This window comes from Micromonospora sp. DH13, from assembly GCF_020873825.1.
GTDB classification, from domain to species: Bacteria; Actinomycetota; Actinomycetes; order Mycobacteriales; family Micromonosporaceae; genus Micromonospora; species Micromonospora haikouensis.
Window position 1 is genome coordinate 1 of record NZ_JAHWGR010000028.1, and the last position, 57,671, is coordinate 57,671.

The 57,671-nt window shown below is 75.5% G+C and carries 46 protein-coding genes, 2 pseudogenes and 1 riboswitch (1 of these 49 running past the window's edge); of the genes and pseudogenes, 13 read left to right on the forward strand and 35 right to left on the reverse strand.

What is annotated here, in order from left to right:
• From LPA42_RS23750 to LPA42_RS23760, 3 genes are all read right to left on the reverse strand, one after another.
• Positions 1-498 (reverse strand): cellulose binding domain-containing protein (locus LPA42_RS23750; protein ID WP_228986869.1); only part of this gene is annotated, 498 nt, incomplete at its 3' end.
• A 148-nt stretch (positions 499-646) separates the two neighbouring features.
• Positions 647-1,708: a hypothetical protein gene (locus LPA42_RS23755; protein WP_077937826.1), complete on the reverse strand. Its 1,062-nt coding sequence runs from the start codon at positions 1,706-1,708 to the stop codon at positions 647-649.
• Positions 1,672-2,817, reverse strand: coding sequence for a transporter substrate-binding domain-containing protein (locus tag LPA42_RS23760; protein WP_077937825.1), 1,146 nt, complete (start codon positions 2,815-2,817; stop codon positions 1,672-1,674). The genes LPA42_RS23755 and LPA42_RS23760 overlap by 37 nt, the downstream gene beginning before the upstream one ends.
• Before the next feature lie 231 nt (positions 2,818-3,048).
• Between LPA42_RS23760 and LPA42_RS23765 the strand changes: the two genes are divergently transcribed.
• Positions 3,049-4,689 (forward strand): hypothetical protein, encoded by a 1,641-nt coding sequence (locus LPA42_RS23765; protein WP_228986870.1) that lies wholly within the window; start codon positions 3,049-3,051, stop codon positions 4,687-4,689.
• Here LPA42_RS23765 and LPA42_RS23770 read toward each other — a convergent pair.
• Positions 4,682-5,167 (reverse strand): hypothetical protein, encoded by a 486-nt coding sequence (locus LPA42_RS23770; protein WP_077937824.1) that lies wholly within the window; start codon positions 5,165-5,167, stop codon positions 4,682-4,684. The genes LPA42_RS23765 and LPA42_RS23770 overlap by 8 nt on opposite strands.
• Before the next feature lie 358 nt (positions 5,168-5,525).
• On the opposite strand from LPA42_RS23770, the gene LPA42_RS23775 reads away from it, so the two are divergent.
• The 3 genes from LPA42_RS23775 to sthA all read left to right on the forward strand — a co-directional run bounded on the left by LPA42_RS23775 (position 5,526) and on the right by sthA (position 9,962).
• Positions 5,526-5,915, forward strand: coding sequence for a DUF1304 domain-containing protein (locus tag LPA42_RS23775; protein ID WP_077937823.1), 390 nt, complete (start codon positions 5,526-5,528; stop codon positions 5,913-5,915).
• Between the two features lie 596 nt (positions 5,916-6,511).
• Complete coding sequence (locus LPA42_RS23780; RefSeq protein ID WP_228986884.1) at positions 6,512-8,422, forward strand: family 43 glycosylhydrolase; 1,911 nt, start codon at positions 6,512-6,514, stop codon at positions 8,420-8,422.
• A 136-nt stretch (positions 8,423-8,558) separates the two neighbouring features.
• Entirely contained in the window at positions 8,559-9,962 is a 1,404-nt protein-coding gene (sthA, locus tag LPA42_RS23785; protein WP_077937816.1) for a Si-specific NAD(P)(+) transhydrogenase, read from the forward strand.
• 60 nt (positions 9,963-10,022) lie between these two features.
• Here the strand turns inward: sthA and LPA42_RS34225 are convergent, their stop codons facing one another.
• On the reverse strand, positions 10,023-11,906 hold the full coding sequence (locus LPA42_RS34225; protein WP_077937815.1) for a copper resistance CopC family protein: 1,884 nt from the start codon (positions 11,904-11,906) through the stop codon (positions 10,023-10,025).
• A 218-nt stretch (positions 11,907-12,124) separates the two neighbouring features.
• On the opposite strand from LPA42_RS34225, the gene LPA42_RS23800 reads away from it, so the two are divergent.
• The 4 genes from LPA42_RS23800 (at position 12,125) to LPA42_RS23815 (ending at position 16,254) form a co-directional block, all read left to right on the forward strand.
• Positions 12,125-12,736 carry a copper chaperone PCu(A)C gene (locus LPA42_RS23800; RefSeq protein WP_077937821.1) on the forward strand — a complete coding sequence of 204 codons (612 nt, stop codon included), beginning with the start codon at positions 12,125-12,127 and terminating at the stop codon, positions 12,734-12,736.
• Positions 12,733-13,959, forward strand: coding sequence for a Dyp-type peroxidase (locus LPA42_RS23805; protein ID WP_077937814.1), 1,227 nt, complete (start codon positions 12,733-12,735; stop codon positions 13,957-13,959). Before LPA42_RS23800 ends, LPA42_RS23805 begins: the two co-directional genes overlap by 4 nt.
• A gap of 99 nt (positions 13,960-14,058) precedes the next feature.
• Complete coding sequence (locus LPA42_RS23810; RefSeq protein ID WP_077937813.1) at positions 14,059-14,637, forward strand: copper resistance CopC family protein; 579 nt, start codon at positions 14,059-14,061, stop codon at positions 14,635-14,637.
• 156 nt (positions 14,638-14,793) lie between these two features.
• Positions 14,794-16,254, forward strand: a complete 1,461-nt coding sequence (locus LPA42_RS23815; RefSeq protein ID WP_077937812.1) for a PepSY domain-containing protein — start codon at positions 14,794-14,796, stop codon at positions 16,252-16,254.
• Positions 16,255-16,305: 51 nt separating this feature from the next.
• Here LPA42_RS23815 and LPA42_RS23820 read toward each other — a convergent pair whose 3' ends face one another.
• The 3 genes from LPA42_RS23820 to LPA42_RS34230 all read right to left on the reverse strand — a co-directional run bounded on the left by LPA42_RS23820 (position 16,306) and on the right by LPA42_RS34230 (position 21,296).
• On the reverse strand, positions 16,306-17,868 hold the full coding sequence (locus LPA42_RS23820; RefSeq protein ID WP_077937820.1) for an aminotransferase class I/II-fold pyridoxal phosphate-dependent enzyme: 1,563 nt from the start codon (positions 17,866-17,868) through the stop codon (positions 16,306-16,308).
• A gap of 23 nt (positions 17,869-17,891) precedes the next feature.
• Positions 17,892-19,214, reverse strand: coding sequence for an NAD(P)/FAD-dependent oxidoreductase (locus LPA42_RS23825; protein WP_077937811.1), 1,323 nt, complete (start codon positions 19,212-19,214; stop codon positions 17,892-17,894).
• Between the two features lie 321 nt (positions 19,215-19,535).
• Positions 19,536-21,296 (reverse strand): tetratricopeptide repeat protein, encoded by a 1,761-nt coding sequence (locus tag LPA42_RS34230; protein WP_304442028.1) that lies wholly within the window; start codon positions 21,294-21,296, stop codon positions 19,536-19,538.
• 281 nt (positions 21,297-21,577) lie between these two features.
• On the opposite strand from LPA42_RS34230, the gene LPA42_RS23835 reads away from it, so the two are divergent.
• Positions 21,578-22,165, forward strand: coding sequence for a DUF4334 domain-containing protein (locus tag LPA42_RS23835; RefSeq protein ID WP_228986871.1), 588 nt, complete (start codon positions 21,578-21,580; stop codon positions 22,163-22,165).
• Positions 22,166-22,219: 54 nt separating this feature from the next.
• Here LPA42_RS23835 and LPA42_RS23840 read toward each other — a convergent pair.
• The 13 genes and pseudogenes from LPA42_RS23840 to cobN form a co-directional block, all read right to left on the reverse strand.
• Positions 22,220-23,134 (reverse strand): annotated as a pseudogene (locus LPA42_RS23840) (sirohydrochlorin chelatase); the annotation flags it as partial.
• The gene (locus LPA42_RS23845; protein ID WP_077937809.1) at positions 23,131-23,724 is read right to left on the reverse strand and encodes a precorrin-8X methylmutase; all 594 of its coding nucleotides are present in this window, start codon (positions 23,722-23,724) and stop codon (positions 23,131-23,133) included. The gene LPA42_RS23845 and the pseudogene LPA42_RS23840, both read right to left, overlap by 4 nt.
• On the reverse strand, positions 23,721-24,884 hold the full coding sequence (locus LPA42_RS23850; RefSeq protein WP_228986872.1) for a HoxN/HupN/NixA family nickel/cobalt transporter: 1,164 nt from the start codon (positions 24,882-24,884) through the stop codon (positions 23,721-23,723). The genes LPA42_RS23845 and LPA42_RS23850 overlap by 4 nt, the downstream gene beginning before the upstream one ends.
• Positions 24,881-25,081 (reverse strand): 4Fe-4S binding protein, encoded by a 201-nt coding sequence (locus LPA42_RS23855; protein WP_363632416.1) that lies wholly within the window; start codon positions 25,079-25,081, stop codon positions 24,881-24,883. Before LPA42_RS23855 ends, LPA42_RS23850 begins: the two co-directional genes overlap by 4 nt.
• The gene (gene cobJ / locus LPA42_RS23860; RefSeq protein WP_077937807.1) at positions 25,078-26,778 is read right to left on the reverse strand and encodes a precorrin-3B C(17)-methyltransferase; all 1,701 of its coding nucleotides are present in this window, start codon (positions 26,776-26,778) and stop codon (positions 25,078-25,080) included. Before cobJ ends, LPA42_RS23855 begins: the two co-directional genes overlap by 4 nt.
• A complete protein-coding gene (gene cbiE / locus LPA42_RS23865) occupies positions 26,775-28,142 on the reverse strand; it encodes a precorrin-6y C5,15-methyltransferase (decarboxylating) subunit CbiE (RefSeq protein ID WP_077937806.1) in 1,368 nt (455 codons plus the stop codon). The genes cobJ and cbiE overlap by 4 nt, the downstream gene beginning before the upstream one ends.
• A gap of 16 nt (positions 28,143-28,158) precedes the next feature.
• Positions 28,159-29,310 carry a cobalt-precorrin-5B (C(1))-methyltransferase gene (locus tag LPA42_RS23870; protein ID WP_043963419.1) on the reverse strand — a complete coding sequence of 384 codons (1,152 nt, stop codon included), beginning with the start codon at positions 29,308-29,310 and terminating at the stop codon, positions 28,159-28,161.
• A complete protein-coding gene (gene cobM, locus LPA42_RS23875; protein ID WP_077937805.1) occupies positions 29,307-30,191 on the reverse strand; it encodes a precorrin-4 C(11)-methyltransferase in 885 nt (294 codons plus the stop codon). The genes LPA42_RS23870 and cobM overlap by 4 nt, the downstream gene beginning before the upstream one ends.
• Positions 30,188-30,988 carry a precorrin-2 C(20)-methyltransferase gene (locus LPA42_RS23880; protein ID WP_077937817.1) on the reverse strand — a complete coding sequence of 267 codons (801 nt, stop codon included), beginning with the start codon at positions 30,986-30,988 and terminating at the stop codon, positions 30,188-30,190. The genes cobM and LPA42_RS23880 overlap by 4 nt, the downstream gene beginning before the upstream one ends.
• A 29-nt stretch (positions 30,989-31,017) precedes the next feature.
• Complete coding sequence (locus LPA42_RS23885) at positions 31,018-32,427, reverse strand: cobyrinate a,c-diamide synthase (protein WP_077937804.1); 1,410 nt, start codon at positions 32,425-32,427, stop codon at positions 31,018-31,020.
• Positions 32,421-33,032 (reverse strand): cob(I)yrinic acid a,c-diamide adenosyltransferase, encoded by a 612-nt coding sequence (gene cobO, locus LPA42_RS23890; RefSeq protein WP_077937803.1) that lies wholly within the window; start codon positions 33,030-33,032, stop codon positions 32,421-32,423. The genes LPA42_RS23885 and cobO overlap by 7 nt, the downstream gene beginning before the upstream one ends.
• A complete protein-coding gene (locus tag LPA42_RS23895; protein WP_228986873.1) occupies positions 33,032-35,347 on the reverse strand; it encodes a VWA domain-containing protein in 2,316 nt (771 codons plus the stop codon). Before LPA42_RS23895 ends, cobO begins: the two co-directional genes overlap by 1 nt.
• Positions 35,344-39,081 (reverse strand): cobaltochelatase subunit CobN, encoded by a 3,738-nt coding sequence (gene cobN, locus LPA42_RS23900; protein WP_077937802.1) that lies wholly within the window; start codon positions 39,079-39,081, stop codon positions 35,344-35,346. Before cobN ends, LPA42_RS23895 begins: the two co-directional genes overlap by 4 nt.
• A gap of 288 nt (positions 39,082-39,369) precedes the next feature.
• A riboswitch (cobalamin riboswitch) is annotated at positions 39,370-39,499 on the reverse strand.
• A gap of 129 nt (positions 39,500-39,628) precedes the next feature.
• Between cobN and LPA42_RS23905 the strand changes: the two are divergent.
• Positions 39,629-40,132, forward strand: a pseudogene (locus LPA42_RS23905) (hypothetical protein); the annotation flags it as partial.
• Positions 40,133-40,181: 49 nt separating this feature from the next.
• Here LPA42_RS23905 and LPA42_RS23910 read toward each other — a convergent pair.
• Positions 40,182-40,517 carry a hypothetical protein gene (locus LPA42_RS23910; protein WP_043963412.1) on the reverse strand — a complete coding sequence of 112 codons (336 nt, stop codon included), beginning with the start codon at positions 40,515-40,517 and terminating at the stop codon, positions 40,182-40,184.
• A 113-nt stretch (positions 40,518-40,630) separates the two neighbouring features.
• On the opposite strand from LPA42_RS23910, the gene LPA42_RS23915 reads away from it, so the two are divergent.
• Positions 40,631-41,431: a hypothetical protein gene (locus tag LPA42_RS23915; RefSeq protein ID WP_228986874.1), complete on the forward strand. Its 801-nt coding sequence runs from the start codon at positions 40,631-40,633 to the stop codon at positions 41,429-41,431.
• A 411-nt stretch (positions 41,432-41,842) separates the two neighbouring features.
• Here the strand turns inward: LPA42_RS23915 and LPA42_RS23920 are convergent, their stop codons facing one another.
• The 5 genes from LPA42_RS23920 to LPA42_RS23940 all read right to left on the reverse strand — a co-directional run bounded on the left by LPA42_RS23920 (position 41,843) and on the right by LPA42_RS23940 (position 47,653).
• Positions 41,843-43,096 carry an MFS transporter gene (locus LPA42_RS23920; protein ID WP_077937798.1) on the reverse strand — a complete coding sequence of 418 codons (1,254 nt, stop codon included), beginning with the start codon at positions 43,094-43,096 and terminating at the stop codon, positions 41,843-41,845.
• Positions 43,097-43,226: 130 nt separating this feature from the next.
• Positions 43,227-44,375: an aromatic acid exporter family protein gene (locus tag LPA42_RS23925; protein WP_228986875.1), complete on the reverse strand. Its 1,149-nt coding sequence runs from the start codon at positions 44,373-44,375 to the stop codon at positions 43,227-43,229.
• 67 nt (positions 44,376-44,442) lie between these two features.
• Positions 44,443-45,240 (reverse strand): sugar phosphate isomerase/epimerase, encoded by a 798-nt coding sequence (locus LPA42_RS23930; RefSeq protein WP_077937801.1) that lies wholly within the window; start codon positions 45,238-45,240, stop codon positions 44,443-44,445.
• 113 nt (positions 45,241-45,353) lie between these two features.
• The gene (locus LPA42_RS23935; RefSeq protein ID WP_077937796.1) at positions 45,354-46,505 is read right to left on the reverse strand and encodes a dihydrodipicolinate synthase family protein; all 1,152 of its coding nucleotides are present in this window, start codon (positions 46,503-46,505) and stop codon (positions 45,354-45,356) included.
• Positions 46,502-47,653 carry a Gfo/Idh/MocA family protein gene (locus tag LPA42_RS23940; RefSeq protein WP_077937795.1) on the reverse strand — a complete coding sequence of 384 codons (1,152 nt, stop codon included), beginning with the start codon at positions 47,651-47,653 and terminating at the stop codon, positions 46,502-46,504. Before LPA42_RS23940 ends, LPA42_RS23935 begins: the two co-directional genes overlap by 4 nt.
• A 192-nt stretch (positions 47,654-47,845) precedes the next feature.
• Here LPA42_RS23940 and LPA42_RS23945 point away from each other — a divergent pair, with 192 nt between their 5' ends.
• Positions 47,846-48,862 carry a LacI family DNA-binding transcriptional regulator gene (locus tag LPA42_RS23945; RefSeq protein WP_077937794.1) on the forward strand — a complete coding sequence of 339 codons (1,017 nt, stop codon included), beginning with the start codon at positions 47,846-47,848 and terminating at the stop codon, positions 48,860-48,862.
• Positions 48,863-49,138: 276 nt separating this feature from the next.
• Here the strand turns inward: LPA42_RS23945 and LPA42_RS23950 are convergent, their stop codons facing one another.
• The 8 genes from LPA42_RS23950 to LPA42_RS23985 all read right to left on the reverse strand — a co-directional run bounded on the left by LPA42_RS23950 (position 49,139) and on the right by LPA42_RS23985 (position 56,816).
• A complete protein-coding gene (locus LPA42_RS23950; protein WP_176734152.1) occupies positions 49,139-49,753 on the reverse strand; it encodes a bifunctional 4-hydroxy-2-oxoglutarate aldolase/2-dehydro-3-deoxy-phosphogluconate aldolase in 615 nt (204 codons plus the stop codon).
• Positions 49,750-50,919: a sugar kinase gene (locus LPA42_RS23955; protein WP_228986876.1), complete on the reverse strand. Its 1,170-nt coding sequence runs from the start codon at positions 50,917-50,919 to the stop codon at positions 49,750-49,752. Before LPA42_RS23955 ends, LPA42_RS23950 begins: the two co-directional genes overlap by 4 nt.
• Complete coding sequence (locus LPA42_RS23960; protein WP_228986877.1) at positions 50,916-51,824, reverse strand: PmoA family protein; 909 nt, start codon at positions 51,822-51,824, stop codon at positions 50,916-50,918. Before LPA42_RS23960 ends, LPA42_RS23955 begins: the two co-directional genes overlap by 4 nt.
• Positions 51,821-52,438, reverse strand: coding sequence for a hypothetical protein (locus tag LPA42_RS23965; protein ID WP_077937790.1), 618 nt, complete (start codon positions 52,436-52,438; stop codon positions 51,821-51,823). Before LPA42_RS23965 ends, LPA42_RS23960 begins: the two co-directional genes overlap by 4 nt.
• Positions 52,435-53,196 (reverse strand): carbohydrate ABC transporter permease, encoded by a 762-nt coding sequence (locus LPA42_RS23970; RefSeq protein WP_228986886.1) that lies wholly within the window; start codon positions 53,194-53,196, stop codon positions 52,435-52,437. The genes LPA42_RS23965 and LPA42_RS23970 overlap by 4 nt, the downstream gene beginning before the upstream one ends.
• A gap of 122 nt (positions 53,197-53,318) precedes the next feature.
• Positions 53,319-54,302 (reverse strand): carbohydrate ABC transporter permease, encoded by a 984-nt coding sequence (locus LPA42_RS23975; RefSeq protein ID WP_043963403.1) that lies wholly within the window; start codon positions 54,300-54,302, stop codon positions 53,319-53,321.
• Positions 54,303-54,334: 32 nt separating this feature from the next.
• Positions 54,335-55,672, reverse strand: coding sequence for an ABC transporter substrate-binding protein (locus LPA42_RS23980; RefSeq protein WP_077937789.1), 1,338 nt, complete (start codon positions 55,670-55,672; stop codon positions 54,335-54,337).
• A 19-nt stretch (positions 55,673-55,691) separates the two neighbouring features.
• Entirely contained in the window at positions 55,692-56,816 is a 1,125-nt protein-coding gene (locus LPA42_RS23985; protein WP_077937788.1) for a LacI family DNA-binding transcriptional regulator, read from the reverse strand.
• 237 nt (positions 56,817-57,053) lie between these two features.
• Here LPA42_RS23985 and LPA42_RS23990 point away from each other — a divergent pair, with 237 nt between their 5' ends.
• A protein-coding gene (locus LPA42_RS23990; protein WP_077937787.1) for a Gfo/Idh/MocA family protein crosses the window boundary here: on the forward strand, positions 57,054-57,671 show its start. The gene runs 711 nt beyond the window's last position; 618 of the gene's 1,329 nt are visible here — the first part of the coding sequence; it begins with the start codon at positions 57,054-57,056; its stop codon lies off the right edge, out of view.

Below are 57,671 nucleotides of genomic sequence, written 5' to 3' on the forward strand. Positions count from 1 at the left end.
GGTCGGGGGCGGGGTGGTGGGCGGCGGGGTCGTCGGCGGGGCGGTGGTGGCCGGCGGCGTGGTCGGGGTGACGCCGCCGGTGCAGGTCACGCCGTTGACCGCGAAGCTCGTCGGCACGGGGTTGCTGCTGTCGTTCCAGGTGCCGTTGAACCCGAACGACGTGGTGGCGTTGGTCGCCAGGTTGCCGTTGTAGCTCACGTTCGACGCCTGCACGGTGCTGCCGCTCTGGCTGAAGTTGGCGCTCCAGCCCTGGGTGACGGTCTGCCCGGCGGCGAACGACCAGGTGACCGTCCAGGAGGTCAGCGGGTCGCCGGCGTTGGTCAGGTTGACGTTCGCGCTGAAGCCGCCGCCCCACTGCGAGGCGACCGAGTACGCGACCCGGCAGCCGACCGCGGCCTGGGCCGTTCCGGCGGTGACCACGACGCCGGCGGTGGCGGTGAGCGTCGCCGCCGCGACCGTGGCGACCCACAGCGCCCTGCGGCGCTCTCTGCTGTACATGGTGGTGCTCCTTCACTGGTGTGCAGGACCCCGCGCACGGGGATGCCGCCACCGGTGCCCGGCCGGTGTGCAGGCGGGACGCGTCACAGGAAAGCGCTTGCCCAGGCTAGTGACGCCCGCCTGTCCCGTCAATCGGTCGAGCCGGCAGTCACCGCGCGGCGGGGAGCCGGCCGTCGCAGCGGACGTCCGGGTCGGCGACGGGCCGCCGGGGCATCATCCAGTCCAGGACCGTCTCCTCCACCGGCCAGCCGTGCACCGTCACCACGCTGTACGGCACCCGCGCCGCCTCCGGGCACAGCACCTGCGACCGGACCCGGCCGTTCGGCAGGAACCGCACCCCCTCGGCCCGGTCCAGCACGATCGTCGACGTGTCGGTGACCGTGATGAGCGCGCCGAGCACCACCTCCGACCCCGCCCGGTCGGCCGGCGCCGGATCCCCGCCCGGGTCCGTGCCCGGGTCGGTGTCCGCGCCGGCGGCGCCCGCCCCCGGCGGGGCCAGCTCGACCGCGGCGGTCGGCAGCACCGGGACCCGGAGGAAGACCGCCCCCATCACCAGCGGGAGCACGGCGGCGACCGCGTACGCCAGGCCGTGCGTCAGCACCGGGGCGCTCCAGCCGGGGATCGGGCCGGTGAGCAGCACCGCGGCGGCGGGCGGCACCGCCAGCAGCGCGGCCGTGGCCAGTTCGTCCTGCCGCAGGGCCGCCCAGATCGCCGGGCCCAACGCGGTGTACGCCAGCACGGCCGCCGCCAGCGGCAGCGCCACGCTCACCAGCAGGATCCGGGTCGGCTGGTCCGGGTGCAGGTAGCGGGTGCGCAGCGCGAGCAGCCAGAGCCCCAGCATCAACAGCGTCGGCAGGAAGCGCAGCTGCCACGTCAGCGCCCCCAGCGCGACGGCGCCGGTGAGCACCCAGCCCGGCGTGCGCGCCGTCCCGGAGGCCAACAGCGACCGTTCCGGGTCGAAGCGGTCAGGGGCGCTGAGCCGCAGCAACCGACCGAGCACGCCGAACGTCAGCACGACCAGGGGGAACGCCCAGACCAACGCGATCAGCAGCGCGCTGAGCAGGCCGAGCGGGCTGACGTACTGCACCAGCAGCAGCATGGTCGACATGTCCTGCCGGCTGAGCTGCCACAGCCGCAGCACCAGCAGCAGGACGGGGAACGCCGGCAGGAGCGTCAGCAGCCACTGCTGCGCCTGCCGCGCCCCCGCCATGCGGCGCGGTCGGCCCGTCTTGCCGGGGCCGGCGGCGATCCGGGGTGCGCCGGGGCCGGTAGCGCGATCCTCTCCCACGGCCACTGCCGTACCTCCACCTTCCTCGGCTCCGGCTGCCGCTGTTCCGCGACGGACTGCGGGAGGTTGTACCGCTGCTGCCAGCGCAGGTTCGCGTCGTACGCGTGCTCCCAGGTCGAGTTCTCCTCGTCCTCGGCCGAGGCGTAGAGGGCGAGGTCGACCACGTCCCGCAACGCCCCGTTGGAGCCGGTGTTGACGCCCCACCTCTCCTGCGCCGAGGAGCCGATGTCCCAGTGCCGCAGCGGCTTGACGCCCCGCAGCTCGACCGGGAAGCGCTGACCGTCGTCGTCGGGCCGGTCGCCGGTGACGAAGCCGGCGAGGATCGCGGCGTCGGTGGTGACCGCGTACACCTTGCCGTCGTAGAGCATCTGGACGCAGTCGCTGATCCGGTTGCGGCCGATCGGCTTGGCGCCGGCCTCCCGCAGGCGCTGGGCGGAGGTCGAGGTGGTCAGCGTGCAGACCGTCCTCCCACTCAGGTCCTCCAGGCTGCTCACCTGCTCCGCCTCGCCGACGCTGTCCAGCGTGATCACCGACTGCTCGGTGTAGAGGTAGGGGGCGGAGAAGACCGCGCCCTCCTCCTCCCGTTGCTTGGTGATGCTGTAGGAGGCGATCACCAGGTCGACGGTGACGAACCCGTCCCCGTCGCGGGCCTGGCGGCGGGCCCGGTCCTCGCTCTCGATCGGCAGGAACCGCACCTGGGACCGGTCGAACCCCAGATAGCCGGCGATCATGTAGGCGATGTCGACGTCGAAGCCCTTCCAGACGTTGTTCGGAAACCGCTGGGAGATGCCGGGCTGGTCGTCCTTCACCCCGATCAGGAGCTGCTGCCTGCCCTTCAGCCCGGCCTGCTCCAGCAGCTCGTCGCGGGTCGGCGGGCCGAACGCGAGCACGATCGGGATCAGGGCCGCCGCGAGGACGGCCAGCGTGACCGTCAGCCCCACCAGCCGGACCTGCCGGGCCCGCGTGACGCGCGGCGGTGTGGTCTCCGCCGTGGCCGGCCGGGCCGGGCTCGGCTCGCTTGCCTGAGTCAACTGCATCCTCCCCCGCCGCACGGCCACGTGACCGGCCCTCCATTGTGAGCCACCGCCGGCAGGCACGGCGAGCCGCCATCCGCCCGCCGGTCGGCCGGATACCGGACACCGCGACCGCCGTCCGACCGACCGGTCCCGATTCGGCGGTATCGCCCCGGGGCGGCGTCGCTCGCGAGAGAGTCGATGCCGAGACAGTCGGCGCCGACCCCACCCGGTGAAGGAGCAGGACCCGTGCCACGATCCCGTCGTCTGCCGGCGCTGCTCGCCGTCGCCGGGGGCGTCCCGCTGGTCGAGGCCACGATCCTGACGCGAATCGGCTTCGTCTCGCCGCAGGCGCTCGCGCCGCAGGTCACCGCGGTCTGGCCGTACGACACCTACCACGACCTGCGGTGGCTCTTCGTCTACCACAACTCCTGGCTGACCTTCGCCCTGGGTCTGATCGCGGCGGTCGCGCTCCGGGGTGCCCTGTCCGCGCTGCTGGTCCTGCTCTCCTGGCCGGCGCGGGCGCCCCGGCCGGCCACGGGCGTGCTGGTGCGGCGCAACCTGGGGGTGGCCGCGCTCACCGCCGTCATCGTCACGCCCTTCGCCGCGCTGTCGGTCGCCGCGTCGGCGGTGGCCCTGTCCTGGTACCTGTTCGTCTCGCTCGGTCCGATGATCCTGCTCGCCCCCTTCCTGCAACGGATGGCCGTCGTCCCCCGCGGGTGGCGGGGGCTGCCGTCGGCGGAGCTGTTCGGCTGGTCGCTGCTGGACCTGGTGGTGCTCTCGGTGGCCGGGGGGCTGGTGTGGAGCGCCGCCCCGGCGTGGACGCCGCTGGTCGCGCTGGCGGCGGGGTTGTGCAACGGGCTGCTGTGGCACCAGACGGTGCGCGCGGCGCTGCGGCCCGCCCACGTGCGGCTGCCAAGGGTGCCGGTGGCGCCGGTGGTGGTGGCCCTGGCGCTGGCCGTGCCCCTGGTCATCCAGATCCTCGCGGTGCCGCGCAGCGGCATGCGGGACACGTTCGGCCCGCCCGTCTTCTCGCAACCCCTGGCGGCGTCCGTCCCGTACGCGGTGCTCCTGCTCGCCGGGCACGACAGCACCTATGACGGCCGGCCGGCCGCGGACCCCCGGGTGCGGCGCTACTCCTACGCCGGGGTGGACGCGGGTGGCCGGCCGCTGCCCTACCAGGCGTTGGACACCCACCAGTCGCTGGCGACCAGTGCGGAGCGCCTGGCCGCACAGGTCGACGCGCTGCACCGGCTCACCGGGCGGCCAATCGCGCTGCTCGGGGAGAGCGAGGGGGCCATGGTGGCGCGGACCTACCTGCGCGACCGGCCGGGCTCACCGGTGCGCGCGCTGCTGATGTTCAGCCCGCTGGTCCGCTCCGGGCGGGCCTACTATCCGCCGGCGGAGGCCAGCAGCGGGTGGGGGATCGGCGCGGGATGGGTGCTGCGCGCCATGTTCGGGTTCGCCAACCGCCTCGGCAACGGCACCAGCAATCCCGACGAGCCGTTCGTCCGCTCCCTCATCGACAACGCGCCCTTCTACCGCTACCAGACGATGTGCCCGGTCCCCGGGGTGCGGATGATCGCCTTCCTGCCCACCGTCAGCTCCGTGGAGGCACCGCCGGGACCGTTCACCAGGATCCCGGTCGTCGAGGTCCCCGCCCTCCACGCGGGGTTCCTCGGCCGCCGGATGATCGCCGACGAGATGATCGGCTTCCTCTCGGGCCAGAACCTCGACAAGCCGCGCACCGAGTACGGCGTGCTCCAGCGCCTCGGGGCGGCCTGGCAGGCACCGCCCCTGACGGTCACGCTCAACCCGGCGTGGCGGGGCCAGGTCCCGCCGGGCACGAAGCCGTTCCTGCAGTCGCAGCTCTGCGCGCCGGTCAGCTGACCTCCCGCCCGGCCGGCGGGCCGGGCCGCCGGCGGGGCGTCGCCCGCAGGTGCCCGGCGAGCAGCCAGACCGCCACGGCGGCCAGCAGCCCCGACATCACCCGCTCCACCGGCTGGTACGCGAACAGGGCCACGGTGAGCAGGACGCCGAACGCGCCGGCACCGATCGCCGCGCAGACGGTGGCCCGCCGGTCGACGGTCAACGCCAGCGCCGCCGCGATCACCGCCAGCCCCGTCGCCAGTTGGAGCCACGCCCATCCCGTGACGTCGAGACGCCGGAACCCCTCGTCGATCACCACGTACGGGTCCACCCGGACGGCGCCCGCGCCGACCGACACGTCGATGGCGCCGGCCGCGCCGAGAAGCAGCCCGGCGACGAGCCGGCGGCTACGCCGGGCGTCGTCCGACCCGGCCCCGCCGACCGGGGGACCGACCCGGCGCGGAGCGGGTCCGTTCGGATTCGACTGCTGCCCTCGCATGCTGCCCCACCGTGGTGCGTCCCGGGCGCGCCCGGTGGCGCGGCCGTGGCGGGTCCCCGTCGCCCTGCCGGCGGCAGGGCGGGCCGCCCCGTTGCCGAGGATGCCAGGTGCGCAGTCCGAGGCGGGCGGAAAGGCCCTATTTGGCGGGGCGCTGGCGGGCGCATCGTCGTCGGGTGGCACCACGGAGCGTCAGCCGCGCGCGGCTGGGGCTCCGTGGTGGCCGGAATCAGCGTGATCGCCTCGGTCGTCCTGACCCCTCGGCCGGTGGGGCCGGGCCCGTGCCGCCGAAGGACGGGGGGAGAATGGTCCCACCGGTGGCCCACCCGGCCGGCGGGGCGCGATCGGAGGAAGCGGCATCATGATCATCGCCGGACTCGTGCTGGCCGGCCTCGCCGGCCTCGTCCACGTCTACATCTTCTACCTGGAGTCGATCGCCTGGACGGGCGCCCGGGCGCGCGCCATCTTCGGCATCGCCAGCAGGGCGGACGCGGAGACGACGAAGGCACTCGCCTTCAACCAGGGGTTCTACAACCTGTTCCTGGCGATCGCCGTCGCGCTCGGCATCGTCCTCTTCGCGTCCGGCTCGCGGACCGTCGGGGCGACGCTGGTCTTCGTCGGCGCCGGATGCATGGTCGCCGCCGGTGTGGTCCTGCTGGTCTCGGCCCCGTCGAAGGCCGGCGCGGCCCTCAAGCAGCTCGTGCCGCCGCTGCTCGGCATCGCCGCCCTGGCGATCGGCCTCGCTTTCTGAGTTCCCACGCCGCACCCGACCCGGGGCGCCGACGAGCCCGGTCCCGCCGACGGCGAGATCCCCGAACATCGCTTCAGGTCGATGACTTGCCGATGTGAACGGTAACACGCTAGTGTCCGCTGCAGGAGCGAAGGGCGCGCTCCGACCGGCAGTACGGCCTCCGATCCGGGACCGGAGCCGCAAGCACGAGCGGCACCGACGACAGCTGTCCGGGGCCGTCCGCCGAGCGCTGCACCATGCCAGGTGCCGGTCGGGGACGGGAGCCTCTGTCGGCCGGGCCTCGGGCTGATGTCGACAGACCCGTGACGTTCCGCAGCCACGATCGTCCAGTCTCACCAGCCGCGACCGTGCCGGGCTGCCATCCGACCGAAACTCCGTCCGCCGGCGCGTGCCGGCGGGTGCGGCGCCGCGGCGGTCGGGGTTCTCCGCCTCCCCGGCGTCGCGCCCCGCACGCCAGGCCGGCGCACCCCGCCCGACGTGCCACGACCAGCAGATCCAGGATCGCACAGAGGAGAGGAAAGGCAGTGAAACGCTCGCGTCTTCGGCTCTGGCTCGCCGCGACGACGGCCATCGCCGTCAGCGCCGCCGGGGCCACCATGGCCGTCTCCGCCCAGGCCGCCGCCGGCTGCAAGGTCACCTACGCGGTGTCCAGCCAGTGGCAGGGCGGCTTCGGCGCCAACGTCACGGTGGACAACCTCGGCGACCCGGTCAACGGCTGGCGCCTGACCTGGTCCTTCGCCGCGGGGCAGACGATCAGCCAGCTGTGGAACGGCACGGTCAGCCAGTCGGGTGCCCAGGTCACGGTGACCAACGCCTCGTTCAACGGCTCCATCCCCACCGGGGGCAACGTCAGCTTCGGCTTCAACGGCACCTGGACGTCGAGCAACCCGGCGCCGACCAGTTTCGCCCTCAACGGCGTCACCTGCACCGGCTCGGCCCCCACGGGCAACCCGACCACGCCACCGCCGACGACCACGCCCCCGCCCACCACGCCGCCGCCGACCACGCCGCCGCCATCGGGGTCGTTCACGAACCCGGTGTTGTGGCAGGACTTCGCCGACATCGACATCTTCCGCGTCGGTGACGCCTACTACTACTCCGCCTCCACCATGCACTACTCCCCCGGCGCGCCGATCCTGCGCTCGTACGACCTCGTCAACTGGGAGTTCGCCGGCCACTCGGTGCCCCGCCTCGACTTCGGCACCAAGTACGACCTCAACGGGTCGAACGCCTACGTCGACGGCATCTGGGCCTCGGCCATGAACTACCGCAAGAGCAACAACACGTTCTACTGGCTCGGCTGCGTCGACTTCTCCAAGACGCACGTCTACAGCTCCACGAGCGTCGAGAGCGGCTGGAATCGCATCTCCACCATCAACAACTGCTACTACGACGCCGGCCTGCTCGTCGACGACAACGACACCATGTACGTCGCGTACGGCAACAGCCAGATCAGCGTCGCCCAGCTCTCCGCCGACGGGAAGACCCAGGTCCGCTCGCAGCAGGTCTTCTCCACGCCGTCCAGCGTCGGCACCCTCGAGGGCGCCCGCTTCTACAAGCGCAACGGCAGCTACTACATCTGGCTGACCCGCCCCGCCAACGGCCAGTACGTGCTCAAGTCCAGCTCCCCGTTCGGCCCGTACGAGATGCGCCAGGTCCTGCTCAACATGCCCGGCCCGATCTCCGGCGGCGGCGTCCCCCACCAGGGTGGGCTCGTGCAGACCCAGAACGGCCAGTGGTACTACATGAGCTTCATCGACGCGTACCCCGGCGGCCGGGTGCCCGCCCTCGCCCCGATCAACTGGACCTCCGACGGCTGGCCCCAGATCCAGACCGTCAACGGCGCCTGGGGCGCCTCCTACCCCAACCCCCTGCCCACCCGCCCGGTCAAGCCCATGATCGGCAACGACACGTTCCCCGGCACCACGCTCGGCCCGCAGTACGAGTGGAACCACAACCCCGACGACACCAAGTGGTCGGTCAACAACGGGCTGCGGCTGCAGACCGCCACGGTCACCACCGACCTCTACAAGGCCCGCAACACCCTGACCCACCGCATCCAGGGGCCGACCAGCACCGCCACCATCGAGCTCGACTACTCCACGATGCGTGACGGTGACCGCAGCGGCCTGTCCATGCTGCGCAACTCGTCCGCCTGGATCGGCGTCAAACGCGACAACGGGGCCAACCGGGTGGTCATGACCAACAACATCACCATGGACAGCAACTGGAACACCACCAACACCGGCACCGAGATTGCCGGCGCGGCGATCAGCGGCGGACGCATCTGGTTGCGCGTCAACGCCGACATCAGACCCGGCGCGGGTCGGCAGGCCCGCTTCTCCTACAGCACCGACGGCACCAACTTCGTCTCCCTCGGCAACGCGCTCACCCTCGACAACAACTGGCCGTTCTTCATGGGCTACCGGTTCGGCGTCTTCAACTACGCCACCCAGGCCCTCGGCGGCAGCGCCACCGTCAGGAGCTTCAACATCACCACCCCCTGACCCGGCTCGCACCCGCGCCCCGGCACGTCGGCCCACCGGTCGGCGTGCCGGGGCGTCCGCCTGTCGGCGCCGACGGGCCGGGGCCGCCGCCGAACGTGCGGTGGCGCGGGTTGCGGGATCTTGCGAGGCTTACGGCGTGTATGACTACGACCTGTTGGTGCTGGGCTCCGGGCCCAGCGGTCAGAAGGCCGCGATCGCCGCCGCCAAGCTCGGTAGGCGGGTCGGCGTCGTCGACCGCCGCGACATGATCGGTGGGGTGTGCATCAACACCGGCACCGTCCCTTCCAAGACGTTACGCGAGGCCGTGCTCTATCTCAGCGGCATGAGCCAGCGGGACCTGTACGGCAGCAGCTACCGGCTCAAGGAGGAGATCACGGTCGGCGACCTGGCCGCCCGTACCCAGCACGTGATCAGTCGGCAGACCGACGTCATCCGCAACCAGCTGGCCCGCAACCGGGTCGCGCTGATCACCGGCACCGGGCGGTTTGCCGACCCGCACACGATCTGGGTCGACGGCGAGTCCGGGCAGGAGTCGCGGGTCACCTTCGACAAGGCCATCATCGCCGCCGGCACCCGGCCGGCGCGCCCGGACAGCGTCGAGTTCGACGAGCGGACGATCGTGGACTCCGACGGGGTCATCAACCTGGAAGCCATCCCCCGCAGCATGGTGGTGGTCGGCGCGGGCGTGATCGGCATGGAGTACGCCTCGATGTTCGCCGCGCTCGGCACCAAGGTGACCGTGGTGGAGCGCCGCGACCGGATGCTCGACTTCTGCGACGAGGAGGTCGTCGAGTCGCTCAAGTACCACCTGCGCGACCTGTCGGTCACGTTCCGCTTCGGCGAGGAGGTGGCGGCGGTCGAGAAGCACGAGAGCGCCGCCCTGTGCGTCCTGAAGAGCGGGAAGAAGATCGTCGCGGACACCGTCATGTACTCGGCCGGCCGCCAGGGCCAGACCGACAAGCTGGCGCTGGAGGCGGCCGGGTTGCAGGCCGACCGGCGCGGCCGGATCACGGTCGACGCGAACTACCGCACGGCGGTGGAGAACATCTACGCCGTCGGCGACGTGATCGGGTTCCCGGCGCTGGCGTCCACCTCGATGGAGCAGGGCCGCATCGCGGCGCAGCACGCCTGCGGGGAACCGGTCCGCGCGCTCAACGAGCTGCAGCCGATCGGCATCTACACCATTCCGGAGATCAGCTTCGTCGGGAAGACCGAGGAGCAGCTGACGGAGAGCTCCACGCCGTTCGAGGTCGGCATCGCCCGCTACCGGGAGCTGGCCCGCGGCCAGATCGTCGGCGACTCGTACGGCATGCTGAAGCTGCTGGTGTCACCGGCCGACGGCCGGCTGCTCGGCGTGCACGTGTTCGGCACCGGCGCCACCGAGATCGTGCACATCGGGCAGACCGTCATGGGTTGCGGCGGCACCGTCGACTACCTCATCGACGCGGTGTTCAACTACCCGACCCTCGCCGAGGCGTACAAGGTGGCGGCGCTGGACGCGTCCAACAAGATCCGCAACATCGTCCGGATCGAGGGCTAGCGCGGCCCGGCTCGTCGGGGGCGGCCCGCATCGGCAGCGGTGCGGGCCGGCCCCCGGGTCTCACCCCAGGTCGAGGGTGAACTCGGCGGTCTGGACCTTCCCGTCGACCTGGAAGTCGAAGTACGCCCGGTAGCGGCTCGGGCCCGGCGCGGTCAGCCAGAACCTGGGCGCCCCGTCGACCAGTTCCTGATCCGGGTGGACGTGCACGTAGCCCAGGTCGCCCTCGCGGACGACCACCAGGTGCCCGTACGCGCCCAGGTAGCGTTCCAGGCGCGCGGGCGCGCCGGCCCGGCCCACCCGGAACGACAGCGGCACCGTCGCCCCGATCGTCGGGGTGCCGACCATTTCCACCTCGAACGGCCCGGCCGTCGCCCTCGGCTGGGCGGCCGGGAGGGTGGCCGGGGTGTGCGCGCCGGGAACCTGGTGGTCGACGCCGAGGACCAGCGGCCGCGCGGTGCCGTCGGCGGCGGTCGTGGCGAAGTCGGCGTAGACGCGGTAGCCCCCGGCCCGCTTGAGCGTCAGGGGCACGCTCCAGGTGCCGTCGGCGGCCATCGTCGGGTGCAGGTGCTGGTAGCCGCCCAGGTCCCGACCCACCACGACCAGGTGCAGCGGCTTGTCGTGCACGACCGCGAAGCGCGTCTCCGGCCGCCCGTCGGCGCCCACGATCCGGAACCGGTAGTCCGCGTTCACGCCGGCCGGCTGGGACCGCGTCACCGGCTTGAGCGTGTAGCCGCCGGCGCTGACCGTCGTGCCGGTCACCTGCGCCTGCGCCGGGTCGCCGTCGCCGGGATGCGTGTGCGCCCCGGCCCCCGCCGCGTGCTGGTGGCCGTCCCCCGCCGCGACCGGGCTTCCGGCGACGGGCGACCCGCCGACGGCCGCCGTGGCGGCCCGCCCGTCGCCGGCACCGACGCGGCCGAGCCCGAACCCGGCCAGCAGGGCGACCACCAGCCCGCCGACGACCACGGCGAGGCCCCGGTCGCCGAGCCGGGGCCCGCCCGACGGCGCGGGCTCGGGTGCCTCGCCCGGCCCGGCCGGGCCGCGTCGGGGGCCGCCGCCCCTGGTCGCCGCGCGCGGCTTCGGGCCGGGCGACTTCGCCCGTCCCGCCGCCCGGGCAGCCGAAGCGCGGCGCACCGCCCGACCGGCGGCGGGGCGGCGGGTCCACGGCCAACGGGCTGCCGGGCCACCTGCCCGCGCGGCGCGGTGCCGCCACCCGACGACGCCGGCCACCGCCGCGACCGCCACGACGACGCCGAGCCAGCCGAGCCAGCCGGGCCCGCCGGCGTCCCCGGCGTCGGCGGGGGCCGCTGCGGGAGAGGCCGCCGCGCCGGGGGCGGCCGGGGACGCGGCCGGCGCGGCCGACGCGCCCGCGGACCGGGGCGAGCCGTGTCCGGACGTCTCGTGCTGCTCGGCGGCGGCGACGAGCGACGGGTCGGGTCCCGTGGTCGGCGGGCGCCAGCCCTGCGGGGCGGCCGTGACCCGGCCGGTGTACCGGAAGCTCATCGTGCCCCGCACCGGCTCGCCGTCGGAGGCAACCGACAGGTAGCTGACCGTGTACTGCCCGGCCGCCGGCAGGTGCGCCAGTTTCACCACCGCCGGGAAGCCGGTGGCGTATTCGCGCGGCTCGAACTTCCCGTCGACGAGCAGGTATTCCCGCACCGGCTTGTCCAGGGGCGCGGGCGACCCGTGCGTCCAGCCGTCGTCGACCCGGCCGCCGTCCGGCGCGGTGACCGCGAAGTACGCGTTGTCGGCGACCCGCTCGGTGAAGTAGAGCTGCACGGTCGCCAACGGCTCGGCGACCGTGGCGCCGGTCGCCGGCGTGGACATGGCCAGGGTGCCGTGCGCCGCGGCGGGCGGGGCGGCCCCGAGGACGGCGACCGCCGCGGCGAGGACGACAGCGAGCAGGCCCGAGACGCAGCGGCCGGGGACCGGAGGGGGACGACGCATTGGATCATCCTCGCCGCACCCGGACTTCCGTCAAGCCTCTGCGAACTTTTTCCGCAGATGGCAAAAGTTTCCCCGCCCGCGCGCAGGTCCACCGGCCGGCCCGTCGCGGCGTCCGCCCCGACCGGATCCCCCGAGTGGCGTGGGTCACGGACAGCCGCGGAACTTAACCCCCCGTGACGCCGACCATCCACCTGCAATCGATCATCGAAGGGGAACCCATGCCCAGCCTCACCGCACCCCGCCGCACGCGGCGCACGGCAGCCCTGCTCACCGCCGCCCTCACGGCGGCGGTCGCCGCCGGCTGCGGCTCGCCGGACGACACGTCCACCGCCGCGCCGAACCCGTCACCGTCACCGTCGGTGTCGGCGAGCGCCGCCGCCGGGGTGCTGACCGTGCGCGACCCGTGGGTGAAGGCCGCCGACAAGGGCATGACCGCGGCCTTCGGCACCCTGGTCAACGACGGGGACACGGACGTGACCATCACCGGCGCGGCCACCGACGTGTCCCCGATGGAGCTGCACGAGATGACCATGAAGGACGGCAAGATGGTCATGCAGGCCAAGCAGGGCGGCATCGTGGTCAGGGCGAAGAGCAGCCACGTCCTGGAGCCCGGCGGCGAGCACCTGATGCTGATGAACCTCCGGCAGCCGGTGCGGGCCGGCGACGAACTCTCCTTCACGCTCACCTTCGCCGACGGCCGGACGCAGACCTTCACCGCCGTGGCCAAGCCGTTCACCGGCGCGCAGGAGAGCTACGCCCCCGGCCACGGCGCGACCCCGATGCCGGGCATGAGCGGCACGCCGCAGGTGACCACGAGCCCCGCCGCATGACCGGCACCGCCACCGGCCGTCCGGTGCGCAGGCGCGCCCTGCTCACCGGCGGGGCTTTGGCCGCCGGGGGCACGCTCGCCGCCGCCGCGATCGCCGCCGCCCGCTCCGACGACGCCGACGTACGCCCCGGCGGGGCGGTCCCGGTGGCCGACGTCGGCGGCGCGGTGGTGCCGTTCCACGGCGCGCGTCAGGCGGGGGTGGACACCGAGCCACAGGCGCACGCGTCGTTCGTCGCGCTGAACCTCGCCCCGGCCACCGACCGGGCCGCCCTGGGCCGGCTGCTGCGGCTGCTCACCGACGACGCCGCCCGCCTCACCCAGGGCCGGCCGGCCCTCGCCGACACCGAACCCGAGCTCGGCCTGCTGCCCGCGCGGCTGACCGTCACGTTCGGCTTCGGCCCCGGCCTCTACCGGGCCGCCGGCCTCGACGAGCGCCGGCCGGCGTCGGTGGCGGCGCTGCCGGCCTTCCGCGTCGACCGCCTCCAGCCCCGCTGGTCCGGCGGGGACCTGCTGCTGCAGATCTGCGCCGACGACCCGGTCACGGTGGCCCACGCCCAGCGGGTCCTGGTCAAGGACAGCCGGCCGTTCGCGACCGTGGCGTGGGTGCAGCAGGGCTTCCGCCGGGCGGCCGGCGCGGAACCGGGGCGCACCCAGCGCAACCTGTTCGGCCAGCTCGACGGCACCGCCAACCCCCGCCCCGGCGGGCCGCTGGAGACCGCCGTGTGGGTGCCCGACGGCCCGGCGTGGCTGCGGGACAGCAGCACCCTGGTCGTGCGGCGGATCAGCATGAACCTGGAGACCTGGGACCTGCTCGGCCGCGCCGACCGGGAGCTGGCCGTCGGCCGTCGGCTCGACACCGGCGCCCCGCTGACCGGCACGGCCGAACACGACGAGCCCGACTTCGCCGCCGTCGACGCCGCCGGGCTCACCGTCATCCCCGACTTCTCCCACCTGACCCGCGCCCGGGTCACCGACGACCGGCTGCGCATCCTGCGCCGCCCGTACAACTACGACGGGGTACCGGCCGCCGACGGCACCGCCGACAGCGGACTGATCTTCGCCTCGTACCAGGCGGACGTCACGACGCAGTTCCTGCCCATCCAGCGTCGCCTCGCCGAGCGGGACCTGCTCAACGAGTGGACCACCCCGATCGGCTCCGCCGTGTTCGCCGTGCCGCCCGGGTGCCCGGACGGCGGCTGGATCGGCCAGCAGCTGCTCGCCTGACCGGCGCCACCGAACGCCCGAGCGGCACCATCGCACCGGCGGCCGACCGCCACCCGGCGCACCGGCTGCCCGAGCGGCACCACCAGGAAAGGGAGCAGCATGCGCAGACCCGTCCGCCACCCCCGCGTCGCGGGAGCCGCCGCCGCGCTGGCCGCCCTGGCGGTCCTGGTCGCGCCCGCCGCGCCGGCCGCCGCCCACAACAGCCTGGCCTCGGCCACCCCCGCCGCGGACGCCCGGCTGGCCACGCCGCCGGCCGAGATCACGGTGCGGTTCCTGCAGAAGCTGAACCCGGAGCTCACCACCGTCGTGCTCAGCGACGCCGCCCGGCGGGTGGTGCCCACCGGCGTGCCGGTCGTCGCCGGCACGCGGGCGACCGTCACCGTCGCCGAGCCGCTGCCCGACGGCACCTACACGGTGGCCTACCGGGTCGTGTCCACCGACGGGCACCCCGTGCAGGGCTCCTACCGGTTCACCGTCGCCGACCCGGCCGCCACCGCGGCCGCCCCGGTGAGCCCTCCGCCCACCGCCGCGCCGGCCAGCGGGGCGGCCGACCGCGCCGGCCGGGACGGCGGGCCCGGGCCGCTCACCGTGGCGGCCGGCGTCGCCCTGCTCGCCTGCGCCCTGGTCGGCGGCGCGCTCGCCGCCGGGCGCGTGCTGCGCCGGCGGCGCGCCCGGTAGCCCACGGCGGTCACGCCGACGGGGCCGGGAACTTCCCCGGCTCCGCGCCCGACCACCTCACCGGTGGGCCCCGCGACACCGGCACGACGGGACCCACCCCTGTCGTACGGGGGCAGTCCCACCGGGAACGATCCCGGCTATTCCGATCGGAAGCATATGTCCATCACCGAACTGCACGGCGGCTCGACGCCGGAGCCGCTCACCCCGGCCGCCGCGCCCGCCCCGGCGGCGCGCCGCACCCCGGCGTGGGCGGCGTTCCTGCTCCGCCTGCACTTCTACGCCGGTGTCCTCGTGGCACCGTTCCTGTTCGTCGCCGCCCTGACCGGCCTGGCGTACACCGTCACCCCGCAACTGGACCGGGTCGTCTACGGCGACGTGCTGACCGCCGCACCGGGTGGGCCGCCGAAGTCCCTCGCCGAGCAGGTCGCCGCCGCCCGCGCCGCCCACCCCGAGGGCACCGTCGCCGCCGTGCTGCCGGGCACGGACGGCGCCACCACCCGGGTCGTGTTCGCCCAGCCCGACCTCGGCGACCGGGAGCACACCGTCTACGTCGACCCGCACACCGCAACCGTCGAGGGGCAGCTGACCACCTGGTTCGACTCCACGCCCGTCACCACCTGGCTGGACGACCTGCACCGCAACCTGCACCTCGGCGACCTCGGCCGCCACTACTCCGAGATCGCCGCGAGCTGGCTGTGGCTCCTCGTCGGCGGCGGCGTCGTCCTGTGGTGGCGTCGGCGCGGCGCCGCCCGTACCCGCGTCCGGCACCTGCTCGTGCCCGACCTGTCCGCCCGCAGGGGGGTGCGGCGCACCCGGGCCTGGCACGCGACCACCGGGGTCTGGCTCGCCGTCGGCCTGCTCTTCCTCTCCGCGACCGGCCTGACCTGGTCGCGGTACGCCGGTGGGCACTTCGGCAGCGCGCTCGACGCGCTGCGCGCCGGCACCCCGGAGATCTCCACCAGCCTCACCGGCGCGCCCCCGCCCAGCGGCGGGGAGCACCAGCACGGCGGCGGCCCCGCCGCCGCGGCGGCGGACCCCGCGACGTTCGACCGGGTGCTGGCCGCCGCCACCGGCGCCGGGCTGGCCGGCCCGATGCGGATCTCCCCCGCCGAGGAGCCCGGCGACGCGTGGACGGTCGCCCAGACCGACAACACCTGGCCCGTGGCCCGGGACCGGATCGCCGTCGACCCGGTCTCCGGCACGGTGACCGACCGCAGCGACTTCGCCGACTGGCCGCTGCTGGCCCAGCTCAGCGCCCTCGGCGTCCAGGCGCACATGGGCCTGCTGTTCGGCCCGGTCAACCAGGTCCTGCTCGCCGCGCTCGCCCTCGGCCTGCTCTGCGTCGTCGTCTGGGGTTACCGGATGTGGTGGCAGCGCCGCCCCACCCGGGCCGACCGGCGCGCCGCCGTCGGTGCCCCGCCCGCGCGGGGCGGACTGCGGGGCCTGCCGTGGTGGGCTTTGCTGCCCGGCCTCGCGCTGACCGTGGCCGTCGGGTGGGCGCTGCCCTGGTTCGGCGGGCTGCTGCTCGCGTTCGTCGTCGTCGACGTCGTCCTCGGGGCGCTGGCCCGACGCCGCCGCCGGGCCGCGCCGGTCTCGCCCGCCCCCGCCGGCGGCTGACCGGCAGGGGTGGGGGCGGCGGGCCGGTGCCGGCCCGCCGCCCCGCCGCGGCTACCGGGCGGCGCTGCCGAACGCGCTGGACAGGTACGCCCGCGAGTCGGCGATGGCCCCCTCGATGATGCGGGCCGCCTCCCGGGCCTCCTCGGGCCGGTGGCCGGCCTGCACCTGGAGCCGGAACCGCGACGACCCGGTCGGGGTGACCGGGAACTCCACCATGAACGCAAGCACCCCCCGGTCGAACAGCAGCCGGTTGGCCGTCCGGGCGAGCTTCTCGTTGCCGATCAGCAGCGGCACGATCGGCGAGGGCTCGCCCATGCAGGTCAGCCCCCGGCCGGTCAGCTCGTCGCGCAGCGCGTGGATGGCGGTGAACAGCCGGGCGCGCAGCTCGTCGCCCTCGGGGGACCGGATGATCCGGGCGGCCTCCCGGACCACGGCGGTCTGCACCGGCGACAGCGCGTTGGAGAAGAAGTGCGAGTTGCTGAACATCTTCACGTACTGCTTCAGGGCCGGGGAGCGCGACGCCACGAAGCCGCCGTTGGAGCAGAACGTCTTCGAGAACGCCCCCATGACGATGTCGATCTCGCCGAGCAGGTTCTGCATGCCCAGCACGCCCGTGCCGCCCGGCCCCATCGAGCCGAGGTCGTGCGCGACGTCGACCAGCAGGGTCGCGTCGTGTTCCCGGCAGACCCGCTGCAGGGTCACCAGGTCCGGCCAGTCGGCGTCGACGGAGAAGAGGCCGTCGGTGACGACGAGGATGCCGTTGCGGCTGTCGTGCGACCGGATGTCGGCCAGGTGCTGGCGCACGGCCTCGACGTTGAGGTGCTCGTAGCGGACCACGTTGCGGGTCGCCGCCCGCGCGCCCTGCTGGAGGCAGGAGTGCGCGAGCCGGTCGATGACCACGTGGTCGGACTGGCGGACCAGGCCGACGATCGCGCCGAAGCCCGCCGACCAGCCGGTCGGGAAGAGCGTGACGTGCTCCAGCCCCACCAGCTCGCCGAGCGCCACCTCCAGCTCGTCGGAGATGCGGGTGTTGCCCAGCACCATCGGCGAGCCGGCGCTGTGCGGGCCGTAGTCGCGCATCGCCCGGACCGCCGCCTCCCGGATGGCCGGGTGGGTGTTGAACGACAGGTAGTCCTGCGAGTTGAAGTTGATGCCCCGGGTCCGCTTGCCCAGGTCGTTGGTGATCTCGGCGACGCTGTCCGGGGCCGCCTCCAGCACCCGGGAGTACTGCCAGGTCTCCGTGCGGCGGCGGGCCTGCACCCAGTCGTAGAAGTCCTCGGTGCGGGCGAGCAGGTCGCGGCCGGCGGGGCGGTAGAAGTCGTACGCGTTCTTGTCCAGCGCGTACTCCTCGTCGGGGTCGACGGGGTTGCGCAGGTGCGCCGGCTCCCACATCTCCGTCAGGTCCGCCACGACCCGGGCCAGCTCGCCGTCGGCCCCGGAGGCGTCGAGGGTAGCGAGGTCGTCCCAGGGGATGTGGGTGGCCCAGTTGCGGGTCATCTCGGAGACCTCGGCCGCCTCGCGGGCCATGGTCTCGACGTCGCCGCGCCCGGCGGCGTCGAGGATGGCCTCGATCAGCTCGCCGTCGTCGCGCTGGTGCAGGTCGGTGGTGGTCACGGTCTCGGCTCCCTGGTGCGGCATCAGGCGAAGAGGTTCTGCTGGTACGTGCGCGACGTCGCGGCGAAGTCGTCGAAGACGGGGTAGCCGGCGGAGGACTCCTTGGCGGCGTCGTTGAGCAGGAAGAGGTTGGACGCCTGGAAGAACTCGGAGACCGGCGCGATGTCGGCGTGCGTGGCGATGAACCGGTCGGTCTCCTCCTGGTTGCCGCGCAACGCGACGAACAGTTGCAGCTCGTCGTGCCGGTACGGCCGCATCTCGCTCAGGGTGCACACGTAGTCGTAGTAGGCGGCGGAGTTCTGGCTGCGCCGGCGGCCCTCGTACGCGGCCATCGCCTCGTCGAGCGACGACTCGCCGGTCAGCCACCGGTGCAGGGCGGCGCTGGCCAGCTCCGCGTCGCGGAACGCGTGGGTCATGCCGATCGCCGTGCACTGGTCCTTGGCCGACTCGGCGTCGCCGACGAGCACCCAGCCGGGCCCGTGCAGCGGCCGGAGGAACCCCGACTGGTCCAGGGTGCCGTAGATCCGCTCCTCCCGGGTGCCCTGGGTGCGGACCAGCTCGCCCAGCTCGGGGCTGACAAAGTCCAGCGCCCGCTGGACGTTGCCGGGCACGTCGGCGCGGAACTCCCGGGCCCACTCGCTGGGCCCCCAGACGAGGACCATGTTCTGCCCGAAGTTGGTCGGCACCACCGCGCAGCCGAGCCGGCCGCGCCGGTGGATCTGCCCCCGGCCGGGGTCGAAGCCGGACCAGTAGCTCCAGTAGGCGAACGTGCAGCGGGGCCGCTCGTCGAAGCGGGGCAGGTCGAGGGTGCGCGCGACGAACGAGTTGCGGCCGTCGGCGCCGACGACGATGCGGGCCCGCTCCTCGAACTCCTGCCCGTCGGCGGCGCGCCCCCGCACGCCGACGACCCGGCCGTCTTCGGTGATCAGCTCCCGTACGGTGCAGTGCGTGCGGACCTCGGCGCCGGCCTTGGCCGCCGCCTCGACGAGGATCTGGTCCAGCACGCGGCGGCGCACCGAGGCGTAGCTCTGCACGACGCCCGAGTCGTCGCCGTGCAGGTCGCGAAAGTGCTCGCGCAGCAGCGACGTGGGCACCGAGCCGCTCAGCGGGATGCCGTCGTTGACGATGTCGATGACCGTGTGCGTGGGGGTCACGGCGGTGACCTGGTCCAGCAGGCCCCACCGGTTGAGGTAGGACATGCCGTGCGGCCACAGGAAGTGCGTCGAGATGACGTCGCTGGGGAAGGACGACCGGTCCACCACCAGCACCCGGTGGCCCTGCCGGGCGAGTAGCAGGGCGGTGGAGGCGCCCGCGCAGCGCCCACCGACGACTATCGCGTCGTACATGATTCGTAGTCCTTCGAATGAGGTCCGGCTGCCCCGCCGGCCGGGCCTTCGTGCGGCGGCGGACCGGCACGGGGCACGGACCGCCCCCCGCGTTGCCACCGGCGAGCGGGAGTGAACCGTCAAGGTACACAGTGGACCGGCCCCGGCTCGGCCCATGGAATAGGGGTGTGTCCGTGGCCGGATCGCCGTGACCGCGCTGGTCACCGGGGCACCGGGACGCGGTGCCGACTGCCCCCGACGGCCGCTGTCCGAAAGCCGACAGTCACCGGGGTCGACCGGGCGTCGGCGGGGCGGGCTCGACGACGCCCCCTCGTCCTCCGCTCAGCCGGCCCCGGCGCGGCGGCAGCGGGCCAGTTCCGCCCGCAGGTCGCGGCGCAACGCCCGGTCCAGGCCCGGCTGGGCGAGCGCGTGGGCGAAGTCGCGGGCGGCCTCGTCCCAGCGGCCGAGTCGCATCAGTGCCGTGCCCCGGTTGTAGTGGGGCACCGGCGCCGACGCGGCCAGCGCCACCGCCCGGTCCAGGTCCGCCACGGCGGCGGCGACGTCGCCGCGTTCGAACCGGACGGCGGCCCGGTTGGTCCACGCCTCGACCAGCCCCGGGTCGCCGGCCAGGGCCCGGGTGAACAGCTCGTCGGCCTCGGCGGATCCGCCGCGCTCGGAGCGCACGAGCCCGAGGGTGCACAGCAGCGCGGGTTCCTGCGGGGCCAGGGCCAGCCCCGCCCGCGCGCCCGCCTCGGCCGCGTCGTGCGCGCCGCGCTCCAGGTGCAGGTTGACCAGGGCGATGCGGGCGTCGAGGTGTCCCGGCTCGATGGCGAGCACCCGGTCGAGGTCGGCGCGCGCCCGCCCGGGGCGGCCCCGCTGCTGCTGGAGCACCGCCCGGTTGTAGTACGCCTCGGGCAGGTGCGGCCCGAGGCGGATCGCCGCGTCGTAGTCCCGGATCGCGGCGCGGGTGCGGCCCGCCGCCCGGTGCAGGGCGGCCCGGTCGACGTAGTACTCGCAGTTGTCGGGGTCGTGGGCGATCACGGTGTCGAGCTCGGTCAGGGCCCGGTCGGCGTCCCCCAGCGCCAGGTGCACCTGCGCGCGGTTGTGCCGCAGCCGGGCCAGGTCCTGCGGGCGTTCGCCGGGGGCGAGCACCGACGCCAGGCGGGCCAGCCCGTCGTCGATCAGCCGCAGCGCGCGGGCGGGCGCGCCCGCCCTGCTGTCCAGCAGGGCCACGCCCTGCTCGTAGAAGACGGTGGACAGCACCCGCTGGCGTGGGTCGGCCAGGCCTGCGGCGAGGCGCAGCGCCTCGTGCAGCCAGTGCCGCGCCCGCTCCGGGTCCTGGTCGGCCGGCGGCAGGTGCCGGGCGTACAGCATGGCGGTGGCGTACGCGGCCGACATGGTGATCTTCGGGTCGTCGGTGGCGGCGCGGGCCTCGTCGTAGAGGTCGAGCGCCTCGGTGGCGCGGTCGAGCGCCGCCAGGGCGGTGGCCAGGCCGGTGGTGAACGCCCACCAGTGCCGCAGGTCGCCCGTCGCGGTGACGGCGGCGCGCCCCCGCCGGGCGGTGCGGGCGGCGTGGTGGTAGAAGCCGCGGGCCAGGGACTCCCCCACGGCCGCGCGCAGCGCCGCAGGCGTCGGGTCCGCGACGTCGCGCCGGGCGTCGCCGCCGTCGCGCAGGTCCAGGCGCAGCGGGTACGGCCCGACCCGGCGCGACAGGGCGTCCAGCAGCTCTCCGGTGGTCTCGTCGGCGGCGTCGACGTGGTCGAAGCGCACCGTGACCGGGCGGCGGAGGGTGCCCGCCCAGGCGACCACGAACTCGGTCGCGCCGTAGGCGAGGCAGGCCGTGCGGCGGGCGGGGTGGAACCGGATCGGCTCCTCGTCGGCGGCGGGTCGGGCGGCGTTGTCGAGGCCGGGCGCGATGGCGTGCAACTCGACGGCGTGCCGGGACGCCAGGCGGGGGTGGGCGACGGCGATCCGGCCGAGGAACTCGGCGACTCCGGCGTACGGGCCGTGGTCGCGGTGGCAGTCGTAGAGGCCCAGGTCGGCGGCCGGACCCCGCAGGGGCGGGCGCCCGGGGGCGCCCGCCGCGCCGGGTTTTACCAGCACCACTCGATCCAGAGCCGGCGGGCACCGGACAGCAGGCGCAGGGTGCTCGTGCGACGCACGGTCATCTTCCTCATGTGAACCTCCATTGTGATCACTGCGGAACTGCCCCGAGCGTAGGCCCGATCGGGGCGAATATGAAGAGCGTTCGTGACCGCCGGGGCCCGGCCGGCGGCCCGGTACGCCCGCAGCCGGCACGATCCGGGCGTACCGTCGACGACACCACGTCGGCCACCCGACCACGCAATTCGGCCACCCGGCCACGCGACGAAGGAGATGCGACCATGTCGAGCGCGGCGGACCCCGCTCCCGCAGCCGCCCTGCCGGCCCCGGAACACCCGGCCGCCCTGCCGGCCCCGGGCGACCTGGCCACGGCCCTGGCCTGCTTCGACGGCCTCCCGCCGGTCACCGTCGAGGAGATGCTCGGCTCCTGGCGGGGCAGCGGCTTCGCCACGGGCCACCCGCTCGACGGCCTGCTGGAGCGCTACGGATGGCACGGCAAGCGGTTCGACGGCCCCGAGGACGTGCACCCGCTGGTCTTCGCCGCCGGCGGGAGGCTGGTCAGCGTCAACCCGGCGCTGGTGCCGACGAGGCTGCTGCTCCGCCCGCCCGGCGCGGCACGCACGCCCCTGGCCGCGAGGGCCTTCGCGCTGGCCCTGCCGCTGCTGACCACGACCCGCCCGGCGGCGCGGCTGCGGATGACCGAATACCGGGGGGTCGTGTCGGCGACGATGTGCTACGACCGCCTCCCCATCCACGACGTGTTCCGGCGGGTCGACGAGCGCACCCTGATCGGCGTCATGGACCTGCGCGGCACCGACCGGCCGTTCGTGTTCGTGCTGCGCCGGCCCACCACGCAGGCCGGCGGGTGAGAAGGGGACCCCTCTCTACCGAATGCGTTAACAAGGGGCCCTTCCTTACACGTGGTGGTGGTGATGGTGATGGTGGTGGCCGCCGACCGGGTCGTCGGGGTGGTCGTGCGGGGTCTGCGGCCGGCCCACCTTGTCGGCGAAGCCGGGCAGCGCCACCCGGTACGCGCAGGTGTCGCAGTTCATCCGGATGTCCCCGCGCAGCGCCTCGGCGTGCCGTTGCAGGACCAGGTCGGCGAGGGCGTCGCAGTCGCCGATCAGGTCGGCCACCCGCACGTCGAGGTCCGGGTGGGCGGCGGCGAACTCCGCCGACCGGGCCACGATCCGGTCCGGCAGCACCCCGGCGAACAGGAAGTACGGGGCGACGACGATCCGGCGCGCGCCGAGGCGGCGCAGCCGCTCCAGCACGGCCGGCACCGACGGCTCGGCCAGCGACACGAAGCCCGGCTCGACGCCCGCGTAGCCGCGCCCCTCCCACAGCAGCCGGGCCACCTTGGCGACCTCGGCGTTGGCGTCCGGGTCGGTGGAGCCGCGGCCGATCAGGGCCACCCATGTGCCGGCCCGGTCGGCGCCGGCCAGCGCGGCGTCGATCCGGTCGGCGAGGGTGTCGTGCAGCAACGGGTGCGGGCCCAACGGGCGGCCGTAGGCGTAGCGCAGGCCGGGGAAGCGCTGCTTCTCCCGGGCCAGCGCGGCCGGGATGTCGCCCTTGCCGTGCCCGGCGGCGGCGAGGACCAGCGGCAGCGCCACGAGCCGGCGGTGCCCCCGGCCCGCGAGGGCGCCGACCGCGTCGGTCAGCGGCGGGCGGGACAGCTCGATGAAGCCGCCCTCGACGTCGTCGACGGCGCGGCGGCGGCGGATCCGGTCGACCAGGGCAGCGAACTGGGCGACCCCGGCGGCGCTGCGGGTGCCGTGGCCGACGATCAGCAGCGGGGTGCGGTCCTGCCCCCGCGCTTCTTCGGGTCGGTTCGTCACGTCTCCTCCAGGTACAGCAGGGCGTTGAGGGCGGCGGCGGCGACCGCCGAGCCGCCCTTCTCGCCGACGTTGGACACGGCGGGCAGGCCGCTGGCGCGCAGCGCCGCCTTGCTCTCGGCGGCGCCGACGAACCCGACCGGCAGGCCGACCACCAGCGCCGGCCGCGCGCCGAGGTCGAGCAGTTCGAACAGGGCGGTGGGCGCGCAGCCGACCACCCACACCGCGCCGGGGCCCACCCGGTCGTACGCCACCCGCACGGCCGCCGCCGAGCGGGTGATGCCCGCCGCGCGGGCCAGGGCGGCCGTCGCCGGCTCGGCGATCGGGCAGACCGGCCCGGGGCCGGGGCGGGTGATCCCGGCGGCGACCATCGCCACGTCGGTCACGACCGCGGCGCCACCGCGCAGGGCGGCCAGCCCGCCGGCCAGGGCGTCCTCGTCGCACACCAGGTCGGTGACGTAGTCGAGGTCGGCGCTGGCGTGCACCACCCGCTCGGTGACGGCCCGGGTCAACGGCGGCAGGCCGGTCAGGTCCACCCGGGAGCGCAGGATCGCGTACGACTGCCGCTCGATCGGGTGCACGACGCGGCTCACCGGTCCGCCGTCCCGGGCGCGGCGCGGTCGACCCGGCCCGCCTCCCCCGGCTCGGCGCGCTCGCCCCGCTCGGCGGGACGGTCGGCGGCCGGGGCCCCGTAGCGCTCGTCGTAACGGCGCAGCTTCCACAGCGCGGCGGCGGCGACCCACGCCAGGGCGAACAGCGCCACGACGGCGTAGCCGAGCTGCTCGAAGTGCTCGGCGAGGGTGGCGTACCCGGCCAGGGCGGACACCCCGACGTGGTCGACGAGCAGCCCGGCGAGGTAGACGCTGGCCACGAGCGCACCGACGAGCACGGTCATGCCGGTGGTGGCGAGGTTGTAGTAGAGCCGGCGGGCCGGCTGCCGGTACGCCCACGAGTACGCCCGGCTCATCAGCAGGCTGTCGGCGGTGTCCATGGCGGACATCCCGGCGGCGAAGAGCAGCGGCAGGGTGAGCAGGGCCAGCACGGGCAGCCCACCGGCGGCGGCGGTGCTCGCCGACAGGGCGAGCAGGGTCACCTCGCTGGCCGTCTCCAGGCCGAGGCCGAACAGGAACCCGACGGGCGCCATGTGCCACGACGAGCGCACCAGCGAACGTGCCCGGGAGCCCAGCACCCGCTGCACCAGGCCCCGGTTGAGCAGGTGCAGGTCCAGCTCCCGCTCGTCGAGGTCGCCGTGGCGCAGCCGCCGCCACAGCCGGGCCAGGCCGCCGAGCACCACGGCGTTGAGGCCGGCGACGAGGCTCAGGAAGAGGGTGGCGGTGACGATCGCGACGGTGGCGCCCACCTCGCGGGCCTGGGCCAGGCCGGGGCCGGCGAGGCTGGTCGAGGCGAGCCCGACGATCAGGGCGAGCAGCAGCACCACGGCGCTGTGGCCGAGGGCGAAGAAGAAGCCGACCCCGACGGGACGCCGGCCGCGCAGCAGCATCAGCCGGGTGGTGTCGTCGATGGCGGCGATGTGGTCGGCATCGAAGGCGTGCCGCACCCCGAGGGCGTACGCGAGGGTGCCGGCGCCGGCCAACCCGCCGGCCGCCGCGGGCTGGCCGTTCCAGTAGAGGTAGAGGCTCCAGCCGGCGACGTGCAGCACGGCGACGGCGAGCACGATGCCGCCGAGGCGTACCCGCTCGGCGCGGCTCCACCGGCCCGCCGGGGGTGCGGCGCTGACCACGGTCGAACTCATCGGGTTCCTCCACAGGGGTCGGTGCCGGTGACGCGGATGGCGTCGACCGGGCAGATCTCCAGGCACTCCAGGCAGCCGGTGCACGCCTGCGCGCGGACCAGCAGCCCGCCGGGGGTGGGTCGGATCGCGTGGGTGGGGCAGGTCAGCAGGCACGCGCCGCATCCCTGGCAGCCGTCGATGGTCACGGGGGCGGTCACGCGCGCCACCGGTAGCCGCGCGGGGTGACCATCCGGCCGGCGACGAGCCGGGTGCGGCTGCTGCCGACCACCACCACGCTGTACATGTCGACCACGGCCGCGTCGAGGGTGGCGAGGGTGGCCAGGTGCACCCGTTCGCCGGGCCGGCTGGCGTTGCGCACCACCCCGACCGGGGTGTCCGGCGGCCGGTGCGCGGCGAACGTCTTCAGCGCGGCGGCGAGCTGCCAGTCCCGGGCGCGGCTGCGCGGGTTGTACAGCAGCGCCACGAAGTCGCCCTCGGCGGCGGCGGCGACGCGCCGCTCGATGACCTCCCACGGGGTGTGCAGGTCGGACAGGCTCAGGTAGGCGTGGTCGTGGCCGAGCGGCGCGCCGAGCAGCGCCGACGCGGCGAGCGCGGCGGTCACCCCGGGGACGCCGACGACGTCGATGCGGTCGTCGGCGTGCTCCAGGGCGGGGCTGGCCATCGCGTACACCCCGGCGTCGCCGGAGCCGACCAGCGCCACGGCGTGCCCGGCGGTCGCCTCGGCGACGGCGGCGCGGGCGCGTTCCTCCTCCGCGCCGAGGCCGCTGGCGAGGATCCGGGTGCCGGGTCGCAGCACGTCGCGCACCTGGTCGACGTACTGGTCGAGGCCGACGACCACGGCGGCGCGGCGCAGCTCGGCGAGGGCGCGGGGGGTGCGCAGGTCGGCCGCGCCGGGGCCGAGGCCGACGATCGCGAGCCGGCCGCGCGGGGCGTGCCGGGCCACCGCGACGGTGGCCATCGCCGACGCGGTCTTCGGCGCGACGAGCGCCGCGTCGGCGCGCCGGCCGGGCTCGCCGAGCAGCGCGGCGGCCTCCGCGACGCTGGGCGTGCCGACGGCCGCGCGGACCACCTCGCTGGGGTGCGGCACGTCGACGGCCGCCAGGTCCGCCGCGGGATGCGTCACCAGGGGTACGCCGAGCGCGTCGGCGGTCGCCCGGATGCCCGCCTCGTCGGCCTTGATGTCGGCGCTGGCCAGGCAGCGGACGCTGGCCGGGCTCAGGCCGGCGGCGGCGAGCACCCGGTCGAGCAGGTCGCGCACCTGCCCGGCGGGCACGCCCCGGCTGCCGCCCACGCCGACGACCAGCGACGGCGGCCGGAGCACGGCGGTGCGCCCGTCGGGCGGCACCACCCGGTCGGTGACGAGCAGCCGGTGCGCGTCGGCGGGAGCGTCGGCGCGCACGTGCGGCGGCAGGGCCGGCAGCGGCCAGGCCGCGTCGGCGACGAGCCGCACCGGCTCGCCGTCGAGCAGGGCCCGGGTCACGGCGGCGACCGCCCCCTCGACGGGCCAGCCGAGGGTGTCCAGGCCGGGGAGGTCGACCGCGTCGGTGGCGGTGGTGACCACCGGCCGGGCGTCGAGCAGCGCGCCGACGTCGGCGGCGAGGGCGTTCGCGCCCCCGGCGTGCCCGCCGAGCAGCGCCACGGCGTGCCGGGCGGCCTCGTCGACGACCACGACGGCCGGGTCGGTGCGCTTGTCGCCGAGCAGCGGGGCGAGGATCCGCACCACCGCCCCGGTGGCGAGGAACGCGACCACGGCGTCGTGGCCGGTGAACGCGGCGCGCAGCGCGTCGGCGGCGGTGTCGGCCTCGACGAGGCGGGCGTGCGGCCAGGCGGCGGCGAGGGTGCGGGCGTGCCGGCGGCCGGCGGCGGTGGCCGCGACGAGTCCGATGCGGGTCATCTGCGCTCCCCGGGGGAAGGTGGGCGGTCGGCGGTGAGGGGTGGGCGGTCGGCGGTGAGGACGAACACCGGGTTGGTGGCGGCGAGCCGCACCGACCCGCCGGGCAGGTCGGCCAGCCGGGCGGCGGACAGCTGCACGCCCTCGGCGCGGTAGCCGTGCCCGCGCAGCAGGTCGAGGGCGGGGGCGACCCGGTCCAGGGCGGCGAGGGCGGCGACCACGCGGGCGGGCCGGCGGGCGGCCACGGCGGCGAGCGCGGCCAGGCCGCCGCCGCCGACGAAGGCGGCGTCCGGGTCGGGCAGCCCGGCCAGCGCCGCCGGGGCGGCCCCGGTGACGACCCGCACGTCGACCCGGTGCGCGGCGGCGTTGCGCCGGACGAGGTCGACGGCGTCCGGGTCGCGTTCGACGGCGATCACGGCCGCGCCGAGCAGGGCGCACTCGATGCCGACGGAGCCGCTGCCCGCGCCGACGTCCCAGACGAGCCGGCCGAGGCGGGGCCGCAGCCGGGCCACGGCGAGGGCCCGCACCTCCGCCTTGGTGATCATCGAGTCGCGGTGGGCGTAGGCGTCCTCGGGCAGCGCCCAGCCCCCGGCGGGCGCGGCGGCCGGCTGGTTGTCGGCGCGCGCCCCGGCGACCGCCCCGATCGCCGCCGCGCCGGCCGCCGCCGGGCCGGTGCCGAGATCGGCGGCGGGGCCGGGCGGGTCGGCCGGTGCCGGGTCGGCGAGGCTGAGCAGCACGTGCGGGTCGGCCCAGGCGGTGGCGGCGGCGGCCTGCGGGGTGGTCTCGACGATCCGCTCGGCCGGGGTGCCGAGATGCTCGGCGACGACGAGCCGGCGCGGCCAGCCGACCAGGCCCGCGCCGATCTCGGCGGCCCCCGCGCCGGGGGCGGTGAGCACGGCGACCGCCGGCAGCGCCCGGGCGGCGTTGAGCGCGGGCCGCGGGTCGCGGCCGTGCGCGCTGACCACGGCCGCGCCGTCCCAGGGCAGGCCGGCGCGGGCGAACGCGGCGGCCACGCTGGACACGGCGGGCAGCACCCGCAGGGGCAGCCCCTGGGCGCGCAGCCGGCGGACGATGCCGAACAGCCCCGGGTCGCCGCTGGCCAGCACCACCGTGGGCGTGCCGGCGGCAACGGCGGCGGCCACCCGGGCCAGCGCGGGGGCGAGCGGGCCGAGGGTGACCGTGGCGCAGCCGGCGGGCAGCGCGACGGCGGCGAGGTGCCGAGTCGCGCCGACGGCCAGCCGCGCCCCGGCGAGGGCGCCGGCGGCGGCGGGGTGCGGCGGCGCGCCGCCCGCGTCGATGCCGACGACGGTCACGAGAGCCTCGGCGAGACGGGCCCCGGGGGCCCCGCTGCCGGTCACGCCGCCCACCGGCCCCTCCGCGGGATCACGGCGCCCACCGGCCCGAGGAGGCGACGAGGCGCTCCCCGGCGAAGTCGACCATCGCCACGTCGACGTCGACGGCGTGCCCGGCGAAGCGCAGCAGCACCTGGCGGACCCGGGCGCAGAGCAGGTCCCCGGCGGGGCGCAGCAGCCCGGCGGCCTCCCACAGCTCGTACGCGTGCCGGCCGGTGTTCGCCGCCACCACCTCGGCCACCAGGGCCGGCCCCCCGCCGGCGTCGGCGGTGACCGCGCCGAGCAGCGACAGGTCCACCTTGGAGCGGGTGTAGTGGGTCATCAGCACCCCGGCGGCGAGCTTGGCCAGCTTGCCGGCCATCCCGACGAACGCCACCCGGGTCAGGCCGTCGCCGACGGCGGCGGTGACGGCCGCGCCGGTGAAGTCGCCGACCTCGACGAAGCACACCTCGGGCAGGTCGGGCAGCAGGGCGCGGGCGGCCCGTTCGGTGCGCCCGCCGGTGCACAGCACCACCGTCCGCTCCCCCTGGGCGGCCATGACGTGCACGGCCTGCACCACGCTGGCCCGCCAGGACGCCGTCGAGAAGGGCCGCACGATCCCGGTGGTGCCGAGGATGGAGATGCCGCCGAGGATGCCGAGCCGCCGGTTGGTGGTCTTGCGGGCCATCACCTCCCCGCCGGGGACGCTGATGACCACCCGTACCCCGACCTCGGTGAGGTCGACCACCTCGGCGACGGCCTGGCCGATCATGCGGCGCGGGGTCTCGTTGATCGCCGGGCCGCCGACGGCGAGCCCGAGGCCGGGCTTGGTGACGGTGCCGACGCCCGGCCCGCCGGCCAGGTCGAGGCCGGGGGCGTCGCGCCAGCCGACGGTGGCGGTGAGGTGCGCGCCGTGCGTGACGTCCGGGTCGTCCCCGGCGTCCTTGACGACCACGGCCTCCGCGCCCGCGCCGGGCGGGTCGGCGAGGTCGCAGCGGGCCACAGGGAAGGCCACCCGGCTGCCGGCGGGCAGGCCGATCTCCACCTGCCGCTGCGGCACGCCGGTGACCAGCGCGGTCACCGCCGCCTTCGCCGCCGCGGTGGCGCACGCGCCGGTCGTCCAGCCGGTGCGCAGCGCGGTGGGCCGGACCTTCGCGGTACGCGGCAGGTCCGGCTCGCGCAGCTCCGGCTCGGGGTACGTCATCCGGCCCGCCCTGTCCCGGCGGCCCCGCCGTCGTCGCCGGGGGTCTCCTCGCGGCGACGGCGCAGCTGCGCGCGGGCGGCCGGCTCGGCCCGGCGGAAGGTGTGGAAGTGCCCGGGGTGATAGAGGTGCGAGCGGGTGCCGGCGGCGGCCAGCGCCGGCCCGACCAGGAACAGGGTGTGTTTCCACAGCCGGTGCCGCTTGACGGTGGCCTCCAGGGTGCCGACGGTGCAGCGCACCACCAGCTCGTCCGGCCACGTCGCCTGGTACGCCACCACGGCCGGGGTGTCCGCCGGGTAGCCGCCGGCCAGCAGCTCGGCCTGCACCTGCCCGGAGCGGGCGGCGGAGAGGAACAGCGCCATGGTGGTGCCGTGCCGGGCGAAGTCGCGGACCCGCTCGCCGGGCGGCATCGGCGTCCTGCCGCCTTCGAGGCGGGTGAGGATCACCGACTGGGCGACCTCGGGAATGGTCAGTTCCCGGCCGACGAGCGCGGCGACGGCGGTGAACGCGGACACGCCGGGCACCACCTCGACGGCCAGCCCGAGGGCCCGGCACAGGTCGAGCTGCTCCTGCACCGCCCCCCACAGCGCCGGGTCGCCCGAATGGATCCGCGCCACCGTCAGCCCCCGGGCGGCGGCCCGCTCGTAGAGCGGCAGCACGCCCTCCATCGGCAGCTGAGAGGAGTCGATGATCTCGGCGTCGGCGCGGGCGTGGGTGAGCACGTCGGCGTGCACCAGGCTCGCCGCCCAGACCACCACGTCGGCCGCGCCGATCACCCGGGCGGCGCGCAGGGTGAGCAGGTCGGCCGCGCCCGGCCCGGCGCCGACGAACCACACCTTCCCCGTGGTCGCCGGCGCGCCGTCGGTGTCTCCTGCGGTGGTCACAGCTTGCCTCCCCGGGTGTCCCGGCGGGCCGGGACGAGCAGCGTCGACAGGTACGGCAGGTCGCCGTCGTCGGGGTCCGCCGGGCCGATCCGTTCCCCGGGCAGGCCGAGCCCCCGGCCCAGCACCGCGTCGCCGAGGCGGCCCTGCCGGCGCAGCTCGGCCACCAGCTCGGGGTGCCGCCGCCAGCCCTTGTACGCGACGACCGTCCCCGGCCCGGCCAGGGCGGCGGCGAACAGCTCCGGCCCGGCGGTGGCGGGCAGCAGGGTCAGCGGCTCGCGCCCCTCGCAGAGCACGGTGCCGCTGCGGGCGGCGAGCTCCTGCATGGCGGTGATCCCGGGCACCGTGTCGACCCGCACCGCCGGCCGCAGCGCGCGCACGCCGTGGGCCAGGTAACCGAAGGTGGAGTAGACGTTCGGGTCGCCGATGGTGGCGAAGGCGACCCGGGCGGCACCGGCGTCGAACGCGGCGGTGACGGCGCGGGCGGCGGCGTCCCAGGCGGCCCGGCGGCGGGCGGTGACGCCGCCCCGGTCGTCGAGGGCGAACGGCAGCCGTCGCACCCGGCCACCGTCCACGTACGACCGGACGGTCGCCTCGGCCCGCCCGCCGCCGTCCGCCGTCCCCGGGCCGGTCCCGGTCCCGTCGGGACCGGCCGGGGCGTCAGGGTCGGGGCCGGGCGCGTCGTCGGGGCGCTCGGCCATCACCGGGACGAACACCACGTCGGCCTCGCGCAGCACCCGCACCGCCTTCACGGTCAGCAGCTCCGGGTCGCCCGGCCCGACCCCGACGCCGGTCAGCACGGGCCCGTCGGGGCGCGCTGCCGGGGCGGTCACCGGCACGCCTGCACGAGGCGGCGGGCGGCGTGCGGCTGGCCGGCCCAGTGGACGTGCAGGTAGGAGGCGTGCACCCGGCCGTCGACGAAGCCGTGCGCCGCGCCGTCGAAGCGCCACGCCGGGGTGTCGCCGTGGCCGGGGTCGGTGACGGTGCGGTGGAACTCGTGGCCGCGTACCCGCTCGCCGGCCCGGGTCACCGGGGAGTCGGCGGCGGCCACCGCCTCCCGGTAGCCGAGGGTGAGCCGGCCGGTCATCCGGGCGGTCAGGTCCAGCCGCCCGCACATCGGCGCGCCGTCGAGGGAGCGGCCCAGGTAGAGCAGGCCGGCGCACTCGGCGACGACGGGCCCGTCGAACGCGGCCAGCTCGGCGCGCAGCGCGGCGTTGCCGGCGAGCGCGTCGGCGTGCGCCTCCGGGAAGCCGCCGCCGATCACCACCGCGCGGGTGCCGGCCGGCAGGCCGGGGTCGCGCAGCGGGTCGAACGGGGCCACGGTCGCCCCGGCCGCCGCGAGGAGCTCGGCGGTCTCGGCGTACGAGAAGGTGAAGGCCGCCCCGGCGGCGACCGCGACCGTCGGTCCGCCGGTGCTCGCCGGGCCACCCACGGCCGCGGTGCCGGGCGGACCGCCGACGGCGGCGGTGCTCGCCGGGCCACCGACGGCGGCGACCGGGTCCCAGGCGGGGGCGGTCAGCGGCGGGGCGCTGCGGGCCAGGTCGAGCACCGCGTCGAGGTCGACGGTGGCGGCGACCAGGTCGGCGAGGGCGGCCACGACCGCCAGGGACTCCGGCGCCCGCTCGGCGACCGGCACGAGACCCAGGTGGCGCGACGGGGCGGCGACCTCCACGGACCGGCTGACCGCCCCGAGCACCGGCACCCCCACCTCGGCGAGGGCGTCGCGCAGCAGCGTCTCGTGCCGGGGCGAGCCGACCCGGTTGAGGATGACCCCGCCGACGCGCACCCGCTTGTCGAACGCGCGCATGCCCAGCACCAGGGCGGCGGCGGAGCGGCCCTGGGCGGTGGTGTCGAGCACCAGCAGCACGGGGGCGTCGACGAGGGTGGCGACGTGGGCCGTGGAGGCGTACCCCCGGCGGCCGACCGCGCCGTCGTGCAGGCCCATCACCCCCTCGATCACGGCGACGTCGGCGGGCGTGGGGACGCTCGCGCCGTGGCGCAGCAGCGGCGCGACGCGCTCCGGCCCGACCAGCCACGGGTCGAGGTTGCGGCCCGGCCGGCCGGCGGCGAGACCGTGGTAGCCGGGGTCGATGTAGTCGGGGCCCACCTTGTGCGGGCTGACGGTCAGGCCGCGACGGCGCAGCGCGCCGAGCAGGCCGGTCGCCACGGTCGTCTTGCCGTGGCCGCTGGCCGGGGCGGCGACCACCACCCGGGGCAGCGCCCACCCGGTGCTCACCATTCGATGCCCTTCTGACCCTTCTGGCCGGCGTCCATCGGGTGCTTGACCTTGGTCAGCTCGGCGACCAGGTCGGCGGCGGCGACCAGGCGCGGGTCGGCGTCGCGGCCGGTGATCACGACGTGCTGGAAGCCGGGCCGGTCGGCCAGGGTCGCCACGACCTCGTCGACGTCGACCCAGCCCCACTTCATCGGGTACGTGAACTCGTCGAGCACGTACAGGCCGTAGCGCTGCGCGGCCAGATCCCGCTGGATCTGCCGCCAGCCCTCCAGGGCGTCGGCGGCGTGGTCGGCCTCGCCGCCGCGCTGGATCCACGACCAGCCCTCGCCCATCTTGTGCCAGGCGACGGGCGCGCCCTGGCCGGTGCGCCCGTGCACCTCGCCGAGGGCGCGGAAGGCGTTCTCCTCGCCCACCCGCCACTTGGCGCTCTTGACGAACTGGAACACCCCGATCGGCAACCCGGCGGTCCAGGCGCGCAGCGCCAGCCCGAACGCGGCGGTCGACTTGCCCTTCATCTGCCCGGTGTGGACGATCAGCAGCGGCCGGTGCCGCCGCTGCCGCGTGGTCAGCCCGTCGGCGGGCACCCGTTCCGGCCTACCCTGCGGCATCAGCGCACACTCCTGTCCTGCTGGCTCGTCCCGCCGGCTCTCCGCGACCGTGCAGTTGCGGCCCCCGCTTGCACCGCTTTCGCCCCCTTCGTCCGGGCCCGAAGTGCAAGATCGCTGTGCGTGAGGGCCGGGAGGGGGTGGTGTCGGGCGTTGAGGTGGGTGGCCAGGCGGCGGGCCAGGTGCAGACGGACCGGGCCGGACTCGCAGTCGACGACCACGCACGGGGCGCCGGTGGCGGCGAGCAGCGCCGCCGCGCGGTCGGCCCGCTCCAGCGGGCGGGGCCCGGCGGTGGCCCGGCCGTCGGTGAGCACCAGCACCAGGGGACGCCGCTTCGGGTCGCGCAGCCGCTCCACCCGCAGCAGCTCGACGGCGGCGGCGAGGCCCTCCGCGAGCGGGGTGCGCCCGCCGGTGGGCAGGTCGGCGAGGCGGGCGGACGCGGCCAGCACCGACGACGTCGCCGGCAGCAGGGTCCGCGCGCCGACGCCCCGGAACGCGACCACGGCCACCTTGTCCCGCCGCTGGTAGGCGTCGGTGAGCAGGGCCAGCACGGCGCCCTTCACGGCGGACATCCGCTCGCGCGCGCCCATCGAGCCGCTGGCGTCGACGACGAACAGCACGAGGTTGCCCTCGCGCCCCTCGCGGACCGCCTCGCGCAGGTCGGCCGGGCGCAACCGCAGCGGCCCGCCCGCCCGGCCCCGGGCCGCCTGACGCCAGGCGGCGGCGCGGATCGTCGCCGGCAGGTGCAGCGGGCCGGGCCGGCCGGCGCGCGGGGTCCGCGCCCCGGTGGTGCGGCCCCGGCCGGTGCGGGCCCGCGACCGCCGGCCGGGCACCCCGTCGCCGACGCCGGGCGCGGTGAGCAGCCGGGCCGTCAACCCCCGCTGGGGTACGGCCACCCGCTGCCGCCCGCCGCCGCCCTGCTCCCCGGGCCGGTCGTCGGGCTGCTCCCCGCGCCGGGCTGCGGGCTGGTCCCCGGGCTCTCCCGGATCGCTCGTGTCGGCGGTCGACCCGGCTGTGCCGTCGCCGTCGCCGTCGTGCCGGCCGCTCGCCGAGCCGCCACCCGCCGTACCGTTCCCGGGGTCGCCGCCGCCCGCCGGGCCCCCGCCGTCCGGGCCACTCCCGTCGGGACCGCCGCCGCCCCCGGGGCCACCGCCGCCATCCGGGCCGCCCCCGGGGCCGCCGCCGTCGCCCAGGCCGTCGCCGTCGGGGGCGGGCGGGTCGTCGTCGGGGTGCGCGTCGGCGGCCCGCCGCAACGCCTCGTCGAGGCGGTCCTCGTCCAGCCCCGGGGCGTCGAACGGGTCGCGGCGGCGGCGGTGCGGCAGGGCGAGCCGGGCGGCGACCCGGACGTCCTCGGCGGTCACCACCGTCCGGTCCTGCCAGGCGGCGTGCGCCATCGCGGCGCGGGCGGTGACGATGTCGGCGCGCATCCCGTCCACGTCGAACGCGGCGCACACCTCGGCGATCTGGCGCAGCGCGGCGTCGGGCAGCCGCACCCGGCCGAGCCGGTCCCGGGCGGCGGCGACCCGCCGGGCCACCTGGGCGTCGGCGTCGGCCCAGCGGGCGGCGAACCCGGCCGGGTCGGCGTCGGCGGCGAGCCGGCGGCGCACCACCTCCACCCGCACGGCCGGGTCGCGGCTGGCGGCCACCTCCACGGTCAGCCCGAACCGGTCCAGCAGCTGCGGGCGCAGCTCGCCCTCCTCCGGGTTCATCGTGCCCACCAGCAGGAACCGGGACGCGTGGCTGACCGACACGCCCTCCCGCTCGACGTGGTTGCGGCCCATCGCGGCGGCGTCGAGGAGCAGATCGACGAGGTGGTCGTGCAGCAGGTTGACCTCGTCGACATAGAGCACGCCCCGGTGGGCGGCGGCGAGCAGGCCGGGCTCGAAGGCGCGTACCCCCTCGGCGAGGGCCCGCTCCAGGTCCAGCGAGCCGACCACCCGGTCCTCGGCGGCGCCGACGGGCAGCTCGACCAGGCGGGCCGGGCGACGCTCGACGGACGCGGCCGCGCGGTCCGGGCCCGCCGCCTCCACCGGGGATGGGCCATCGGGGGCGGCCGGGTGCCGGCCCGCCACAGCGGCCGGGTGCGGGCCGTCGGGGCAGGACCGGTCCGGTGCCGCCGGGTCGCAGGCGAACCGGCAACCGGCGACCTGGTCGACGGGCGGCAGCAGGGCGGCCAGGGCCCGCACGGCGGTGGACTTCGCGGTGCCCTTCTCGCCCCGCACGAGGACCCCGCCGATGGCCGGACTGACGGCGTTGAGCAGCAGCGCGAGACGCATGTCGGCCATGCCGAGCACGGCGGAGAAGGGGAACACACTCATTGCCGGTCCTCCAGGTCGCCCTCGCTGGCCAGGTACGTCTCGCGGAGCCGGTCGAGGGTGGCCGGCTCCGGGGCGGCCCACATCCCCCGGTCGGCGGCCTCCAGGAGCCGCTCGGTGATGCCGCGCAGCGCCCACGGGTTGGACTGCTCCAGGAACGCCCGGGTGGTGTCGTCGAAGACGTACTCGGCGGCGAGGCGCTCGTACATCCAGTCGTCCACGACGCCGGCGGTGGCGTCGTAGCCGAACAGGTAGTCCACGGTGGCGGCCAGCTCGAACGCGCCCTTGTAGCCGTGCCGGCGCATCGCGGCGATCCACTTCGGGTTCACCACCCGGGCCCGGAACACCCGCCGGGTCTCCTCGCCGAGGGTGCGGGTGCGCACGTCGTGCGGCATCGCCGAGTCCCCCACGTACGCGGCGGGGGCGACGCCGGTGAGGTGGCGCACCATCGCCACCATCCCGCCGTGGTACTGGAAGTAGTCGTCGGAGTCGACAATGTCGTGCTCGCGGGTGTCCTGGTTCTTCACCGCCACGGCGATGCGGGCGAAGGAGCGTTCCATGTCGGCGCGGGCCTCCCGCCCGTCCAGGCCGGGGCCGTACGCGTAGCCGCCCCAGACGGCGTACACCTCGGCGAGGTCGGCGTCGCTGCGCCAGTTGCGGGCGTCGATCAGCGGCAGCAGCCCCGCCCCGTACGCCCCCGGTTTGGAGCCGAAGACGCGGGCGGTGGCCCGGCGCTCGTCGCCGTGCTCGGCGAGGTCGGCGGCGACGTGCGCGGCGACGTAGTTCTGCTCGGCCGGCTCGGCGAGGGCGGCGACCCGGCGCACCGCGTCGTCGATCAGCGCGACGACGTGCGGGAACGCGTCGCGGAAGAACCCGGAGATGCGGACGGTGACGTCGACGCGGGGCCGGCCCAGCTCGGCGAGCGGCACCACCTCGACGCCGGTGACCCGGCGGGACCGGTCGTCCCAGGTGGGGCGGCAGCCGAGCAGGGCGAGCACCTCGGCGACGTCGTCGCCCTGGGTGCGCATGGCGCTGGTGCCCCAGACGGTGAGCCCCACCGAGCGGGGATAGGCGCCGGTGTCGGCGAGGTGCCGGGCCAGCAGCGAGTCCGCGAGGGCCACGCCGACGTCCCAGGCGTTGCGGCTGGGGACGGCCTTCGGGTCGACGGAGTAGAAGTTACGCCCGGTGGGCAGCACGTTGACCAGGCCCCGGGTGGGCGAGCCGGACGGGCCGGGCGGCACGAACCGGCCGTCGAGCGCGCCGAGCACCCGGTCGACCTCGTCGGTGGTCCGCGCCAGCCGGGGCACCACCTCGCGGGCGGCGAAGCGCAGCACGTCGGCGGCGTCGGGGATCGCCCGGCCGGCGACCTCCGCGACGACGGCATCGACACGGTCGGCGATGGCGTCGGCGGCGGTGCTGGCGTCGGTGCCGGCGGCGGCGTCGGTGGTGGTGCTGGCCTCGGTGGTGGCCCAGCCGAGGGTCTCCATGGCGACGACGAGGCGGCGGGCCAGGCCCTCGATCAGGTCGACGGCGTCGGCGGCGGTGCCGGCGGGGCCGTCGGCCACGGCGGTCAGCTCCTTCGGCACGGCGATGCGCCGTCCCGGCTCGGCGAGCAGGGCGGCCTCGTCGAGGCCGTACGCGGCGGCGAGCGCCTGGCGCAGGCCGGGCAGGGCGCGCACCCCGCCCCACACCTGGGGGGCGCGCAGCACGGCGAGGACCAGGTTGACCCGGGCGTCGCCGGTGGGCGCGCCGCCGAGGACGTGCAGGCCGTCGCGGATCTGCACGTCCTTGACCTCGCACAGGTACCCGTCGAGGTGCAGCACGAAGTCGTCGAAGTCGTCGGCGGCGGGCATGTCGGCGGTGTGCAGGTCGTGGTGCAGCTCGGCGGCGCGCACCAGGTCCCAGATCTGCGCCCGCACCGTCGGCACCTTCGCCGGGTCGAGGGCCTGCACGGTGGCGTACTCGTCGAGGAGCTGTTCGAGTTTCGCCAGGTCGCCGTACGTCTCGGCGCGGGCCATCGGCGGCACGAGGTGGTCGACGACGACGGCGTGGGCGCGGCGCTTGGCCTGGGTGCCCTCGCCGGGGTCGTTGACGATGAACGGGTACACCAGCGGCAGGTCGCCGAGGACGGCGTCGGGGGCGCAGTCGGCGGCCAGGCCGAGGCCCTTGCCGGGCAGCCACTCCAGCGTGCCGTGCTTGCCGAGGTGCACCACGGCGTCCGCCCCGAACCCGCCGTCGGCCTGCGGCGCGGCCAGCCAGCGGTACGCGGCGAGGTAGTGGTGGCTGGGCGGCAGGTCGGGGTCGTGGTAGATGGCGATCGGGTTCTCGCCGAAGCCGCGCGGCGGCTGGATCGCCAGCAGCACGTTGCCCAGCCGCAGGCCGGCGAGCACGACGTGGCCGTCGTCGACGTACAGCTCGCCGGGCGGCTCGCCCCAGTGCTCGCGGATCCGGTCGCGCAGCCCGGCCGGGACCGCGTCGAACCAACGCCGGTAGCTTGCCTGCGGCACCCGGGCGTCGGCGTCGGCGAGCTGCTCGGGGGTGAGCCACTCCACGTCGTGGCCGCCGGCGGCGATCAGGGCGTGGATGAGCGTGTCCCCGTCGTCGGGGACGGGCCGGTCGCCGAGGTGGTAGCCGGCGGCGGCCAGCGCGGCGAGCAGCCGCACCGCCGAGGCGGGGGTGTCCAGGCCGACGGCGTTGCCGACCCGGGAGTGCTTCGTCGGGTAGGAGCTGAGCACGATCGCCAGCCGCTTGTCGGCGTTGGGCACGTGCCGCAGCCGGGCCTGACGCGTGGCGATCCCGGCGACCCGGGCGGCCCGCTCGGGGTCGGGCTCGTAGACCGACAGCCCGTCGGCGTCGATCCGCTTGAACGAGAAGGGGACGGTGACGATCCGGCCGTCGAACTCGGGGATGGCCACCTGCATGGCGGCGTCCAGTGGGGACAGGCCGGCGTCGCTGCCGGCCCACTGCTCGCGGGTGCTGGTGAGGCAGAGCGCCTGCACGATCGGCACGTCGAGGGCGGCGAGCGCGCCGACGTCCCAGGCGTCGTCGTCGCCCCCGCCGGAGGCGTCGGCGGCCACGGTCCCGCCGGCGGCGAGCACGGTGACGACGAGGGCGTCGCAGCGGGCGAACAGCTCCAGCGGCCCGTCGCCGGGGGCGAGCCCGCGCAGCGAGCCGCAGAAGATCGGCAGGGGGTTCGCCCCGGCGGCGTCGACCGCGTCGGCGAGGGAGTCGACGAAGGCGGTGTTCCCCGCGAGGGCGTGCGCCCGGTAGAAGACGATCCCGACGGTCGGCCGCTCGGGCTTGTGGGGGCGCTCGCCGTGGACGCCGTACCCGGGGGTCGACGCGGGCGGGGCGAAGCCCTCGCCGGTGAGCAGCACCGTGTCGGAGAGGAACCGGGCCAGTTCGGCGAGGTTGCCCGGCCCGCCCTCGACCAGGTACGCCAGGGCGTCGGTGGCCACCCCGGAGGCCACGGTGGACGCGGCCATCAGCTCGGCGTCGGGGACCGCCTCGCCGCCGAGGACGACCGTCGGCACCCCGGAGCCGAGCACGGCCGCGAGGCCGTCCGGCCACGCCTGCCGGCCGCCGAGCAGCCGTACGACGGCGAGGTCGACGCCGTCGAGCAGCGCCGGCACGGCGTCGGCGGCGACCCGGGCGGGGTTGGCCAGCCGGTAGCCGGCGCCGCTGGCCCGGGCGGCGAGCAGGTCGGTGTCGGCGGTGGACAGCAGCAGGATGCGCACGGAAGGCTCCGGAGAGTGACGCACCGGGCGGCGGGTGGGCCGCCGGCGGGCAGGCAGGGGCGCGGGTTCAGCGGGTACGGCGGGCCTGCGGCCGGTTCACCGGCGACGGCCGGGGCGCCGGGCGCGCAGCATGGCGCGGTACGCGGTGCGCGGGCTCAGGTGCGGCGACGGGGCGCGGGCAGGCTGCCGCGCGCCAGCAGGCGGCGACGATGGTCGTCGATGTGCGAGACGCCGTGCGTCATCGGGTCCTCCTCGGGTGTCCACGCCCTGGGGTCGCTCCGACGGCCGAAGTATCCTGGCTCCCGGATCGACGCTCTCCCCCGGCCTTCCAACCGCAGACACACGGCCGTGACTCACGAGGGGGGATCGCTCCCCGGTGACAGTGGCGGGACCGCGCCGGAATCGCACCGGCTTCCTTCACTGCCGTCAGGCCGCGAATGCTGCCACACCCGACCGCCGCCGGTCAACGCCGGGCTCCCGGCCACTCCCACCCCGCTCGACATCGAGTGACGACAATGGCTCAAGGAATCGGATGCGGCACAAGCAAATGTCGTATGCCGATGGCTCCGGGTCGCTCCGCGCACTTTCCCGCCGACCGACCCGCGGATTGGTTAGGCTGATTCCGATCATCACCCGCTCGCGCGAGACGGGAATTGCCCGAAGGGAAACCGATCAGGTGGCGACGCAGGTCATCGTGCTCAACGGCGGCTCCAGCTCGGGCAAGTCCGCGATCGTCCGGTGCCTCCAGCGCGTCCTGCCGCACCCGTGGATCAGTTTCGGCGTGGACGACCTGATCGACCGGCTGCCGCCGGCCATGCTGGGTTCCCCCGCCGGGCTGAGCTTCGGCCGGCGGGGCGAGGTCGACGTCGGGGAGGACTTCCTCGCCGTGCAGCACGCCTGGCTGGTCGGCATCGCCGCGATGGCGGGCGCCGGGGCGCGGATCGTCCTGGACGAGGTCTTCCTCGGTGGCGGCGCGTCCCAGGAGCGCCTCCGCGGCTACCTGACCGGTCTCGAGGTGCTGTGGGCCGGGGTGCGATGTGCCCCGGCCGTCGCGGCGGGCCGGTGCGCGCCGACGCGGGTCAGTGCGCCGGCCCGGCGGGTCAGTGCGCCCGGCGCTCCGGGTGCGCCCGGTTCCAGGCCCGCATGCGCTCCGGGTATCCGGTGCGCGCGGCCTCGTACAACGGCACGGCATGCCGTTGGGCGATCTTCGCGGCGGCCCGCGGCGACCCGGTCCGCCGACGGATCCACTCACCGTCGTGGGCGATCGCCATCACCGTGGTGTCGGTCGCGGTGGTCTCCGGTTCCAGATAGAACTCCACCCCCCGGCGGCTGCGGACGAACGCCTCCAGGGCGGCGAGGTCGTCCGGCGTCGCCTCGCGGTCGAGCTTCGTCGGGGTTCCGTCGGCGGCGGGTCGGCGGCGGCTGAACCAGCCCATGCCCGGCTCCTCTCCTCGGCGTACGCTCCAGTGGACCACCCCCGCCTGGCAGCCTGCTGGACGCGGGATGAGAGGAAGCTGACCCCGCCCGGGCCTCCCCGTACACTCGCCCGGTGGTGGCGTGGCGGGCGGTGGCGGCGCGGGACAACGCCGACTGGTGCGACCTGGTCGGCCGGGCCCACGGCCTCGCGGGGGCGCGCGACACGGACGCCTGGACGGTGCCCCGCCGTTCCCCACCGTGGTATCCGGACGCGGTGACGCTGCGCCCGGGCGTGGACGCCGCCCGACTGCTGGCCCGGATCGACGCCGGGCCCGGCGCGTCGGTGAAGGACAGCTTCGCCGACCTGGATCTCGCCCCGCACGGCTTCCGGGTGCTCTTCGCGGCCGAGTGGATCCACCGCCCGCCCGCCGGGCCGCCCGCGACGGCGCTCGTCGCGTCGCCCCTCACGCCGCCCCTCATGCCGCTCGTCGCGCTGCCTGGGGCGGGCCCGACAGCGCTGGCTCCGGTCACGTCGGCGCGGGGGCTGGCCGCCTGGTCCGCCGCAGCCGGCAGCGAGGCCCTGCACCGGCCGGCGCTGCTGGCCGACCCGCGGGTGACGATCCTCGCCCGGCGCGCGGGCGACGGCGCGGTCACCGCAGGCGCCGTGCTCACCGACTGCGGCCCGGCGGTCGGGGTCTCCAACGTCTTCGCCGCCGACGGGGATCTCGCCGGGGTGTGGCGCGGCGTCGTGGCCGCCTGCCCGGGCCGGCCGCTGGTCGGCTACGAATCCGGCGGCGGCCTGCCGCCGGCCGAGGAGGCGGGTTTCCGGCGGGTCGGTCCGCTGCGCGTCTGGCTGCGCCCGGACCGCCACCGCGACCCGGACCGCCACCGCGACCCGGACCGCCAACGCGCCCCGAAGCCCGCCACCGACTGACCACTCTGCGCAACCATCGCACCGGCGCGCTCGCCCGTGCACCCGCCTACCCCTCCGTCACCACCAGTTTCGCCCCTCCCACTCACATTCGGCCCTTTGCTCTGCACCCACCGACGCAGCATCTCGGTCGAGCTGGCTGAATAGGAGATCACGAATGAATGGCGACGCACCGACGCGGTCACGCTGCGCGAGCACTGCGTATGTGGGTGCAGAGCAAAGCGCCCCGACGGGTGGGTGACTTCCGGCAGCGACGACGGCCGGCGAGTCACCTTGCGTAATGAGGGCGGCTGAGGAGCGAGCGGCTCCGACGGCCGATCCCGTGACCGGCGGTGGGCGGTGGGCGGGGCCCGTGGCCGGCGGTCGGGAGTGGGGGTCGACGGTCGGCACGGGACGTCGCCCCGTGGGTCGGGGCTAGGCCGGGCGGTGGCGCGTGTCGGCCGGCGGCCGGAGCACCGGGACCAGGGCGAGGGCGGGCACCAGGAGCAGCGGCACCAACAGCAGCGCCCGCAGGGTGCCCACGTGATCGCCGAGCAGGCCGAGTAGCGGCGGGCCGCCGAGGAAGGCCGTGTAGCCGATCACCCCGACGACGCTGACCCGGGCCGGCGCCCCGTCCTCCTGGTCGGCGGCGGCGCTGAGCCCCACTGGGAAGCCGAGCGACGCGCCCAGCCCCCACAGTGCGACGCCGACGATGGCCACCGGCCCGCCGCCGGCCAGCACCGCGAGACCGGCACCCACAACGGCGAGCAGGATGGTGCCGAACAGCACCGGCACCCGACCCCAGCGGTCGATCGCCACCGTTCCGGCGGTACGCCCGATGGTCATGCCGACCACGAACACCCCGAACACGGCGGCGCCGGCCGCCTCGCTGAGCCCGTACCCATCGACGAAGGCCACGGCCAGCCAGTCGTTGGCGCTGCCCTCGGTGAACGCCATCACCAGCACCAGCAGGCCGATGAGCAGCGTGCGCGGCTCCCGCCAGGCGGCGAGCAGCGACGCGCGCCGGGCCGAGGCGGCGGCTCTCTCCCCGCCGGCCGGTGCGGTGCTGGCGCTGGGGAGGAACGTCCGGACCCCGAGCAGCGTGCCGACCATCACCACCACCGCGAGGACGCTCAGGTGCGCGGCGATGGGCACCCCGACCCGCGCGGCACCGGCGCCGATCCCCGCCCCGGCCACCGACCCGAGGCTCCAGGCCGCGTGGAACCGGGGCAGGATGGTACGCCCCAGCCGCCGCTCGACCGTCGTACCCTCGATGTTCATCGCCACGTCGCAGGTGCCGGCGCCGTAGCCGAAGGCGAACAGGCCGACGGCGGCCCCGGGCAGGAACCCGGCGGCTCCGGCGGACGTGCCGGCGACGGCCAACCCGCCCGAGACCAGCGCGGTGCCGAGGAGCACCGCGCGGGCGGTGCCGAGGCGCTGGGCCACCAGCCCGGCGGTCGGCATGGCCAGCAGCGAGCCCACCGACATCGACAGCAGCAGCAGGCCGAGCCCTCCGGCGCTGAGGTCCAGCGCCTCCCGGGCCGCCGGCACCCGGGCGAACCAGGTGGCGATCGCGAGCCCGTTCAGGGCGAACACGGCCGCCACGCCGTTGCGGGCGGACAGTACCGCCCGTTGCGCGCCGGCCCGACCGGCCTCCGGCTCGGCGGGCGGTGCGTCGGTGCTGCTCACGGCGAGTTCCTCTCGGTTCTACGGGCGTCGACCGCCCATTGGACACCCTGGCGCGACAGCACCGATCATGACCCCCGCCCCTTACCGTCATCCGGACCGGCCCCCTACCGGAAGGCGGCGGGTGCCGGGGTCACACGGCCGGCAGGCCGAGGGCCTCGTCGACCCGGCCGAGAACGGCGGCGTCGTCGTCCACGCCGACCCCGCGCAGCAGGTCGATCGCGGTGGCCCGCACCTGACCCACGATCATCGCCAGCGGCAGCGGCTGGCCGGAGGCGAAGAGCCGCCCGGCGCCCCGGACCGCGTCCAGCGCGGCGGTCTCGGCGCGGCCGGCGTGCTCGTCGGCGGCGGCATCGCGACCGTCGAGGTCGGCGGCGAACGCCTCCCCGGCCGCCTGCACGGCGTCGGCGAGGCAGCGGACCGCCCCGCCGAGGTCGGCCGGCACGGGGGTCGCCAGCCGGGTGAGGGTCACCCCGGCCCGGGCCAGCACCCGCACGTTACGCACGGCGTAGTCGATCTGCCCGATGGACGCGTCGACGGTACGCAGCCGGCCCAGGTGCCGGCGGCGGCGTACGTGCAGGGTCAGCGCCTCCCCGGCGGCGAGCACGGCGTCGCGCAGCCGCTCCACGGCGGCGTCCATGCCCCGCGCCCGGTCCAGGGCGGCCAGGGCGGCCTGCTCGTCGCGGCCGTCGAGGGCGTCGGCGACCTCGCGCAACAGCCCGGCGAGGTCCTCGAAGGTCTGCCGGAACTCGGCGACCAGCGGGGCGAGCGGGCGGCGGGCGTCGACGAGCTGGCTGGCCACGAGGGCCACCGCCCCGCCGATCAGCGCGTCGACGAACCGGAACGGGATCAGCGACTCCGTCGGCGGGGCGACCACCACGAGATAGAGCGCGGAGACAGCGGCCTGCACCACGGAGACGCTGCTCGCACCGACCGCCACAGCCAGCACGATGGTGAGCAGGATGACCGTGAAGACCGTCCAGCTGGTGCGCGGCCCGAGGGCCTGCACCACGACGTCGGCGACGAGCACCCCGGCGGCGACGCCGAGCACCACCTCCACCGCCCGGCGCATCCGCTGCCCCCGGGCCTGCCCGAGGACGATCAGCGCGGCGGCCGGGGCGAAGAAGGGCTGCGGGTGCCCGACCAGCCGGGTGGCCAGCACCCAGGCCACCGTGGCCGCTACCGTCCCCTCCACCACCGGCAGCCAGCCCTGCCGGACCCGCCCGGCGGCCTCCCGGAACCAGCTCCACCGCACCATGGCCGCCTCCCCTGCCCGTCGCACCACCGCCCATGGTGCTCCGGCCCAGCCGCACGCCCCGAGCCGGGCCCGGCTCGGGGCGTGCGGCTGGTCAGGCCACGTGGGTGAGGTGGGCCGTGATCGCGGCGGCGAGGATCTCCGGGCCGGGGCGGGCCCAGAGGTCGGCGTGGAAGACCTCCACCTCGATCGCCCCCCGGTAGCCGGCCGCGTCGACCGCGTCGCGGAACCGGCGCATGTCGATGCAGCCCTCGCCGGGCAGCGCCCGGCCCAGCAGCACGCCCTCCGGCAGCGGGGTGATCCAGTCCGCCACCTGGAACGCGGCGATCCGGTCCCCCGCGCGGGCGATCTGCCGGAACACGGTGTCGTCCCACCACAGGTGGTACGTGTCGACCACCACCCCGACCGCGCCCGGGTCGTACCGCTCGGCGATGTCGAGGGCCTGGCCGAGGGTGGAGATCACGCACCGGTCGGCGCAGAACATCGGGTGCAGCGGCTCGATGGCCAGCCGCACCCCGGCCGCCTCGGCGTGCGGCACCAGCTCGCCGATCGCGTCGGCGACCCGTTCGCGGGCGGCGTCGACGTCGCGGCTGCCGGCCGGGAGGCCCCCGGAGACCAGCACCAGCTCGCGGGTGCCGAGGACGGCGGCCTCCTCGATCGCCCGCAGGTTCTCGTCGCGCCAGCCGTCGGCGGTGAAGAACCCGCCCCGGCACAGCGACGTGACGGCCAGCCCCGCCTCGCGGACCAGCCGCGCCGCCCGCTCGACGCCGTACTCCTGCACCGGCTCCCGCCAGAGCCCGACGCCCGGCACCCCGGCGGCCACGCAGCCGGCGACCAGTTCCTCCAGGCCCCAGCCGGTGGCGGTGGCCTGGTTGAACGAGAACCGGGCCAGCCGGCCGCCGAACCGGTCGCCCGCTGAGCCGTCCACGGTGATCGCGGCCGGCCCGTCGGCCGTGCGCGCCGCCGGCCCGCCCGGCGTGGCCAGCGCCGGCCCGTCCACGGCGGTCACTGGGGCACCCCGGCGACCGTGAAGTAGGCCCGGGCCCGCGCGGCGGCCAGCTCGGCGTCGGGCAGCAGCCCGGCCGCGTCGGCCAGGACGAGCAGCCGGGCCAGGTGGGCCGGCGACCGGCCCGCCTGCTGGCCGCCGACCATGGTGAAGTGGTCCTGGTGGCCGGTCAGCCAGGCCAGGAACACGATGCCGGTCTTGTAGTGCCAGGTCGGGGCCGCGAAGAGGTGCCGGGCCAGCGGCACGGTCGGGGCGAAGACCTCGTCGTACGTCGTGAGGTCGCCGGCGTCGAGGGCGGCCAGCGCGGCGGCGGCGGCCGGCGCGATGGCGGCGAACACCCCGAGCAGCGCGTCGGAGTGGCCCGCCTCGTCGCCCCGGATCAGCTCCGGGTAGTGGAAGTCGTCGCCGGTGTAGAGGCGCACCCCGGCGGGCAGCCGGCGGCGCAGGGCGACCTCCCGGTCGGCGTCGAGCAGGGAAACCTTGATCCCGTCGACCTTCTCGGCGTGGTCCTTGATCAGGTCCAGCACGGCGTCGGCGGCGAGGTCCAGGTCGGCCGAGCCCCAGTAGCCGGTCAGCGCCGGGTCGAACATGTCGCCGAGCCAGTGCAGCACCACCGGCTGGTCGGAGGCGGCCAGCAGGTGGGCGTACACCTGCTGGTAGTCCTCGGGGCCGCGGGCGGCGGCGGCGAGGTGCCGGCTGCACATCAGCACCGGCCGGGCCCCGGCGGAGAGCACCTCGGCGAGCTGCTCGGCGTAGGCGTCGCGGATCTGCGCGATGCTGGCCGGGCCGACGGGGAGCTGGTCGGTGGCGACCCCGGCGACGATCCGGCCGCCGGCCGCGCGGGCCTCGGCGGCGCTGCGCCGGATCAGCTCGCGGGTCGCCGGGTAGTCCAGGCCCATGCCGCGCTGCGCGGTGTCCATGGCCTCGGCGACCCCGAGCCCGTACGACCACAGGTGGCGCCGGAAGGCGAGGGTGCGGTCCCAGTCGACGGCGGCCGGGGCGCCGGGGACGTTCTCGGCGCGCGGGTCGGCCACCACGTGCGCGGCGGCGTACGCGATGCGGGAGGTCGCCGGGGCGGCGGGGCGGGGAAAGGCGCCGCTGCCGGTGAGCCGGTGCCGGGTGCCGTCGGGCAGGACGACGTCGCCGCTCATCGGCCCAGCTCCGGGATCTCGAGGCGGCGGTGCTCGCGGGCGGAGCGCAGGCCCAGCTCGGCGAGTTGCACGCCGCGCGCGCCGGCCATGAAGTCCCACGGGAACGGCTCGCCGGCCACCACGTGCCGCAGGAACGCCTCCCACTGCACCTTGAAGCCGTTGTCGAACTCGTCGTTGTCCGGCACCTCGCTCCACTGGGACCGGAAGCTCTCCCCGGAGGGCAGGTCCGGGTTCCACACTGGCTTCGGGGTGACCGAGCGGTGCTGCACGCGGCAGTTGCGCAGGCCGGCGACGGCGCTGCCCTCGGTGCCGTCGACCTGGAACTCGACCAGCTCGTCGCGGTGCACCCGGACGGCCCACGACGAGTTGAGCTGGGCGATGATCCCGCCTTCGAGCTCGAAGATGCCGTACGCGGCGTCGTCGGCGGTGGCCGGGTAGGCGCGGCCGGCCTCGTCGACGCGGCGCGGGATGTGCGTGGCGTTGACGCAGGTGACGGCGCGGACCGGGGCGAACAGCTCCTCCAGCACGTAGTGCCAGTGCGGGAACATGTCCATCACGATGCCGCCGCCGTCCTCGGCGCGGTAGTTCCAGGACGGGCGCTGGGCGGGCTGCCAGTCGCCCTCGAAGACCCAGTAGCCGAACTCGCCGCGCACGGAGAGGATGCGGCCGAAGAAGCCGCCGTCGATGAGGCGCTTGAGCTTGCGCAGGCCGGGCAGGAACAGCTTGTCCTGCACCACGCCGGTGCGGATGCCGGCGGCGTCGGCGGCGCGGGCCAGCTCGACGGCGGCGGCGCTGTCCTCGGCCAGGGGCTTCTCGGTGTAGATGTGCTTGCCGGCGTCGATGGCCTGGCGGACGGCCTTCTCCCGCTGCTGGGTGAGCTGGGCGTCGAAGTAGACGTCGACGTCGGCGCGGGCGAGCGCGGCGGTGAGGTCGGTCGTCCAGTCGGTGAGCCCGTGCCGCTCGGCGATGTCGCGCAGCCGGCTCTCGTTACGCCCCACCAGGATCAGCTCGGGCCAGATGCGGGTGCCGTCGGCCAGCGGCACCCCGCCCTCCTCGCGGATGGCGAGCAGCGAACGGACGAGGTGCTGGCGGTAGCCCATCCGGCCGGTGACGCCATTGACGATGATCCCTATCGGCCTACGGCTCATGATTCTCTTCCCTCTCTTCGGGCGGCCGGCACCCGCCCGGCGGGCAGGGACGGCCGTCGCGCCAGGCAAGCGCTTTCCTGGGAGCGTAGGGGGCCGCCGCCCCGCAGGGCAAGGGCTTTCCGTTGCGACTGCGGTAACCTGTCCGCGACCGCGCGGGGTCCGGCCGCGCGGGCGGACCATGAGGGGCGGCGGATGGCGACGCTGGCCGATGTCGCGCGGCGGGCGGGGGTCTCCCCCGCCACGGCGTCACGGGTGATCAACGGCAGCAGCAAGCCGGTCGCCGACGAGCTGCGCGAACGCGTGCTACGCGCCGTCGCCGACCTGCGGTACGTGCCGAACGCGCACGCCCAACTGCTGGCCCGGCCGCAGCGCAGCGTGGTCGGCGTCGTCGTCCACGACGTCTCCGACCCGTACTTCGCCGAGGTGACCCGGGGCCTGCAACGGGTCGCCACCGAACGGGGCCGCCTGCTGATCATCTGCAACAGCTACCGCGACCCCGTCCGCGAGCTGGAGTACGTGGAGCTGCTGCGCGGCCAGCAGGTGGCCGCGATCGTGCTCGCCGGGTCCGGCTACCACGACGCCGCGTTCACCACGATGCTCAACGAGAAGCTCGCCGCGTACGAGGCGACGGGCGGTCGGGTCGCGGTGATCGGCCGGCACGACCACTTCGGCGACGCGGTGATGCCGGCCAACGCCACCGGCGGCGAGCTGATCGGCCGGGAGCTGCTGCGCCTCGGGCACCGGCGCGTCGGCGTGGTCGCCGGCCCCCGGGTGCTCACCACCATCACCGACCGGCTGACCGGGCTGCGGCGGGCGCTCGCCGAGGAGGGCGTCGAACTGCCCGACGAACGCATCCGGTACGCCGACTTCGACCGCGACGGCGGGGCCCGGGCCACGGCCGAGCTGCTGGACACCAGCCCCGCGCCCACCGCGATCGTGGCGCTGAACGACTCGATGGCCGTCGGCGCGCTCGCCCTGCTGCGGGCGCGCGGCGTGCGGGTGCCCGAGGACGTCTCCGTCCTCGGCTTCGACGACATGCCGATCGCCGCCGACGTCACCCCCACGCTGACCACGGTGCGGCTGCCCCTGGTCGAGATGGGGGTGCGGGCGATGGCCCTCGCCCTCGACCCGACCAGCGGGAGCCCCCGCGTCGAGACCCTGCCGGCGGAGCTGGTCCGCCGGGACAGCACCGGCCCGGCCCCCGCCTGACCCGGCCCGGCCCGCCGTGCCCCGGGCAGGGCTCAGGCCGGCCCGCCGCGCCCGGGGCGGGGCTCAGGCCCGGCCGCCATGTCGGCGACATCGCGCGATCAACTCGCCGGGATACCGCAATGTCGCCGGCATGGAGTCGATCAACCCGGCCCCGCCCGCCATCAACCCGCCTCCGCCCGCCATCACGGCCCGCCCCGCCCGGTCAGGGTGGCCGCCTCGGCCGAGGGCCGCCGCCAAGGGCCGCCGCCGAGGGCCGCCGCACGCCACGCCGGTCGGTCAGGCTGCCCGGTCGCCCCGGGCCAGCTCCGCGAGGCGGTCGATCTGGGCGGGATCGGACAGGGCCGACCCGACCGCCACCACCTTGACGCCGGCCGCCAGGAAGTCGGCAGCGTTGCCGGCGTCGATGCCGCCGGTGGCGACGAAGCGCAACTCGGGCAGCGGCCCGGCGACGGCCTTGAACCACTGCGGCCCGAGGCTCACCGCCGGGAACGCCTTGAGCCAGGTCAGCCCGTGGTCGCGGGCGCGCTGCGCCTCGGTCGGGGTGGCCACCCCGGGCAGGTGCGGGATCCCGTAGGTCAGGGCCACGTCGGCCACCGCGAGGTCGAGCCCGGGCGCGACGGTGAACGCCGCGCCGGCCGACGCGGACTGCCGGACCTGCGCCGGGGTGAACACGGTGCCCGCCCCGACGATCCGGTCCCGCTCCCGCCCCGCCTCCACGGCCGCGCGCAGCGCGGTCACCGCCTCGGGGGTGCGTACCGGCACCTCCACCACGTCGATGCCGAGGTCCCAGGCCCGGTTGGCGAGCCGGACCGTCTCCTGCGGCGGCAGGTCGCGGAGGATCACCATGACCCGCGCGCCAGCGAAGATCGGTGCGAAGTCGTGCGCCGTCACCGGCTGCCCCTTCCGTTTCCGGGGCCGGCCGCGCCGGTCCCCACGTGTGCGCCCCCGTCGTCGGCGACGGCCGTCCCGCCGCCGTCGGCCAGGTCGCCGGCCAGATCGTCGCCGCCGGCCAAGTCGCCGGCCGGGCCGTCGCCGCCGGCAGATCCGTCGGCAGATGCGCCGGCCAGGCCGTCGAGCAGGCCGGCCCCCACCGGGTCGAGCGCCGCCCACCCGTCGGCGGTCAGGGCCACGACCCCGTCGAGGTCCCGCCGCCGGGGCGGGGGCGCGCAGTCGCCGGGCACTGCGAGGGCCCGGACCGCGACGACGTGGCCGCAACGCAGCGCGGCGGCGTGGTCCAGCCCGCGCAGCACGGCGGAGAGGTAGCCGGCGGCGAAGGCGTCCCCCGCCCCGACCGGTTCCACCACCGGCGCGCGCAGCGCCGGCACGAACACCGCCGGCCCGGTGCGCGGCAGCGCCGTCGCGCCGACGGCCCCGTCCTTGACGACCACCGTCGCGGGGCGGGGCAGCAGCCGGCGTACCGCCTGCGGGTCGGCGGTCCCCCACAGCCGCTCGGCCTCGTCCAACCCGACGAGGACGATGTCGGCCCGGTCGGCGAGGTCGCGCAGCACGTCGGCGGCCCGGTCGGCGGGCCAGAGCCGGGGCCGGTGGTTGACGTCGAAGCTGACCAGCGCGCCGCGCAGCGGCCGGTCGTCGACCGCGTGCGCCACGAGGGCACGGCAGGACTCCGACAGCACCGGGGTGATGCCGGACAGGTGCAGCAGCCGCGCGCCGGCCAGGCGCGGGTCGTCCAGCGCCCCGGGGCCGAGCCGGGACGCGGCCGAGCCGGCCCGGTAGTAGTGCACGCCGGTGGCCTCCGGCCGGGGGTCCTTGAAGTAGACGCCGGTCGGCGCGTGCGCGTCGAGCGCGACCGAGGCGACGTCGACGCCCCCGCCGGCGACCTCGCGCAGCACCATCCGCCCGAACGGGTCGTCGCCGACCCGGCTGACCCAGGCCACCCGGTGGCCGAGCCCGGCCAGGCCGATGGCCAGGTTGGACTCCGCGCCGCCGACGCCGAGCCGGAGCCGGTCGGCACGCTCCAGCGGCGCGGCGTCGGTCGGCGACATGACCACCATGGTCTCGCCGACGGTGACCACCTCGGGGCCGGGCCCGCCCGTCACGCCCGTACCGCCGCTTCGGTGGCGGCCAGGGCGGCGGCCGCGTCGCGGTCGAGGACCCCGTCGGCCACGACGACGCCGTGCCGCCCGTGCCGGCTGCCGCCGGCCGGCACCACGGCCGGGGTCTCGAAGGCGAACGCCACGCAGACCCCCGGGTACATCGCCGTGCGCACGAACCACCGGTCGCCGGGCCCCAGGCCCGTGAAGACCAGAGTGTACGCGCCGCCGCCCGGCCCGGTGCCGGTCAGCGCGACCCACGGCTCGGCGCTGCCGTTGACGTGCTCCTCCCCGTCGGCGGAGGCGGTGAAGGCGTGCGGCGGCTCGGCGGCTACCGCCCGCCAGAAGAACCCGCCGTAGCCGGCGCCGCCGGGGCGGCCGTTGGTGGCGGGGCTGCCGAGGGGGACGTCCCGGTCGGCGGGGGCGGTCAGGGCGTACCGCAGGTCCAGCCGCCAGGCGTCGGGGTGGCCGGGCACCGGGGCGGCGGCGAGGTGGCGGCGTTCGGTGAGCAGCACCGCGCCGGCCGGGTCGCGCCACTGGAGCCGGTGGGCGAGTACGTCGTCGGCGCGTTCGTCCCATCCGGTGTGGACGATCCGGCCGTGGTCGTCGCGCCAGGTGTAGCCGGCGTCGCGCACGTAGGTGCGCCCGCCCCACAGGTTGGTGCCGGCGACGTCCTGCACGGCCAGGGACGCCCCGAGGTGCCAGACGTGGTCGGCCGGCAGCTCGTCGGTCACCACCGTCCCGCCCAGCGTCCGCACCGGGTGCAGGTAGGGGCGGGGGCCGTGCGTGGCGTCGAGGTCGGGGGCGAGCACGTAGCGGGCCACCTCGACGCCGCCGACGCGCAGCCGGGGGTCGTCGGGGCTGCCGGGGCCCGCGTCGTCGGTGCGGGGGCGGGGGTGCTGGTCGGTCACGAGGGCTCCACGGCGACGGCGGGGCGGCGGGCGACCGCGTGCAGGGCGGCCAGAGCGTACCCGGCGAGGATCGGCAGCGCGACCGGGATGACCAGCGCGGTCAGGACACCGGCCACACAGCACACGCCGCTGGCCGCCGCCCAGCCGCCTGGGCGGGCCAGGCAGGCGCGGGCGGCGGCGCGGGCCGCGGCCCGCCACCCCCGCCCGCCGGCTCGCCCGACCTCGACGACGACGAGACCGGCGTATCCGGCCAGGGCCGCCGTGACGACGCCGGTGACCAGCAACGCGGGCGCCCCGCCGGGAACCCGGCCGGTGGCCAGCGCGGCCAGGTCCGCCCCGAGCAGGACCGCGCCGGCCAGCACGGCGAGGGTGACCGGCACGCCGGCCGGCAACCCCCGCACGTACCGGCGCAGCGTGGTCCGTGCGTCGGGCCAGCCGCCGTCGGTGATCCGGTCGTGCACGGCGGCGCTGGCGGTGGCGAGCGCGGCGCCGGCGGTGACCACCGGCAGCGCGCCCACCACCAGCGCGAACCCGACCAGGGCCAGGTCGGCGGCGTCGCGGAGCACGTCCCGCCAGTCCCGGCGGGCCGGCACGTCCTGCGGCACGGCGTTCATCCCTTGAGGCCGCTGGTGTTGATGCCCTCGACGAGCATCCGCTGGAAGGCCAGGAAGAACAGGAACACCGGCAGCAGGGACAGCACCGACATGGCGAACATCGGGCCGACCGCGCTCTGGCTGGTCGAGTCGATGAACAGGGTCAGCGCCACCGGCACCGTGTAGTCCTCCAGGCTGGACAGGAAGACCAGCTGCCGGAAGAAGTCGTTCCACGTCCAGATGAACGAGAAGATCGCGGTGGTGACCAGCGCGGGGCGGCTCAGCGGCAGGATGACGTGCCGGAAGATGCCGAACGCGCTGGCCCCGTCGATCTTCGCGGCCTCGTCCAGCTCACGCGGGATGCCCCGCATGAACTGCACCATCAGGAAGACGAAGAACGCCTCGGTCGCCAGGAACTGCGGGATCAGCAGCGGCAGGTACGGCCATTCGCCGCCGACCAGCCCGAGGCTGCGGAACAGGATGTACTGCGGCACGATCAGCACGTGCCCCGGCAGGAGCAGGGTGCCGATCATGATCGCGAACCACATCCCGCGCAGCCGGAACCGCAGGCGGGCGAAGGCGTACGCGGCGAGCAGGCAGGAGACCGCGTTGCCGACGACGGTCAGCAGGCTGACCATCGCGCTGTTGAGGAAGAAGCGGCCGAAGCTGAGGTCGAAGTTGGTCCACCCGTCGACGTAGTTGCCGGGGGTGAACTCCTTCGGCAGCAGGCCGATGTTGCTGACGATCTCCTCCTGGCTCTTGACCGAGGTGCCGATCATCCAGAACAGCGGGTAGAGCACGACCACCACGATCGCGATCAGGACGAGCAGGCGGACGGCCTGCCCCCGTCCGGCGCGCGGGCGGCGCGGCCCGGTCACCGGCGCTTCTGCGGTAGCCGTCGTCACCGGTCCTCCCCGTCGGAGTAGTGCACCCAGAACCGTCCGGTGCTGAAGAAGACCGCCGTGATGACGCCGATGGCGATCAGGAAGACCCAGGCCATCGCCGAGGCGTAGCCCATCTCCAGGTCGGTGAAGCCCTTGATGTAGAGGTTCAGCGTGTACATCAGGGTGGAGTCGACCGGGCCGCCGGTGCCGTTGCTGAGCACGAAGGCCGCGGTGAAGCCCTGGAAGCCGTTGATGGTCTCCAGCACCAGGTTGAAGAAGATGACCGGGGAGAGCATCGGCAGGGTGACGGCGCGGAACTGCCGCCACCTGCCGGCCCCGTCCACGGACGCGGCCTCGTACAGCTCGGTCGGCACCTGCTTGAGCCCGGCCAGGAAGATCACCATGGGCGCGCCGAACTGCCAGATGGCGAGCACCATCAGCGTCTCCAGCGCCCAGTCGGGGTCGTTGACCCAGGGCTTGCCCTCGATGCCGAACAGGGCCAGCATCGAGTTGAACGCGCCGTCGCGGTTGAACATGTTGACCCAGACGATGGCCAGCGCGACGCTGCCGCCGAGCAGCGACGGCAGGTAGAACAGGCTGCGGAACAGCCCGACCCCGCGCCAGGCCCGGTTGAGCAGCAGCGCCACGCCGAGCGCGGCGGCGAGCTTCAGCGGCACCGCCACCAGGGCGAAGGTCAGGGTGACGCGCACCGCGTGCCAGTACGAGGGATCGCTGGTGAACATCCGCTCGTAGTTGGCGAAGCCCACCCACTCGACCTCCGAGAAGGGGGTGAGGATGTCGTAGTTGGTGAAGCTGAGGTAGAGGGACAAGAGCATGGGAATCGCCGTGATGGCCATCAGTCCGATGAGCCAGGGCGAGAGGAAGACGTACCCCGCGAGACCTTCGCTTTGCCGGATCCGCCCGGCCACGCCGTGGGGGGCGTGGGCGCGGGCGGATCCGGTGCCGCGTCGGGTCGGGTCGGGCACCGTGGTCAGGGCCACGAGCCGGCTCCTTTCCGAGCGTGTGCGGCGGTTCAGGCGATGGCGGACTTGCAGGCGTCCATGAACAGGGCCGCCGCGGCGGCCGGGGCGAGCCGGCCGTACTGCGCCTCCTCGGCCGCCTTGATCAGCTCGGCGCGGACCTTGCTGTGGCCCTTGATCGGCACCTGCGGCGACTGGCCGAACTTCTGGGCCAGCTCGGTCTCCACCGCGATCGACTGCTTCATCGCGGGGTCGGTGGTGTCGTCGCTGACGACGCGGCGCAGGTCCAGGTTGGACGGCAGTCCCCGGTCGGTGCCGAGGATCTTGACGGCCTCCGGGTCGTTGGCGAGGAAGTTGAGCACGTCGACGGCGATGTCCTTGTGCTTGCTGCCCTTGAACACCGACCAGTACATGGAGGCGCGGGCCCACTGGGCGCTCGGGTCACCCGGGTAGGCGACCACGCCCAGCTCGTCCTTGGTGTTCTTCTTCAGCTCCGGCATCTGGTTGACCCAGACCCAGGAGGTGCCGGCCTTGCCGGTGACCACGAGCTGCTTGGTGATGTCGGTGGCGTTGCCCTCGTGGATCACGTCCGGGGTCGGGGTCGCGCCCCGGTCGCGGGCGCCCTTCCACAGCTCGAACCACTTGGTGACGTCCTCGACGGTGAAGCCGAGCTCCGTGCCCTTGTACATGTCCTTGCCCTGCTGGCGCAGCCACACCCAGAACGCCTTGTAGTCGGCGCTGGGGTCCATGGTGCCGGGGATCTTGGTCTTCTTCGCCACCTGCTCGGCCCAGGCGATGTGCTCCTCCCAGGTCATGCCGGTGGTCGGCTCCGGGAGGCCGTTCTTGGTGAGCAGGGTCTTGTTGTAGACCAGGCCCTGGGTGTTCTCGCCCGCGGCCAGGCCGGCGAGCTTGCCGTCGACCACGCCGTACTGCCAGAGGCTCTTGGGGAACTTCGACACGTCGAGCTTGCCGGAGTCGGAGTAGCTGGTCAGGTCGAGCGTGGTGTTGCGGGCCGCGTACTCGGCGAGGTAGTTGTCGTCGATCTGGAAGATGTCCGGCGGGTTGCCGCCGGCGGTGAGGGTGGCCAGCTTGTCGAAGTAGCCCTGGTTGGCCTGCCAGGTCTTCTCGAACGTGACGTTCGGGTTCTTCTTGGTGTAGAGGGCGAGGGCGTCCTCGGTCAGCTTGGCGCGGGCCTCGCCGCCCCACCAGAAGATGGAGAGCTTGACCTTGCCGTCGTCGCCGGCGGAGTCGTCGTCACCGCAGGCGGCGGCGCCGAGGACCAACGGCGCGGCCACGGCGAGGGCGACGAGCCCGCGCAGCAGCCGACGGCGGGGAGTACGGTGGGAACGCCCGGCGGGTGCGCCGGCGGTGGGGGGCGTGGCGGGGTGCATGTGCGCTCACTCCTTGGCGTTAGGAGGCGACAGCGCCACCGGTGGCCGCCCTCGGGCGGCCCGGGTCCGCAGGGCGATGCGGATCCGGGCCGACACGGACGGCACCGGGGCTACCGGTCCCTGCAGCGGGTCCGGTGGAGTCGCGGATGACCAACTCGGTCTGGAGCATTACCTGTGCGGTGGTGCGACGGGCGCCGACTGCCGTGCCCCTGCCGGCGCCCCGCGGTCCCCGCGGCGCGTCGGTGTCCTGTTGCAGCAGCATGTCGACGGCCGTCCGGCCGGCGGCCGCGGTAGGCGTGGCCACCGTCGTCAACTTGGGCCGGGTGAGCCGGCTCAGGGCGATGTCGTCGATGCCGACGACGCTGACGTCCTGTGGCACCCGGACGCCGAGGGCGTCGAGGCCCTCGATCAGCCCGATCGCCATCAGGTCGTTGTAGGCGAGCACGGCGGTGACGCCGCTGCGCTGGACGTGTTCGGCCAGCGCGAGGCCGCCGTGCTCGGTGGGCGGGTTGGGCCCGAGGACGGTCAGCTCGGCACCGCCGGCCCGGGCCGCGGCGGCGGCCGCCCGCCGGATCTCCCGGCTGGTCCACGAGCCGCGCGGCCCGCTGAGCAGGCCGATCGCGGTGTGGCCGAGGCCGGCGAGGTGCTCGATCGCCGAGCGGGCGCCCTGACCAACGTCCATCACCACGCAGGGCAGGCCGGTCACCTGGCGGTTTATCACCACCAGCGGGACCTCGCGGCTGAGCTGCTCGATGAGGCTGTTGCTCATCCGGGGGCTGCACAGCAGCACCCCGTCGACCTGCTTGGCCAGGGCGTGGACCAGCTCCTCCTCGGCCATCGGGTCCTCGTTGGTGTCCGCGACGAAGATGTGGTAGTCGCGGTGCCGGGCCTGCCCCTCCGCCGCCTTGATCAGTGGCGGGAAGAACGGGTTGGCGATGTCGGCGATGATCAGGCCGATGTTGTGGGTGCGGCCGGTGATCAGGGCCCGCGCGGCGCGGTTGGGCCGGTAGCCCAGGTCCTCCGCGCAGGCCAGCACCCGGACCCGGGTTTCCGGGTTGACCAGGTGCGGCGCGGAGAACGTGCGGGATACCGTCGAGATGTGCACGCCGGAGGCCCGCGCGACGTCCCTGATGGTGACTGGCACGGCGGCCCTTTCGTCCGGTGTGGCTGCGGTCACGTGGGTGCCGCCAATTAATGCAAACGGTTGCTCCAGTGTCAACGCTCGAAGATTACGACCAGGTTTCGAACGGGCACGCACCATGCGTTCGTATGCTGCCAAAATGGGGCAAGGCACGCGGATTTTGTTTCCGTCGTTGACGCGCCGCGATCGATCGTGGTTTCTTCACTGCAAACCTTTGCAGCCAGCCAGGAGGCCCCCGCGATGTCTTCGAGAACCGGTGGACGGACCCGTCACGCGGTGGTGGGCACCGGCGCCCGGGCCGAGATGTTCGTCCGGGCGCTGGTGCGCGACCACGCCGACACCGCCGAGCTGGTCGCGTTCGCCGACGTCAACCAGGCCCGCATGGACGCGCACAACCGGTGGCTGGGCGAACTGGGCCACGCGCCGGTGCCGACGTACCGCGCCGACGAGTTCGCCGCGATGCTGGCCAAGGAGCGGGTCGACACGGTGCTGGTCACCACCGTCGACGCCACCCACGACGAGTACATCGTCGCGGCCCTGCACGCCGGCTGCGACGTGGTCTCGGAGAAGCCGATGACCGTCGACGCCCCGCGCTGCCGGCGCATCCTGGACGCGGTCGCCGAGACCGGCCGGCACGTCACGGTCGCGTTCAACTACCGCTACAACCCCCTGCACGAGCAGCTGCGCCGGCTGCTCGCCGACGGCGCGGTCGGCGAGATCGGGTCGGTGCACTTCGAGTGGCTGCTCGACGTGCGCCACGGCGCGGACTACTTCCGGCGCTGGCACCGCGACAAGGCCAACTCCGGCGGGCTGATGGTGCACAAGGCCAGCCACCACTTCGACCTGGTCAACTGGTGG

What these genes read in the sequence shown, in the direction of transcription:
- LPA42_RS23910 (WP_043963412.1), bottom strand. Translation starts at nt 40,517, where the DNA reads ATGGGCTGGTTCAGCCGCCGCCGACCCGCCGCCGACGGAACCCCGACG.
- LPA42_RS23870 (WP_043963419.1), bottom strand. Translation starts at nt 29,310, where the DNA reads ATGACGTACCCCGAGCCGGAGCTGCGCGAGCCGGACCTGCCGCGTACC.
- LPA42_RS34225 (WP_077937815.1), bottom strand. Translation starts at nt 11,906, where the DNA reads ATGCGTCGTCCCCCTCCGGTCCCCGGCCGCTGCGTCTCGGGCCTGCTC.
- LPA42_RS23940 (WP_077937795.1), bottom strand. Translation starts at nt 47,653, where the DNA reads ATGAGCCGTAGGCCGATAGGGATCATCGTCAATGGCGTCACCGGCCGG.
- LPA42_RS23815 (WP_077937812.1), top strand. Translation starts at nt 14,794, where the DNA reads ATGTCCATCACCGAACTGCACGGCGGCTCGACGCCGGAGCCGCTCACC.
- LPA42_RS23895 (WP_228986873.1), bottom strand. Translation starts at nt 35,347, where the DNA reads ATGAGTGTGTTCCCCTTCTCCGCCGTGCTCGGCATGGCCGACATGCGT.
- LPA42_RS23755 (WP_077937826.1), bottom strand. Translation starts at nt 1,708, where the DNA reads ATGGCGGGGGCGCGGCAGGCGCAGCAGTGGCTGCTGACGCTCCTGCCG.
- LPA42_RS23770 (WP_077937824.1), bottom strand. Translation starts at nt 5,167, where the DNA reads ATGCGAGGGCAGCAGTCGAATCCGAACGGACCCGCTCCGCGCCGGGTC.
- LPA42_RS23885 (WP_077937804.1), bottom strand. Translation starts at nt 32,427, where the DNA reads ATGGTGAGCACCGGGTGGGCGCTGCCCCGGGTGGTGGTCGCCGCCCCG.
- LPA42_RS23970 (WP_228986886.1), bottom strand. Translation starts at nt 53,196, where the DNA reads ATGATCGGCACCTCGGTCAAGAGCCAGGAGGAGATCGTCAGCAACATC.
- LPA42_RS23935 (WP_077937796.1), bottom strand. Translation starts at nt 46,505, where the DNA reads ATGAGCGGCGACGTCGTCCTGCCCGACGGCACCCGGCACCGGCTCACC.
- LPA42_RS23850 (WP_228986872.1), bottom strand. Translation starts at nt 24,884, where the DNA reads ATGAGTTCGACCGTGGTCAGCGCCGCACCCCCGGCGGGCCGGTGGAGC.
- LPA42_RS23835 (WP_228986871.1), top strand. Translation starts at nt 21,578, where the DNA reads ATGTCGAGCGCGGCGGACCCCGCTCCCGCAGCCGCCCTGCCGGCCCCG.
- LPA42_RS23980 (WP_077937789.1), bottom strand. Translation starts at nt 55,672, where the DNA reads ATGCACCCCGCCACGCCCCCCACCGCCGGCGCACCCGCCGGGCGTTCC.
- LPA42_RS23825 (WP_077937811.1), bottom strand. Translation starts at nt 19,214, where the DNA reads ATGTACGACGCGATAGTCGTCGGTGGGCGCTGCGCGGGCGCCTCCACC.
- LPA42_RS23780 (WP_228986884.1), top strand. Translation starts at nt 6,512, where the DNA reads ATGGCCGTCTCCGCCCAGGCCGCCGCCGGCTGCAAGGTCACCTACGCG.
- cobO (WP_077937803.1), bottom strand. Translation starts at nt 33,032, where the DNA reads ATGCCGCAGGGTAGGCCGGAACGGGTGCCCGCCGACGGGCTGACCACG.
- LPA42_RS23965 (WP_077937790.1), bottom strand. Translation starts at nt 52,438, where the DNA reads ATGAACGCCGTGCCGCAGGACGTGCCGGCCCGCCGGGACTGGCGGGAC.
- LPA42_RS23945 (WP_077937794.1), top strand. Translation starts at nt 47,846, where the DNA reads ATGGCGACGCTGGCCGATGTCGCGCGGCGGGCGGGGGTCTCCCCCGCC.
- LPA42_RS23800 (WP_077937821.1), top strand. Translation starts at nt 12,125, where the DNA reads ATGCCCAGCCTCACCGCACCCCGCCGCACGCGGCGCACGGCAGCCCTG.
- cobJ (WP_077937807.1), bottom strand. Translation starts at nt 26,778, where the DNA reads ATGACCCGCATCGGACTCGTCGCGGCCACCGCCGCCGGCCGCCGGCAC.
- LPA42_RS23805 (WP_077937814.1), top strand. Translation starts at nt 12,733, where the DNA reads ATGACCGGCACCGCCACCGGCCGTCCGGTGCGCAGGCGCGCCCTGCTC.
- LPA42_RS23810 (WP_077937813.1), top strand. Translation starts at nt 14,059, where the DNA reads ATGCGCAGACCCGTCCGCCACCCCCGCGTCGCGGGAGCCGCCGCCGCG.
- LPA42_RS23775 (WP_077937823.1), top strand. Translation starts at nt 5,526, where the DNA reads ATGATCATCGCCGGACTCGTGCTGGCCGGCCTCGCCGGCCTCGTCCAC.